The following is a 57,671-nucleotide window of genomic DNA, read 5'->3' as shown; positions in this document are numbered from 1 at the left end:
AAAAAACCATTTCACATCTAACCAGCTCATTTTTTATCCTAATTTTTAGATTAATTTGACCGCTCATGATTTTAGTTGGTAAGTCGATACATTGCGCAGGACGAGTCCTGACGGCAAGTTGCAAAAACGATGTATGTAAATACCGTTTATAAATATAAGTCTTTTTTGACCAAAAATGAATATTAAATTCATTGCAATGCCCAAGTTACTGGTTAAATAAAGCGTTTAGCATAAATAGTTTTTATTTTTGCACTAAGGTAAATCGCTAAAATAAAAATTCGGGATTTGAGATAATTCAAGATTAATGATCTTCTCCTAGATCTCTGATTTATCCTGGCACCGATATTGGGAGGAGATCAAAAACCAGATATCTCAAAAAGTGCATGGAACTAAAACTGGTGTGCTTACAGTTGGAAGGCAGTTAACCTCAATTGAAAGATTTCATTACATCCCATATATCGATGTAGAGGGCTTTCCTCTCAAAGCGCTAAAGGATAACTATCATGGCTCTTAAACCAGATCCTAAACCAATTGCTAAATCGACAGGAAAACCTGATAAACGTCGGCGTGATAATAAGGATACTTCCGGTAATACTTCGGAGCTAAAACCTAGTAAATCCACAGGGAAGTAAAAAGATTAGGGTATAAATAATTAAAGGTATAAATAATTTCTTTATACCCTCATTACGATAATAGGTTATAGAATACTTTTCTGTAGCCAGATCTGCGCGCCTTCTATGTCATACGCCTTTGCTCCATATCCTTTCGCAAGCAGGGACTCCGGCAGATAATCGTCATATTTATCCAGATATTTTTCTGGAACATCTGCAGCGAGTTCTGATTCTGAAGGCAAGCCCGACAATAGCATTTCTTTTAGCGCGTGTTGGACAGTGGGTACACTTGCGTCATCTATTTCTATAACACCTGCAAATGAACTGGCTTTAAAGCTGCTACGCATGAGTAAGGCCGTTATTGTATTAACGACTTTATCCCCCATCCAGGGGAGAACATAACTACGCTGGCCGTCAGAAATAAAATGGGAGTTTTGCAGATTGAAACGCTTAAAGCTGTCACAGCCTTCTGCAAAGAGGCTTCTGGCGGTGGCATCGGCATAATCGACGCTCTTACTTCCTATCGCGATGCGATAATCATTCTCCCTGTATATGGTGAGCATCTCTTGGCGAACAACATCATGAACAGACATACCCCCACCACTAAACTGTGGCGGCTGGCCGCCTTTGGTCGCCTCGACATAGATAACTTTTTTTTCCACCTCGATCTCTGTTACTTTCCAGCGGCGTCCACCGAAGATTATGTGCTGGTCAGGCAGAAGGGGAGAGTCCACTGGTACTGTGCCAAGGGTTCGGCTTCCTGTGACAATGCGGAACTCTTCCGGAGTATTGAACACGGCGTAAAACGTATAATGGTTAGTCAGTTTCTCTCCCTCAGCCCCGATAACCATTTCACCGCTAGCAAGTTGTGTCAGCAGACCGTATCCCCCCATATGCCGAAGCAGAGTTTTGAAATCAGTTAAGTCGATGTTCCGGAAGGGGCCAGTCTGGCACAGTTGTGACCAAAGTTGATCGGCTCGAACCCCGCCCCATTGCGCTGTGATCGCAAGGATTTGGTGCAGCAACGTGGAGTAATGCATCTGGCAGGCATCAGCCGGTTCGAACCATCGATTAGTGATCATCAATCTAATCATCGCCATCGACTGAACCAGTTGTAGCCGCAAGCGGTCTACCATGTCGCTGGTTGCGGTAAGTTCTTGCTCAGAGATAAGCATTCTCAGAACCGATGGCGAATCTCGCCGTCCTGACCGGCCCATACGCTGACGTAGGCTGGAGACGGAATGTGGAGGAGTAACCTGTATAACCGACTGCACCTTACCGATATCAATACCCAGCTCAAGCGTCATGGTACAGACTGCTGTTGTAGGCAAATTACCCTGCTGTAGGCGGGCTTCGAGCGTCTCGCGTAATTCCCTAGACAGGGAGCCGTGATGGGGAAAGAATTCATTGGGAACAACATTTTCCTCACACATGTCGCTCAGCGTCGCCGCAATGCTTTCAGTGCGCTTTCGACTGTTTGCAAAAACTAAATGGGAGTCTCCACGGCAGAGTCTGAAAATGTCAGCGCAGACGTGTTTTTCTGCTGAGCTTTGTGGCTCTTCTCCTTTTTCGGTCACCTGTATCAGATAGCCTTTAACCTGCACTTGCAGTGTGGCTGTGCTATTGCTGTCTGTCACAATTTCGCAGGGCAATCGCTGATCCGGACGCAACAGTTCAGGCACTTTATCCAGTTCTCCTAACGTAGCGCTCAACGCAACGCGGGGAACCGGATTCGCATGACGGCCCAGTACATGATCAATTCTGTTGAGAAGGGAGAGCAACTGCATGCCGCGCTCAGTACCAATAAAGGCATGAAACTCATCAATAACAATGTAGGCTACTGGCGAAAAAGCCTGTTTAATCCAACCCGATGAATTTATGAGTAAAGACTCAAGTGATTCTGGCGTGATAAGAAGGATGCCTGCTGGGCCAGTCCGTATTTTCTTCTTTTTGCTTTGCGGTACATCACCGTGCCATGGTGTCACCGGCATATCCAGCGCTTCGCCAAGGCTCTCAAGACGTCGATGCTGGTCGTTAATCAGCGCCTTAAGCGGGCTGATATAGATAATACCAAATCCACTTGTGATATCTGCAATCGCTGAACAGGCAGGCAGAAAGAAAGCCTCTGTTTTACCCGCTGCCGTACCTGCACTGATTAGCACGTCTTGGTCACGGGCTAAAACTACCGGGATAGCGCTCTCTTGCAGGGGCCTTAATGCAGACCAGCCCTGCTTATAAACCCACTTACGGACGCGGGGATCGAGACTATCGTATGCGCTGCTCATAATTTGAAGTTTGCCAGGCCGTTATCATCCTCTTCTTCCTGCGCAATGGTCTCATCCATGTCGCTGGGCCTGTCATCTTCAATCGCCACACCCGAGATTAGCGTCTGCCAGCTTATCGTACTGTTTTGTTCCAGCACGGCCAGCATATCCAGGAAACCTTTGATGGTGTTTCGGGGGGTACGGAAGTAAGCATCTCCGATGGTTTTACTGCAGTGGTGCAGAAAACCGGTAAGTGCATCATCTGATACCAGATACTTTTCTGGCTCTCCGCCTGCATAAACATGGCGAAGATTTTTCAGTAAAATATACAATTCCTCTGGGGTGAGGCTGGCAAGATGTAGCGTAGGTGACGAGTAGTCAATCACTCCTGCTTTCTGAGCGAACCGATTTTCCGCCAGACGCGATTGCAACGCCTCATAGCTGTAGAGCCCTTTACGCGGATCAAACAGGAACTCGGGCGTGCCTCCAAGAACAAAACCAATATTCTCGGCAGAACCCTGCAGACAGTCATTCAGGATCCGCAGGATCTGTTCATAGTTTGCAGTCCTCGCCTGAGTGTTGTTCAGCTTATAAAGGTTTACCATCTCGTCGAGGCTGACCAGTAACCCTGCATAGCCTGCCTGACGAACAAACAGGCTTACCAGCTTCAATGAATCGTAAAACGAGGCGTCGGAAATAATAGTCCGGACGTCGAGATCGTTTCGGGCATCGGTTTTTGTGGTGTATTCGCCCCGCAGCCAGCGAATGGCATTGGATTTTAACGTCTCGTTATCCTGTTCATGTCCGTGCCAGAATGCATCGATGACTTTAGCAAAGTCATATCCCCCCACCATGTCGGACAGAGCAGCCAGGCGTTGGTGAATAACCGACGAGACTGTAGTGCCATCCGCATCAGCCTCCTTCCTTGCCTCCGTGACGAACCGCTCCACAACACTGAGTAACGCATTACCATCAGGTTTGTTGCGGGTGGACATGTTCTTCATAAGCTCTGAGTAGAGATTGCGCGCCTGACCTCCCGATGAGTGAATGCGCCTGTCGGGGGAAAGATCGGCACTGACTGTTACCAGCTTTTTTTCCAGCGCAATAGAACGTACAACGCTCAGAAAGAACGTTTTGCCTGATCCGTATTCACCGATGATAAGTCTGAAGCTCGCGCCGCCGTCCGCGATCCGCTCAATATCCTGATGGAGAGCCGTTATCTCATTCATCCGGCCCACCTGGATGTGCTGAATGCCTATTCTTGGCGTTACACCAGACTTCAGTGATTGGATAATAGCATCCCGTTCTTTAACTCTTATGCGTGTCACAGACATTAACTATCCCTCTAATTCTTTGGCAATTTCCAGGTCTACCCAGATATCATCATCGTCATCATCCAGCACTGGTGCATCAACCACTGCATAGGACCAGTCATTAATAACCTCAAGAGCACCGCTGAGCATCAAATTAAAATTCTCGCATAGTTCCGACACCTCTTTCCGGGGCCACTGTTCCTTTTCCAAAAGCCTGTGGTAAAGCTGGCTATGTGCATTATCAAGGCCACTATCATGCGCCCCGGCTGCGGGAGTGCTCTCGCGCAATTCCGGTTCGTCCTCGGTGAAAATTGCGCTAAGTAATTTACGGACATCGTCTGTGGCTGACTCATGGTGAGCCAGCACGCTGGCGTCCAGCGTGAACTCAGCGGCCCCAAGACTCGCTGATGCAGACGACAGCGGGGTAACCTCTGCCGTAGAATGCTGATGGATGTTGCCGGAGATAGTGGAAGGATCCAGTCCTAGGCCTGAATAAATTTTTTCTAGCTGTTTGATTTCGGCAGGCTCAATTCTGCCATCTGAGCAGGCTACTCCCACGATAACCTTACCTACTGCTGATTTTTCCATCGCACTCAACAGCGCTATTCTATTTTTCATGCCTGCCATGTTGGCTGGGGTATGAAGTTGCCACGTCAAATACGCATGTAAGGAGCGTTTTTCATCTTCGCTAAAGCCAGAATTATGGTCGATAGCATTTTCCAGCACTTTCCGCTCGGCCTGATCAAGGCTATTGTCGGTTAAGGCCACCATTGACCCCAGCCTTAGTGTCATCACCGCTGAAATAAACGCCGGAGATGGCGGTAAGCGCGCTCCCTCACCAGCGGCAAATAAAATCAGTGCGCCGTCAGCTTCTGCTTTCACATGGTGGTAAAGCGGATCAGGTGCCAGGCAGTAGCCCATTTTCAGTGCAAAGGCCTGCATCAGGTCGGCCTCTTTTTTATTGATTTTCGCCGGGCAAGTGGCTCCCATATGTGCCCAGAAGTCAGCAACGGTGGTTAACCCCTTGTGACTCGCTATCACTTCATCAGCCCAGCGTTTGAATGTATTTAAAACTTTTCCTGCGCTTTCATTGATGATTTCCATAGGCAGCAACATGATTGCCGCAGTATCATTCTCTGACGTACCTTTCCTGCCAAGATAGCGGCTGTAAGCATCCAGTTCATCTGTACAGATCTCTGCAAGCGTCATGATTTTCTGGACTGGTCCCTTCAATGCACTAGGGTCAGGCAAGTCTGGAACAGGAAGGCGAACGCCGCGCAAGCTGGGACTTGCAGGGTTGTAATCCAGACGCAGTCGCGTTTTATTCGGTTTGACAACCATACCCTCACCGTACTTGAGGGTATAGCGCCGTTTGAAAAGCGCAGCGAATTCTTTCGCACAGCGGCGGGCGGGAGTTCGTAACGCATACTCCGTGTGATTTGTTACCCACGTCAGCGCCAGATCGGCTGACACAGGAACTCCAGCATCCACAGCCTTTGCCAGCGCTAGCTTAAACAGCATACCATTGCTGAAACTCGAATCACGGCCAAGATCGGCAACCAGATCAACATCTGGGCGCAGAATAGACATTGCTTCCAGTAACTGGGACGAGTAATTCCGGAAAGAGCGGTTCTCAATGAATACCGATCTTAACCGGCAGATTTCATTAAATAGAGTACGGAACTCTGCGTCAGGTGTATTACCATCTCGGCAATCAACAAGTGCCTTTCTTTCCAGCCCATACAGATAGATAAATACGTAACCTACAGGGCATGACGCGTCGGACCTATCACTGGCAAGCCAGTTTAGATACGCGCCGCGCGCATCAGCTGAAAGCGAGGAATAGCTGGGCCAGTATCCCAATGAACTATCTTCATAAAGATAAGGTTTGTTGCGAATATTGAGCGTGTCGTCAATTAATGATGCCTCAGTGCCATCATCATAATAGCCGCTTAAGCTCTGCCTAGCGGGCTTCATCCGCTGACCGAAATAAAAGTAACCACCGGTAATCTCCACATCACCCACAGTGGCCACATCACCCGGCAATACCCATCGAGCCAAAGTACCAGTAGTAGTTTTTGAGGTATTCTGACGTTGAGTCGTTGTTATTCTGTATTCGACATTACGACCGCCCAGTGTAAAAGTTGCCAGATCATCATCTTCACTGTCATCGTTTCTCACAACAGCCTCTTTTTTCTTGATGTCAGCAAGCCATTCTTTAGGTGGCGCTTTCACGATTTTGGAAGGATAAGAATCTGCAGATTTATATTTTTTCTTTTTGAAAAACAATAGATAAATTACATAAATCGCCGCTATAAATATCCATAGCTCCATGGGTAATAACCTTAAGAATGACTTTTCTCATACGCCGAAAAAATGGCGAGGGAAAATAGGGGGAAGTGGATTAATCCTAAAATAATACTTCTGTATTGCGAAGTTTAAAATCAAAACATGACCAAATTTAGTCCATTGGTTTTAACCGATAAAACCATTGGCTAACAGCTAAATGCGCAAAGTCGGCAGTTAATTCTTAAGACGGACTAATGCGAGGCCTCCGGGTACTGTTGCGTTATTGCGTTAACATGTGAACAACAGCCACATAGATGTAGACATGGCAAGACTTTACACTGACTGCAAAACTTACCTGTTTACTGAGCAGAGTTCACGATCCTGCTGGAGACCTAGCCTATTAATCTCTAACGTTCCCGCTTTTTCATAAAGCAGGCTGCTATATCTTATTGTTTTATAAATAATAATACTGACAACTCAGCTTTGAACTAATATCGTTAAACCCAAACCCAAACCCAAACCCAAACCCAAACCCAAACCCAAACCCAAACCCAAACCCAAACCCAAACCCAAACCCAAACCCATTTCACCACTGCATCCTAAGGGGCGCTACGTCTGGTTATGCAGTGTCAGTTTTTCTCCCGCGTGACTTCCGTTCCCGTATCAGCTTCCGGTTAATCGTTTCCCAACACAACCCGTCCCGCAAGGGTAAATGGCACGCATGCTGCGCCCTTGCAGTACAGAACGCTGCCGGGAAAGCGAACCGTCAGGCGATACGAAGACGAAATTCACACCACTGACGGAGAAAAAACATGACGACTTCCCTGCATACCCAGACTAGCGCCCCTAACACCGCAGCGGCGACCAGCGTATCCCCGCTGGAGCAGTCAGGCTCCTCAAAAACGAAATTTTCTCAAACCACCAGAACAGATATTTATCAGACTGTCACCGATAACATCATTGCAGCGCTTGATGCCGGTGTAAAACCGTGGTCTTGCCCGTGGCAACGAGTGCCGGGCATGTCTGGGTTGCCTTCCAACTTCGCAACCGGTATCGCGTATAGCGGAATGAATATCATGCTGTTGTGGTGCAGTGCGTCAAAACAGGGTTTTGGTGATTCACGCTGGATGACCTACAAACAAGCACAGGCAGTAGGCGGGCAGGTTCGCAAAGGTGAACACGGCACGACAGCCATTTTCTATACCACCTTAGAGAAGGAAAACGAAGACGGTGAAATCGACCAGATCCCGATGCTGAAAACTTTCAACGTGTTTAACGTTCAGCAAATTGACGGCTTGCCTCTGACAACTGAAACCGTCAGCCCGGAAGCAACCTTTGACCCGTTGCCGGAGGCTGAAAATCTGTTCCAGAAGAGCGGCGCAAACATCATTGAGAAAGGACAAAACGCCTTTTTCCGCCCCTCAACTGATGAAGTCTGGCTACCGGAGCGCCATCTGTTTTCAGATGCAGCTAATTTCTACGCTACTGGCTTGCATGAGCTGGTTCACTGGAGCGGTGGTAAAAAACGACTTAACCGTGAAATGAAAGGGAAATTTGGCAGTGCAGATTATGCGGAGGAGGAATTAGTGGCTGAGCTGGGAAGTGCTTTTCTGATGGCGGATTTGGGGATTGTTGGAGAGGTGCAGCATGAAAGCTATATTGCCTCATGGCTCCAGGCGCTGAAAAACGATAAGCGCTATGTTTTCAAAGCGGCCAGCGCCGCCTCAAAAGCGCATCGTTATCTGATGGATAAGATTTGAGTCGGAGATGATAAGCCGCAAAGGAGTGCGGCTTTAAGCTTATTGTGGGGCAGGGAAGGTGAGAGATGTTTAAATTTCCCTGCGAATTTTCTGGACATAATATGCCCGGAAAATTCGCAGGCTGCGGGTGCGGGCGGCAAAGAGTCCGCGCATCCCGTAAACGACGTTTGTACATCGGTGATTGCTGTAAACGACGGCTCAGGTATGACGACTGACTGTGAAGTTTGCAGGACTACAACGGTAGCAGAACCTGTTTTTGGTGTTATGGTAAGTGTATTATGCCGTGTAATGTACACGTATTTCATGCAGGAGAGAAACCATGACCGCGAAACAACGCAACACGCAGAGTGTGACCATGACAGTAGAGCGTGCCTTGCTGGTAAGAGCGCGTGAAGCGGGTATTAACCTGAGTGCTACTCTGTCAACCGCGCTGGATGCGGAGCTTCGCCGTCATGAAGCGAAGAAATGGCAGGAAGAAAACAGGGAGGCTATCGACGCATTAAATCGTTTTCATGATGAAAACGGCTGTTTCAGTGATGAATACAGGACGTTTTAACCATGCAATTCACCGTATACGGTAATACTGGGAAAAGCGTCGTTTACCCGCTACTGCTCGATGTCACGAGCGATATTATTGGACAATTGAATCGTCGGATAGTGATCCCATTACTCCCTATTGAAAAGTATCCGGCAGGCCGCCGACCGGATCGCCTTGTCCCCGTCGTCATGCTGACGGACGGCAAAGAATACGCGGTAATGACCCACGAGCTGGCAAGTATCCCTGTCCAGGCCCTGGGGGCGGTGTTTTGTGATGCTTCGCAGTACCGTTCTCAGGTAAAGGCTGCAATAGACTTCCTCATCGACGGGTTCTGACGTTTCTTTCTATGCTGTTAAACAGGCATGCCTTTAATCGTGGCTGACGGGAGCCTATTCCAGTTCGTCGATAGTGCGGAACATGTTAAACGGAACCGGAATACCGTTTCTTGCCACTGTTCTGATACTGTCAAACAGCCTAGCCAGACCGCTGCTGTTAGCATCCAGAAAATTAGCCCACCATTGCAGCATCAGACGGCGCTGTTCAAGGTGCTTGGTGATTTTACTCTCTGTCCGCTCTGTGCCAAAAGCGGAACTTGCTTACATCGTGCTATGTTAGTTTGCTGGGAGCAGGTCAATTGTGTCATCTCTCCAATGAATTAGATTAAAGGCTTGCAAAATGAACTACATCAGAAAAAAATCTTTGAGCAAGAAAACAGCCAAGAAAGCCAAACAGAAGTTGCTTACCCCAGAACAAAGAGCATTGCAAGCAGCCAAACAAGACCAACTAAGGGAAATCAAATTCGCTATCGCTGTTCATGCTATTAACCTTTTTCAGCAATATAAAGCACTCCGTAAAAATGGATTAGATAGTCCCACTGCTACTTTGCAAGCTCATGCTGGTTATAAAAAAGTACACGGGCATAAATTCTCTAGTTCTATGTGGACAAAAATCAAAACTAAAGCAGGAATTCAGATCCATAATCACGAAAGACAAAATAGCCGTAAATCGCTTAATCTTGCTAAGCTCCGTACCCGCTTAGAGGCTAAACGTAGTGCACTTACACAGAATCAAAAGAAAGTACATAACCAGAATGCAAGTACATTACGTTTAATCGGTGGCAAGAAGCTACCTGTAACATCTATGGGGCTTGTTGTATGTCCTGTCTGCCAGATTCATGTAAAAGATGATGCTATAGAGTGGCATTTACGACACAACCACGTAGGCCATGTCGCTAACCCACTTACTATGCCTGTAGTAACTCCTGTTGATGCTGTCGAAGATGCAGATAGTAGAGTGAATAGATCCACTGGTGAAAGATACATTTCTTTTTGGACTGATAAACCAGAAGGCACTAAACGTTATTTATTACAAGTTTATCCTAATGCAATCCGTGTAACTCTTCCCTTCATGGGGTTAGATCTAAACAGCAAATGTGTTACTAAATGGTTTGATAATTTAGAAGAAGCTGTAGAAATACGTGATCTATTAATTGGTGACAAAACACTTCCTATTGAAGCTCCTACGATTGATGTGGAAATTGATAAGGAAGATAAACGCTATTTCAATAAACAAGTTTATCAAACTGCATTACGAACAATGACACAATCAGAAGCCTGGAAACTCGCCACTGATGAAGATGCTAGTATGATATTTTTAAGCTATCAATACATAAGCCCATTAACACCACCGGAACCTAATATTGAAACATCTTTTGTCATAGGTACAGGGGCTATAGCTATTAATGAAGAGCTAACTAAGCCTATAGAAGCTGCACATGATGCCTGTGCTACAGGGCGTACAGTTGAAGTTACGCACAAAGCCCGTCATGCAGGAGATCAAGCTGATTTCAAACGCCGTGTTTGGGATAACTTCAATGGTAGATGTGCTATCACTGGCTATAAACTGCCAGAAGGGATATTAGAAGCTGCACACATTGAAGCAATAACAGAAGCTGCGAACAACAACACCTCTAACGGCCTATTACTTGAAGTAAGTCTACACCGTATGTTTGATAAAGGATTGATGGGGATTAATCCAGATGATTTAACGGTTCATTTTGCTATTGATTGTATCCACAAAACTATCTTTGAGGGTAAAACCATACAACCGCATCATGTAGACCTTGATGCTGATAAGTTGACGGAAAAATGGAAAAAGTTCAATGATAAGAGTGAACATGACTTGTCTGAGTACGCTTGAAATAAAGCGTGTAGTGGAGAGCTAAATTCGGTCACTTAAACTGTATTACTCGATCTGACACACGGTCTTAAAAGGTTCATAGTTACCGGTTTTGATATGGATGCCGAAGCCTTTTACAAAATGTAAGTATCCCAGCAAAATGAACCATTCACTTTAACAGATATGTCAATTTCCGCATTTCGCTCAACGCGGACATCATTAACCTCGTTTAACTTCTCCTGTCATAAGGGGAAAAAGTCTTTACAAAATAATTTGAACGCTTGGTGATTTCCAAACAATACTTTCGGGTATAAACTCGGCGGATATGATTAGCTGAAAATGGAGTAATCGATGTTTACCCTTGGCGCACACCTTTCATCCAAACGTACCGGATATACTCATCATGGTATTTACATTGGGAGTGGTAAAGTTATCCATTATTCAGGTCTGGCAAGTGGGTTAAGCAAAGGTAAAATCTGTGAGACTTCGTTTGAAGACTTCAATCAGAACCAGAGCGAAGTTGCCATTATCGAACATCTGGATGCTAAATGTGTTTACTCCAATGTAGATATTGTGAAAAGGGCTAAATCCAGACTGGGTGAGGATGGATATAATATATTCAACAACAACTGTGAGCATTTTGCGACATGGTGTGTGACTGGCGTTAGTGAAAGCGCTCAGGTCAAAACAGTGAAGACTATGGCAGTATCTGTAGGGCAGGCGGGGGTCAATGCTTACAGCTATTATAAAATAACTCAAACAGCCCCCACGGTATTAAGAACTGCGGCGTCCATGGCAAGCCGTCAGGTTGCTACGCGAGCTATAGCATCAGGGGCAATGACATCCGGTACTTCAGCATTGACCGGTATATCGTCTGTTGCTAGTGGTGCAGGGTTAACTACAGCAGCTTTCTCTGGTGGAGCGAGTACTATTGTTGGCTTAACTGGAGCTTCAGCAGCTACAGTAGCTGCGGCCCCCGTTGTGCTTGCCGCGGGAGGCGTAGCTTTAGTTGGGTATGGTGTATATAAAGTATGGTCATGGCTTAGCGACTAATTCTCAAATAAGCATTTAAACGCCGTGGTCGTAGTGTCGATGAGTTCTCCGAGGTGATCGGAATCGACGTTGCGGATGCAACGCTGGAGGGCTATGTAAAATACGGTGATCTGCTCCCTGTCGGTTAACACACGGGAAGGTGAGTAGAGCATTATCAATGGCGATGATAGTTGTGAACGTCTGCTCCTCGCTCTTAGCCGACCATGAGATTTGGCAACGTCAGAGCCAGCTTATGAATATTGCCTCGGCTCCAGTTGTCGCAGCTCGTCGAGAGTATAAATGCGAAAAACGTTCCGATGACGTGCTTCCAGCGGTATGTGCTGATGGTTGATGATGACGTGTTTGATGCTGCCAAACAGCAGTTCAAGCGCCCGTTTTTTCTGTAGGTCCGGTACGATATAAAAGACGTAAATCCAGTGCTTTTGTGTCCGGGCCAGCAAATGGCTGGCGATGATTGACTGATAGCGGGCTTTGGTCTTTAGGCGGCGCTCGGTTTCTACTGCGATGACCTGTCCGTCAGGGAGTGTGATGAGTCCATCCGGACGGTGTTTGACCTGATACTGGCTGAGGAACGTTGAGCGATCGCCGTTTACCCATCCGGATGCGCCTTTTTTCTCCAGGATGAGCCTAGCAACCTGATTATCAAGGTGGTGCTCCAGCGTCCAGCCAGTGATTTTTGACGGTTCAAAGCGTGCCGGGAAAATGACATCGTCCGGTGTTAAAACAATAGCCAGTCCGTCGCTGGTTATACCCCATAATGACATTTTCATCGTCCGTGATTCAAACACATACTTTTGTATTAACCCCATTCGCTCAGTTTTTGTCAGCAGCGTATACAGCGATTTGTGATCCCTGAAGCCGAAAAGCAGCATCAGTGTTTTAAAGTCGCTGTAGGTTTCTTCTTTCAGGAAATTCAGCAGCCTTTTTATCTTTTCGCTGTTGCGGGCGGTGCGCTCGCTATGCGTTGCGATAAGCATTATGCCTCCTAAAAATTGAGCAAGGACGGTGTTTCGTCATCATCAGATCTCGGTTTTGCTGATTTACTTTCCCCTTCAAAGAAAAGATCAGGCTGGGTTGCCGCGACATTGGTCGTTGAAGCGGATGTCGCTCCTTCCTCGTCGAAGTCCAGCGCGATTTTTGCCGGTGCTGCCGACGCGGCAATATCCGGAGAAACGGAATAGATCTCCAGCTCGTGTTTTTGTACCTTGATGGGGGAAATCAGTGAGGCAGAGGGAAGCGTTCTCGTCGTAAAGATAAAGCTGACAAAATCGGGCAGGTTCAGGATCATATTGCTGTCGATAAAGAAACGCTCGGCCTGTCTGATAGTACGTTCACCGTCGATGGTTTCCGTCAGTACGGCATCAGTTTTGGCTTTGCGGATTTCATCATCCACTAAGATGGTGCCAGACATTCTCGCTACCCATTCCGCTGTATCCGGATCCATAACGCGGTATACCAGCTTGAACTTAGCGTTTTCAACGACTGCACCGACAACAGCATCGCCTTTTAAATCCGCTGGGCAGTCTTTCAAATCTGCGACGGACTGATGGGCCATGATGATATGTACGCCTTTATCTCGTGCTGCGCCTAACCCCTCCAGCGCTGGTTTTGACAGATGGTATTTCAGTTCGTCGAGAAAGATGGCTATGGGACGGGGCGTTTCTTTTACCCGGTCGCGCCTTTCTGCTAATTGGTAAAGTCGTACCAGCAGCATTCGCTGGGTGGTGATAATCTTGCTATTGCGCATTGAGCCGATGACATAGCAGCAGCCACCTTTATCAAAAACCGATTGGAGTGAAAATCCTGTCGGCGCGTTGATGGCATTGAGCAACGCCAGCTCTTCAATCTTGCCGAAAAAGGCTTTGATATCCTCCGTGATACCTTGAACATATTCGCCGTTATAAATATCGCGGATAGTAGAAGAGGGATGACTGCTGACAAATTGTGCCGCCATGCGTGCCGCTTTTCGGTCGTCGATACGATAAAAATCGGATTCCTGACCTTTTTCCGTCAAGCTGAATCCCGCAACAAACAATTCCTCCAGTTCGTCAGGCGTAATGTTTTCAATCAGATTTAATTGGTATTGCGGTTTTCGCAGGTCAATTAAGGCAAAGGGTTTGCCTGCATCCTCGCAGGCCTTGCGATAAAGATGCGCCGCCCATTCATCATCCTTTGGGTCCATAATAAATACACCTTCACTCGCCAGGATACTTTGGTAAAGCAATATACCGGTTGCTACACCTTTACCTGCTCCGGTGGTGCCGATAATATCCGCATGTTGTCTTTGCCAGTCTTTTAACGGGAGATACATCGGTTTTTCATCACGGTCTATCCCGATAAAAACACCCTTATTTAGGTTGATATAATCCAGCGGGTTATAATGCAGCGTTTCCGGCAGCAGGGATTTTACCGTGCGTACATCTGTGCGTAATTCCCTTTCAAGACTGGTCTTTTTGATGAGTTGTTTTTTTATTTTATCCAGTTCAGGAGTTAATACCCGGCGCAGACTAATATGGAGAATAAGCCCTGCCATGGTAAATATAATTAATATTGACCAGTCCAGAATGGGAGTGCGGGTAAATATCCGATCGTTATAAAACCACCTAAAAACGCTAATAAGTAAGGGGCCCACTGTGCCAAACAGGAAACACAGCAGGGAAAAAGTGATAATCAGCTTTTTCCATAATGGGGCTTTCTGCCGATCATCGCTTTTCATTGAAGCGAAAAACGGTAGGGTCAGGCCCGATAATAGCGCCATCATCAATTGATGCTGTTGCATAACATCAATAAAGGCCAGCGCACCATTCACTATCGGCGACAGTGAAATGGCAAGCTTATTTAACATCATGGTGCCTCCTTTGTCCGCGACTCGCCCCAACGTATCGCCCCATCAATTCGCCCCACGGTGTTGGGCGAAAAGGCGGGGCGAACGTCTGGGGCTAAGAAGGTGGCCGCTCTGCGGCCATGTGTCGGAAAGCATGCTTCCCAGCACGAAACAGCGTGCGCCAGTTCATGCGGGCTGGACGCCCTTATTGTCTGGCGCATGGGGGTAATGTCGCGGCTGGACGCCGCGCCAAAACCCCCAAGGTCAAAGGCGGCACACCGTCGCCCGCTACGCGCGACCACCCCCTTTGAGACGCCGTTTTTCGCCTATTTTTTCTTTTGTCCGTTCCGGCCAAGCGAAAAAATGGGAAAACGCCTTCAAAGCGGGTGGTCGCGCCACGCTACCGGCTTTTGGCCGGAGACTTAGCTGCGACGGTGTGCGGGGCAAGCCCCCCAAATAAACTGCTATCGTGGGCGATAGCTTTTCGCTCGCTGGGGCGGCGAAATTTATTCGGCTCCCCCGGTCTGCAAAATCCGCGTGGGCGCGGCTGTTTGCAGATGGGTTCGGCGACGCAAATTAGCTATTTCTGCGAAATAGAATTTACTCGCCTTACGCCACTTTTAAATTTCTGCTATTCGCATAAATTTAAAAGCCTAAAACCGTCACGATCGGTGTCGAGTTTTCCATCCAGAATTGACAGGGGGAAAGGTAATAATCCCGATATTGTTATTACTGTTTTTCTTTTAATTCAATGACGCACGCGACCAAATTTATTAATTATCTGGTCGATGATTTTCGGGTCGGCTGATTTGCATTCGAGTAATAAAAATTTTCGGGCATCGGCGGTACGGTTGGGGTGAAGTCCGTGTCTGTTCTTTTTCACAACCTTAAAGAAAGAACGTTCAGCAGACTGACATTCATTTCCTCCGCCGTTACCGGTTGTTTTACCGTACAGACATAAAACAATCTCACAGGCATCAGCGGCCATTACGGAAGAGGGCAGTAGTAAGCTCATGCAGAAAAGGCAGACGGTGAATAGGATAGTTTTCATATCAAATACCTTTATTGGAAATAACAGATGATTTAGCTATTTTTTATCTGAAGGTTTCTTTCATTTGATTAAGGTGTATCGGTTTGAAATAAATATCTCCCATCCGGCGAATATCGCCGTGAATATCTACGCTGACGATGATATCTACGCATTTAAGCACCTTGCGTAACAACACATCGAACGGGATATTTTTGCAGTCAGGATTCTCATAGCAGCGGTCAATGAGCCCTTCAATACATTCTTCCGGGCTGCCTGCGTGCAGGGAGGTGATAAGACCTTCATGCCCAGAACCGATAATTTTCAGCGCGTCCCATGCCTCCCGCCCACGAATTTCTGCCAGCAGAATGCGATCCGGATTCATTCGATAATTTGCCCGAATTAATCGACCGGGGGTGACAATGGCATCCTCTCCAGCATCCGCCGGGTAAAACAGATGAACATAATTAGCGTGGTGGTAAAAACGGATTTCGGGGTTATCTTCAATAGTGGTCAGCCTGAGATGTGCTGGAATATAGTGCACCAGTGTCTTCATATAGGTGGTTTTACCGGAGCCGGTTTCACCAACAATAAAGAAGGTTTTGCCGTACTCGACGGCCTTTTCGATAAAGTGGGGAATATCACCATTGTTGTAGCATCGGATCAGTTCATCATCTTTGCTTTCGTTTCTCTCCTTACCCGCTATCCTGTTATAAAAACCTGCATCAATCCAGGATTGATGTGTTTTCTGTTCAAATGACGGATTTCGCAGCGTAATCGATACGGTATTCCGCTCACAGGCTGGGGGGATAATGGTCTGGACACGTTCACCTGATCCTAATGTGGCGGAAAGGATAGGGGAGGTATCATCGATATTGTCCTCATTCCATGAGGCCAACGCTTTGGCAAACGCATGGCACTGACGCAACGTAACCGGAGAATCATGCTTCTGCCATCGACCGTTTATTTTGGTGTGGATCTCTCCGGGGCGGTTAATGGCGATTTCCGTCAGGCCATCCTGTTTGAGATAATCGCCGAACAACTGGTTTTTCATAAAATCCAGCGACAGATTTTCAGCGCTCATACCACCTCTTTTTTAGACGTAGTTGATAAACGGAAGAGAAATCGATATCCGTACCGGTCATGATGCCGATCACATCGCCCTGATTGAGGTACATTGTGGGCGGGATATTGATGCTGTTTTCTAACGCCGTTTTCGCCATTTCTGACGCTGCAGCGCGAGTGTTTTCGGTGTAATCGGTATTGCGGTCTTTCCCCGGTGCTGAATCTGATGCGGCGGCAGCCACATCTTGTACGGTGCTCAACATCAACGCATTGCCGAACCGTTCCCAGAAATGGGTATCAATCCAGCCGCTAATCCCGGCCTCACCCAATGGACCGGTGGCTTCAGTATCAATCAGTGGGATTTGCAGGCTACCGGGTTCCGGTGTGCGTAATTCCGTCCAGATGACAAACATCCGGCTCCGGCCATGTTGCAGCGCCCCGGTGCGGTAGAACCCTCTGGCGACGGTTCCGGCTGGGATCAACTTCACGTAGGTGTTGGCACTGTAGACATCTTCACCGATGAGGCACGAAATCCGGCCACCCACGTCAGAGACAAAACGCCGCATCATTGAGCACGGAATATAACGATCAACCGGAAGGTAAAGATTGGGATCGAGACCAAGCCGCCTGACATTGGTCACTTTTGCGACACCGGGATAGGTGTCGTTAGTCTCTGTGCCAGACGTGGTTTCTGGTGTACCTTTGTTCTGATAGCTCTGTGTGTCGGAAGAGGCAGTTTGTGAAGCCTGAGTATTACCGCGTTGTGTGGACTCAGCGGCACTACTTGACCCATCGACCAGTGCCGCCGCTTTATTTAAAGCAGGAGGCTCTGACGGTGGTGCAGTCTGTATTGGGGGATTATTTGTTGCGGTTTCCCGTTTGTCCTGACCAAACAGGCCGAACGGATTATTGTCCATGCCGAGGTTTTTACGCTCATGTTGTCCTGTACTGGCTGACTGCGGGGCTGGGGCTTCAACCTCCTTATCATCGCTTTGTTTTAATGCGATAAGGAAGCGATCTCCACCCAATGCCAGTGCAATCAGTGCACCCAGACTCAGCAGGCTGACCAGCAGCGTCCGACGGCTTGAGGATTTTTTGAAGCGGGTCACTTCAGGTTGGCCGGGAGGTGTGTTTTGCTCTGGTGCCTGACTCGCCATCGCTGAACGGGCGCGTTCACGGGCTTCAGCCTCCAGCTCCGCCACGGTTTTTTCCGTTGTCTCTGAGTCTGCTTTATCAGTCATCTGGCCTCCAGTGTGACGACAGGTGAAACGGTGTCACCGCTGCCAACGGTGGCGTTGCCGAATGACGTATTCTCAATCCCGACTACCGAACCGCCATAGCGCAACACCAACTGTGGAGACATTGCCCGCACGACGACCACGGTGTAGTTTCCGTGTTTGGTTATGCGGGGTGTTACAGTCTGTTCTTGCCCGTTAACGACCCGGAAGATTGACGGAAGGATTTTGACGCGAGAAAAACCGAGATAGATAAAGCGGCCATCATCGTAAGCGAAATTAGGTGCAATGGACGCTGAACCGGCAGCGACTCGTTTGGTATAAAGCCAGTTACGCGGCGTGGTAGCCTGCTCAAATGCTGTCGTTATCTGCTGCTTTTCCTGTGTTTCACGCAGGAGTTTCAGACGCGCTGCGTTGGCTGCCTCTGATCGTCTGCGCTCGTCATCCGGATAGCGAAAACGGATAATAAAGGCCTGTGAAGGCGAGTCATTCTCCAGTACGTTCAATTCCAGACTGTAATCGCGCTTTGATGTCACGACAAAGAGATTGGTTCTCCACTCGCTAGCCGTTGGCAGAAACACCTTATTGACGTTGTTGCCATTATCATCGGTTACCGGTTGGGTAATAGGGTTTGGGCTAACACCGACTCGATTATCGCTTTTTGTGACTTTCCAACCCTTCGGAAAACCCGCCTGCGCGTCGATGACTTCTTCATCGTCATCAAACAGGAGTGTAGTGAGGTAACCGGGGCGGGTGTTGACGATGGTAGCATTCTGACTGTTATAGGTGACATTCTGCATTCGGCTGTCATACGTGCTGCTGCGCGGCATCGCCGCGCTCCAGGCGATGGATGACACCAGAAGGAGCCACAAGATCACGGTTGTTTTCAGCATCATTCACCCCTCAGCTCTTTATCGCGTTGGTAGCTGGTCACGATGAACCCTAGCGGGTTCACTTCTCGCTGGCTGTCTGTCAGTTGTTTTCGAGGGAGGTAGCGATAAGTCAGACGGATGTTCCAGACATCTGTTTTAACCGAGTTATCGACAATGCGGCGGATAGTGCGTTTAATGCGTAAGGTCGCCAGATGGTCAGGCGCTGTCGCGGTCGCGTGAACGTTGGAAATAATGTCGATAGACACGACATATTCCGCTTTATTGAAAATGATATCGGGTGCCTGATTGCTGTTAAACCCGTCGAGATAATCCCTGTTAACGCTGTCGCTATTGAATAACTGCACATCGTCATAATCGCGCTGGAGAGCAAAATAGTTATAGCCCTCGCGGAGCCTGACATAATGCGCCGCTAACGCTTGAGCCAGTGCTTTCTCTGTGGAAATACTCTGCTCTTTAATTCGGGTCATATATTCATAACGTCCGGTCTGTTTATCCACCGACCATAATTCGATTTCGGTATTTTTCAGCGGCAGCAGAATAATCAGTGTGGTGATCGCCATAGCGGCCAAAGCAAACCCTATGGCCGCTATTCGCCACGCCATCTTTTTTTCCCGTTCATCCTTTTCCAGCAGGACAGATTCAAAGGCACGGGATGACGCGATGATGTTTTCTGTTTCAGACATGTTTTGTCAGCTCCTGAATAATTGCGGGAGAATTAACTGGTTGAGGATCGCCAGATACCGGCGGGAGGTCGTGCCGATGTTGCGCGCAGCCCGTGAGGACGCACAGCATCAGAAAGATGAGGCTGGATTTCATATCGATACCTATGTTTGTCGAAGACAGAAATGCCGTACCGGTAGTGGTTGCCACGGCACGCGGTGGAAAGGTTGTGTTAGGAGGTAATTAGCGGTTACGCTGTTGGTTGAAACGCTTCATGCTATCGATAGACGCCGCACGTTTTTGCCATGCGGATAGGGCTTTGCTGGTGCCTGCGGCGATAAGTGAACCTGTTGCAGTAGCGGCGTTGACGCCCGCTTTTGCCGCTAACCGGGCACCCGCCGCACCGGCTTTCATGACCGGTTTCGCTGCATCAGAAGAGGGTTTCGCCAGCCCACGTAGACCGCCCATAGCGGCACCCTGTAGTGCGACCTGAACGGCGACGCCGCTTAATGCATTCGCGATTTTTGCTGAAAACCAGATAATGATGCCTGAAATGACTCCAGCAACGCAGCACTGAACACCCAGTGTGATGATGTTGGCGCTATCTGCAAAATTAACCGCTTTATCTAATAGGCTATTGAGATAATTGATGACAATCCTGATGGATAACGCGGAAAACATAATCGTCAGGATCACCGTGAAAATAATTTTCAGCCAGTTGTTAAACATTGGAATAAGGAATCCATACAGCAGGCAGAAAATAAATAGTGGTGCGGTGGTGGTCATTAATACAATGATAATTCCGGCTAACAGATTAACCGCTGAACCAAAGAGCAGGGTGACGATTGCACCTCCCCAGACCAGAAGTTGGGCAATACCGCCATTGAGTTTTACATAGGTGGAATCATCTTGTTGATAAAGCTTTTGCCCTATCGTTTGCGCTTTCGCCCAGACGGTATCCAGTAACACCCAGACATTGTTATCCCCGCTGACGCCGTCAGTTAATCCGTTAATGGCAGAAATGGCTAAATCCAGCCAGCCATCGAGATTTAAAACGAATGTCATGATTAGCAGCATCCGCCCGACATCCCATATGACATCTTCTACTGGTGTTTGTAGTTTTCCAGCCAGGGTTTGATAACCCCGATACGTGACAAATAACGTGAAGGAACTGACGGCAATAATGCTTACCATATCGCCGTACACGGAGGTTTGTCCCCGCAGTACGGCATGTAATCCGTCAGTGATCGTGTTGTTCATTCCAACAAACATACCACCTGACATAGATGACCCCTTTAATTCAAATCGGGAACCTTGGCATTTTCCTGACGGAGTTCAAATCGCGCTGCTCGTGCATTTTTGCAATCTTGGGAGTCATCGCCGGATGATTCACACGCTTTATATCGCTGGTTCATTTCATCCGGATGTTCTTTGTACCATTGCGTTGATTTCGGGTTATCACACCCCGACAGAAATAATGAGCCTAACATAACTGTAAAAATGCAAAGTGACGTTTTCATTCTTACCCTCTCAATAATTAAAGTCAGGAATCGGGGAGACGAGTTGTTGTTCATTGAATGCTTTTTGCCGCTGTTGAGTCAACATCACGGCACGCTGTTCAGCCTGCTTGACTGACATTTCCCATTGGCTGGTTAATGCGTTCAATTGTACGCTTTTGGCTGCCACCGCGTTAGCCAGGTCCTGTGACTCTTTCGAGTCTTTGGCGTTGGCTATGCGGTCGGATAAGTCTGATATATCGTTTAATGTGCTATTAATCTTGTTTTGAACATCGCTGGTATTCTCAATCGAGACCGCCTGATTGAGAACAAGTTGTTTGCAACTTTCCAGATAACGTTGCGATGAACTGGATTGATTACAAATATCGAACGATTGATATTTGTTATATAGGAGCTGAAGGTCAGAAGAGTAATAACCGTTTGAGTTGGTCAGCAGGTCATCCAGTGAAATACCATTTTTACGGAGATGTTCGATATCGTTTTTCAGGCTTTTCGCCTCGAGGAGAAATCCCTGAATATCCCGTATGCCTGTTGCGGTCGCTAATTGCTGCTTATAAGCGTCAATCTCGCTTTTATAGTGAGTGACCGTTTCCTGCCATTGCTGGAGTTTCTGTACCCATTGGTTAATCGACTCGGTATTACTGGCGGCATCAAATACCGGGATACCGGCGCTTATCGCTGGTGTAGACATCAATAGCGATAACGCCAGACTCATCTTTCTGGTTTGCATGGTGATGACCTCCGAGGTGAATATCAGATTGCGTGGTTAAGGAACGTTTCTTTCCAGTCGGTGGGTGACATGCCTTCCTGATAAATGGCATCAAATATTTTCAGGTTGTCTTCACTGCCGCTCAGGATTTTGGTGATGTTACCGAGCCCCGATAAATCCATTCTTGCCATGGCGACAAACGGACGAGTTTCACCAGCACGCAGCGGTGTTTTCAGGATAACCATATAGTGTTCGCTCGGATCGAGACTGCGGACAATGTCGTAAACGCTTTCAGGGACTTTCATTTTCTCCACGTAATCCGCATGGCTGGCTTTGGGGTTAGCGAGAAAGATTTGCGTGCTGCACTGCTCAATAATCGCCGGAGCGATGGGATGCCTGACGATTTCATCGGGCGATTGGGTAGCGGGGATAAAAATGCCGTTCAGTTTGCGGATCACCTTGAGCATATTGAGGGAGAATTTAGAAAACTCGACATCCGCCAGCCATTTCCAGAACTCATCCATGAACATCACCAGTCGGCGACCATCTAACAGGCTGGTGACGCGGTACAGCAGGTAAAAGGTGATCGGCCCGCGAATGTCGTCGTCATCCAGAAATTCCGTGCCGTCGATACCAAAGTTATCAATATTGCTGATGTTGAAGGTGTCCTCCTCGTTATCGAACACCCAGCCGAATTCACCGCCTTGCGCCCACTGTTTCAGGCGTATACGCAGGCCGTTAGTCCGAGCCTCTTTAGTCGGTGGTTCGGGCAACACTTCCACCAGTCGGGTAATACCATAACGGCGATATTCCGGCGGGTAGTCCAGCATAATGGTATCCACCGCAGTGCTGATACGCTCTTCATCGCGGGGATCGAGTGGCTTACCGCCACGACTGCACAGCATGCGGATCAGCCGCTTGATAAAGCTGATATTTCGTCGAGTAGGAGCAAGTGAAAATGGGTTGAATCCGGTAGGGATACCGGTCCGGATACGGAAATAGCGACCTCCCATCTGGCGGATCGACATCTCCGCCGCTCTGTCTTTATCAAAGTAAACGGTGGTCAGCCGTTTGATGGTGGCAGAGGCGGAAAATGTTGCTGGATTGCGGTACTTCTGCACTAACTGTTTCATCATCGTCATCAGCAGGGTCTTTCCTGAACCGGTTTTACCGATGATGGCGGTATTACCCGGTGTTTTCTCATTGAAGTCATTTCGTCCTGCCTGACTGTCATGCAGGTTCAGATAGTAACCGCCACCACCGGGGGATTTTAGGATGGCGATAGCCTCACCCCACGGATTGCCGTTACGCTTGTGAGGATGAAAGTTATGCAGACTCCCCATATCCGCGTAATTCTGGCTACTCACCACCACCAGACGGGGGCGTAACGTATACACGCCGGGAAGTTGAGCCAGATAGGCGGCAGGTAACGACAACGTAGACAGGGATGTCATGATGCCGAGATCGTTAAAAGGCTGGGCCAGCGTATTAGTCTCCTTTATCACTTGATCGGCACTGGCCGACGAGACCAGAAGGGAAAAGTGATACTTGCCGCAAGATATATGCCCGGACTGGAGCAGATCGCGTAAGACGATCAATTCCTCACGCTGTGAAATGGCGTCATCGTCGGTTGAATTCAGCCGTTTTTCCGCCAGTCGGATATGATTTTGCGCTTCATTCCGTGCCATACAGGTAAAAGACTGCGTCAGTACATACTCGCTTTCGGCATACAGCAGCGCATCGAGCAGGCCGGTATAGGTCTCCGGTGAATAGTCTTTAATTTCCAGACTGCGGAAGAAGCGGGAACCGCCGACCGTCTGACATTCGGCGGTATCGGTAGTGAAGAACACATCCGGCGTGCTGAGTGTGTGATAAAACGGTGTGCGCGTCACCGCCACGTTCTGCCATTTGCTGGTAATCAGGCGATGGTAGAAAGCCAGTTGCGAAGAGTAAACCCGACCTTTTTCCTCATAGAGGCCCAATGGTGTTGCCACGTAACGTGACAGGGCGGTGTGGATGGCTTCATGGTGTTCCAGCATCCCTTTCATGGCATCATCTAGCGCCGCTTTCCTTTTTCCGGCTGGCTGCGTCTTCATGATTTTTTTCTCCAGCGTGGAGAACGGGACATAACAGACGGTAAAAAACAGCCGGTGTCGCCAAAGCGGTTTCTCTTTTAGTGGCTGGTAATAGTGTTCAGTAACTTCATCCGAAAAGGGGATGCCCGAACTGGCCTCAAAGCCATCCTGATATTGCTCCCGTATGCGGTGAATATAGAAGGTGATCGGTAGCCCTTCATACGAGCGGATCAGGTTGTTAAGGTGGCTTGTCAGCAATGTCAGATGATGTTCATCCTCACATTCAAACACAGTACCGCCCAATTCCCAGCTAGCGACTAAATCACCGGCGCGATTTCTTATGATGTGAGGATGAATGTGGGAGGAGTAAGGAATGTATTTATCCAGCGTGATGCGCTCGTTTAATTTCATCTTATCGGTAAACTCCGAAACATCGACGGCTTCATAATGGCTTGCCAGCAGGGCACTGGCACCAAAATGGCTATTAGTGGCAAATCGCCCACGGGTTTTAAAAGCCAGCCACAGCAGTCCGAAATAATGAATATCCGTTCGAGCTTTTGCCTTCATTTCCAGCCAGGCTGGGATCAGTAACAGTGAAAGGTAATAGCTGGTGTAAACCGACAGCAGGACGATAGCCCCGCTGACGATCACGAACGGGACAAGAGGGATACCCATAATGGCGGCAGGGCGGGTCAGTGCTTTGTTCAAGGTGGTCATCGACTCCCCCTAGGATGCCCAATAGGCACCAAAGCCCGATGCGCCGACAATCAGGATGGCTCCGATAATGACGTTGCGCATGTCATGCAGGCTTTTACCATCAAACAACACCTTGTAACCCACCCACATGGTTGCCAGCGTGATCGTAACGGCGGCCAGCCCGAGCAAGCCGGTGGAGGTATTACTCAGCGTATCGTTGGCTTTATTAAACCCGCTCCCTGCTGCCAGCGTCTGGGTTGATATCAACAGGGAAGAAAACGCAGGCCAGTATTTATGTGTTTGCATCGTCATTTCTCCTCATTAATTACAGGTAGGGATACATCGCCACGAATGATGGCGTTGGGATAGTGCAGGGAAGTCAAAACCGGTATGGATTTATCGGAGAGTTCGCCGCGCAGGACGGTGGTCGGATAATGAATCTCTGAAGTGGATTGGCTGGTGGTACTACGCTTGAGATCTTCCCGCGTAGACGGGACCACATAGCCAATACGCTGGATATAACTGGTTTGGTTAAAGGCGGATTCTGGCTGCTGACCCGTATCGAAATTGCCGGAATAGTAACAACTGAGTGCTCTTTTCAACGTGCCGCCTCGCTGGTAGCAGTCGGTGAGGATGCGTTCAAAAACGGACAGATTAGTGCAGGGGTCTAACAAGTCATGGGACGTCACGCCATAATGGCGGAAGTTGGTACTGGTGATTTGCATCAGCCCGACCGAATAGCGGCTACCTTTTGCTGCTACCTGTTTGATGATGTTGACGGCAGCTTGCTTGCTGGTGGGCTGATGAGAAATGACACCTACACTGCCGGGTATTCTCTCTTTCTTTGGCACAATCTCAGCGACTGCGTAAGGATTAAAGCTGGATTCCACTTTCGCCACATCAGACGCGGTGGATGGGTGAATCGTGGCGGCACACTGCATGGCCGCCGCCATAAAAGCAGTGGGTGAAAGCATGTTTGCCTCGATAAAAAGTCGAACCACACCTAGCTATCAGATAGTCGGTAGCAAAGAAAAGGAGAGGAGAGTGTTAATCGTGCTGGGGGGCTTGCGGTATGTCGCTATCGTCTTTCGGCTCAAGGAGCACTAGCTTACCGGAGACAGCAATACCGGGTGTCAGTACGATGTTCAATCCAGGTTTGCCGTTATGAGCGAACGCTACGCCGACTTTTGTCCAGTACGTGTTCTTTTCTCTGCTGGCATCGGGTTGGCTTTCTTGCGTGACAAATACGTGATAGGTAGGTTTTCTCATACTATTTCCTTTAATAAAGTGTCATGACGAATTAACTCAATCGATCACATCCCGATTCTGCATTCCGGTTTCAACGGGTCAGCGAGAACATTCAGCGGCACCCTGAATTGTGGTTGCGTGACAGCCCGACTCATCTTTTTAAAGAGCAATACTCGGCCCGGACGAATAAACGTCCATAAAGCTCGCCAGTAGAAGGTGACGCGATTAGCGTGCGATATTGGCGTTGGGAGGGAAATGCTAAAATCAAAAAGGAAATGAGAGAGAAAGTGAGTAGCGTGATAATTATTTGTGAAGGGATGAATTAGATTAGAACTGGTGCTTTGTAGCCCATGGACATACCTAATCTGACAGGCAGCTTTGTGCTGTGAGTTCAACCGATGGATGCAACACACTTATTGAACCGCTCTGCGGGTGATTCATAGTCTAGCGTTTTTCTCGGCCTTTCGTTGAGCTGCCTGGCAACACTGTTAAGTCTTTTCTAGCTGTGAACCGATATGTCAGTTCCTTTTAGAATATATTGTCTGAGCAATATGTTCGTATTTTCATTTGAGCCACGTTGCTAGGGAGATTGCGGATCACAGAAATAAATCTGAATGTCTGTCGTTACAGTAAATCGGGTGTGGCTGGTCATTTCAGCATCACGATCCCATGTTAATGTTTTATAAAGCTCAACAGGTAATTCCTGAGCTTGTTTGATGAGTGCAGATATAACCGTTATGGTCTTGTTGTCCCTGATTCTGGCCAGCATAACAAAACGGGAATGGCGTTCTACAAAGGTGACGATATAGGAGTTTTTCGAACCCTGGATCAGGTCACCTTCCCAGTGACCCGGTATGGCTCTGTCTGCGGCTTCAGGTGGCCTTTCGCTGATAGGTATCGCATCCGGGATTGACCCTAGTCCTTTCCCTTTAAGCTATGACGTTATGGATCTACGCACAGCTCTTCCGCTTCTGATGCATTGCTATAGTTTTTTTTAATGCTCCCCGGGTTTGTATAAAAAGCGTTTTATAAATCGTTTCGTGTGACACATGCATTTCCTGATTATCCGGATAACATCGTTTCAGCCAACCGGCGATTTGTTCCGGCGACCAGTCCTGATGCATCTTCTCTGCAATGATTTTACACAATGTGGGCTTTCATTTTCAATTGATTGATTACATTGCCGAAAATATGTATTCCTGTTAATCCACGCACCCGAATTCAAGATGAGCCTCAGGAGAATAATAGTGCAACCCACTTTCTAAACTATGGCTATGCACGGTATGGGTTAGTGCATCTAGTAAAGCTAATTTTTTGAATGGGATATGGATAGCCCTAGCACTTCCATTTTCTATACGATCTTTGAGTGCAAGAGGCCAGCGATTGCTCCATGCGGAAGGGACCAACATTTGATTTAAATCTGTATAAGCGCAGATTAGTGGAAGTTCGTAGGTGTCGACAGCCTTCTCAATTTCATATGAAAGCATACTCCCAGTCTGGCGTGTTTTATCACTTAAGATGATAACAATATTTTTTGATGCAGCAAGACGGTCCCGAATACGCGCTTCGAGTGTTGCTCTTAGACTAGAATCTCGTACTGCGAAAGTTTTATCGTGACTGTCTACATATTTAAAATCGTGTCCCTTACCCGCTGCCCATGCCTGAATTGAGGCATAATAACGAAAGTCCGATTTTGTTGGATCAGTTTCACCTAAGCCATCGAACGCTATATAATTTCCATTTCTGTAAGCCATATTTTCCTCCAATAACTGTAGATCACAGTGACTTCATATTACTACGTTAATAATGCTGATGTAATTAAGCATTAAGACTCTGACTTAGATAGTCTCTCACTTGGAATAAATTTAAAGAGAACTTTGATGCATCCTCAGGTCGGACTATGATAGATAACTTATTGGAAAACACCCGTTCTTGAGCCGCATCGGCAAAAGATTGAGCAATGCGCTCTATTATTTTCTTTCTAGGTATAGCCACCCGTCCTCTTCCTGTCCCCATCAGAGGCATAATCACATCACCTAATTCCCCTTTTCGAGCCATATTTGACCATAGACCTTCAAGAGCCTCGTCCAGCATTCTTCCATTTGAAAATGCTGTTCCTTCAGGATTAATATCTGACATCGCGACAAAATAGAAATTCTTGCCATGCGCTGATACGCGCGCCACAGTACCAAGAGGATATTTTTTTCGTTTACCGGGCTTGCCATCAATTTCTATATATTTTTCACTCGCAAGTGATTCTTCAATCTGCCGATCTATTTCTATTGTTTGCCCATTAAAAAACTGAGTTGCAAATTGGCCCTGCAAACTACCTGTAGATATTAGACCTGAACTCATATCAGTATCAAATGTGGTATTTGAGCTAATTATTATCTCGCCACTCTCCTTAAATAAATCACTTATTTTCACTTCAAATGAATAATCTTTCTTAGGTACTTTATAAGACACGCGTGACACCGGGCGCCGTGTAAATATCACAAAGATAATGGCTAAGGCTATAAGAATGAAAACCCCATAATTGCTATACTGCCCTTTCTCGTAAATTTTAAAAGTATCAGCTAAATTAATTAACAAATACAACACGCCAAGGGCAGAAAAAAACTTTGCTAATGCCTCGCCTGAAAACAAAGCATATCTCCAATACGCTGTAGTTCTCACCGACTCCCACCAATATTTCATCTCGTAACCCCAACTTTTATTACTATGATTTCTTTCCTATTATTTCTAGTATGTATGCGCGCTGGGAAATTTGGCTTAAGATTCTCTTACGCACTTTACTTATCTAGCAATAAATAAAAAAGCAGTATGTTTTAGTTAAAAAATAGAGATACACACGTGGGAAGTACATCAAAAGTTTGGGAGTAATAGATTACTCCCCTTGCTTTTCTCACACTTGTGACGCTAGAAGCGGCGTTAACTCTACTTGCATACTCTCGACAGCCGACATCAGTTATGCTTCATATGATTCAACAACTTGCATGCATTAGTCAAGTCATTAAAAAGTTAAATCTGGAAAATCATGCTACTTTAGTACTACCGCGTATTGGTGTCGTAGTTAGCGAGGAGCATGAAATTTAGCGATTCAAATGCTGAATAGTTAGCTCGATAATTAATTGTTTATCGTTAGTGCTAAAACCTAGCAACTGACGTTGGGTCTATTGCATAGACTGGGTATGTTTGCTTGGCCGGTCTTTTAGTACGAACTGATGAATCTATACAATTCGCTGCACCTTGCCGGTAAACTCCACCGTTACGGCATCATTGCGACCACTGGCTGTCATGTAGCGGCTCGTTCGCAGCTTCTGGAACATTGCCCTTTTGATTCGCCCATTTGGCTGGTGCTTTCTAGCCTGATACGGCATACCATCAGGACCTTTTTGCTGCTTAATACGCTGCTGTTGCGACCTGCGTAGCTCCTTCGCCGTCCCTCCGGGGACTGCGCACCAATCAACCCGGCCAGCTTATCGTCGAAGGGTTTAAACTCACTCATCCCACTTACTCACCAGCTCACCATTAATACACAGCGTTGTCGGTCGCGTCATCGGTTCAGGCAGAGACGGCTCAGGTGCATAGCTGACGTGCAGCGCACCGTTTTCATTCCTGACGAGGTTGTGATCGGTGCGTTGTAGGCTGATACTGATATCAACATTATCCCCGTCGTTTAAATCTATCTGGAAGCGATAGCCCTTTTTGCGTTCCTTGAGCGCTGTATGGTCGATGCGATGGAAGAGTGGGAGGACTTTGAACAATTTGCCGACCGGTCTGGATCGGCAATGACCCGTCACACACCGGCGACAGCGCAGGCTGTGCGGAACTGGCTCCGCCGCTGGCAAGTACCGCATCCTTGAGCGCCACCAGTTGAAAGGGATGGATTTTGCGGCACAGGCCGAGGCCATTCGTTCGCTCACTGAAAAATACACCGTCGACTATATCGGCATCGAGGCAACCGGCATCGGCTTGGGTGTTGACTAGCTCGTGCGCTCGTTCTTCCCGGTAGCGAACGCCATCCGCTACACGCCTGAAATGAAAATCGCGATGGTGCTGAAAGCGAAAGACACCATCCTACGCGTGTGTCTGGAATATGACGCCGATGCAACTGACATCATGCAGTCGTTTCTGGAGATCCGCAAAACCATGACCAGCAGCGGGCACAGCTTGACCTATGAAGCGAGTCGCAGCGAGGAAGCCAGCCACGCAGACAACGCGTGGGCTAACGCGGAAATTATATCTTTCAGACCCTACTGTTTATAACAATTATAAAGCGCACGGGTAGCATTAACCGTGCTTAAATAGCTTATCCAAGTCAAGGTTAAATTTCTTATTTAATTTTTGCGCAAAAACAATAAGCCGTCTGTAGTTTTTCTCATCTACACTCTTTGTAAAAGCCAACAATCCACCAACATGCGCATAATTTTCAGAACGCCCAACAGAAAGATAATGTATCTTGCTTTTTATTTCTCTGAATTTTTGCCGGCCTATGCCAACATCATCAATTGATAATACTAATCCAGTGATTTTTTTTTGTTTTCTCGGTCCACTAATAATTACTTTATTATAATTAACAATTAATTGTTCAGTAGGTATTATTGAAAATAAAAAATCCTTTGCTTTTTCAATTTTCTTTAACGACTGAGCTGAAAGAGTTATATCGTCAGCGTAACGAGTAAAGATAATACCTCGTATTCCCGCATAACCATGAATCCTGTGATCAAGCCTCATGCAAACAAGATTCGCCAATTTAGGCGATGCGGGGGATCCCTGCGGTAATTTATTTTTAAAACAACAAATTTTTGTCAATACCGAAGATATGTACTTATTATAACCCAACGAATTAAAAACAGTATAAATTTTATTAGAAGAAATACTAGGAAAGAAATCCTCTAAGTCAATATTTAATACAAAGTTCGAACCAACATGTGGGTTCGCATTGTCTTTTATGGACTGGCCTCGTTCAAAACCAGTTGAAAAAGGTGACGAATTAAGTTTGTCTAATATATTTCTTAAAACCCACGCTTGCAAAGCCTTGAGCCTTCGAGAGGGTTGACAAATCACCCTTTCACCTTTTTCTGTACCTGTTTTTGGTACACTATAAACTTTGTAAAAGTCATCCGCTCTTGTGATTAATAAGGTTAAAAGTTCGACAGACAGTCGCATTTCCCTTGACATATCTGTTAGTGAAGACATCACAGGCAGACCAAAGTTACGTAAGCGAAAAACGTCGGTACTGGAGAAATTGTTCATGAATGCGCACACCCTTACGTCATAAATACCAGGTTTCCTCGCTCTCAGAGAACATCGGGAGATGTTCTCTGAGTTCGAGGTAAACTGCCAAAACAGTAGATTTAATGCAGGACAGCGAGACACTATCCAGTCACCTCTTACAAGGGACTCGCTAAGGGTGTGCTGAGAAAATCCTACCATAGTTCAATGATATATTGCTACGATTTTCAAAGTTCATCATTTCAAGTCGTAGCTTGTCTAAAACCAGTCGATCAAACCTAAGTAGTACATATTCCATACCAGCGTCTGTAATATGATAACCTTCTGATGTCCTAACAATAACCCGCTCTTTCATTAATTTTGACAATGCAGATTTGACGATAATTTCGCACAATGTATTTGCCTTTCCTGTAGCTTTACTTAACAAATCATAAAGCAATACATTATTGATACCATCCATAAGGTATATACATGGCAAGATAAATCTATCCGCCATCAATATATTATCTACACTTTTCTTTACAGGTGATTTTTTTTGAACGATTTTAATGCTTTTCATCAGGGACTGATAAAACCCCTCATTTAATAGAGCATCATTAAGGACGTTAAAATCACACCTAAGCACTGATGTGGAACTATTTTTCTTAAGCAACCGTATAGGTCCATAATTTAAAAAACTTTTCTTAAACCTAAATTTATTATCTTGTACACATATCATTTTTGATGCTAATTTTTCATTATTTGCAAAAGCCCCAAGTTCAGAATATGAACCGGGACTTTCAGGGATTATTATTATCGCATCAACAGATTCAGCGAGCATATTCTCCATACTTAAAAGACTATATTGCCCCTGCCCAGCAAGAAGGTCATCAAACAAATCCTCTGGATAGAAAATTTCCAGTCTATCATTTCTCGATAAAATTTGAGAAATTTTATACCGTCCATATTTACTATCGTTAACATCCCCTCCACACAAAAAAATTGTCACTTTATTACGTTTCTCGCTGAAGAGATTATTTTTTATTACGTTGGCGAATTCAACTTTTTGTTTTTCTGAAAATATTATCGAATTCTTTAAGAGTTTCATATTCATACCCATAGGATCATGTATAAATTTTTTTAGCATTTTTCATACTACAGCGCAATGCTCTCCCCGTCACGCCTGCTAGCTTACTGGGCCCGTATTAATGCAGTTGCATAACCTTCCTCAGGTCTACGCCAGTGCTGGCGGCGTAGTGTCAGTACGGTTGAGGATGGCACATTCATAATCATGCATCTTCAGCATGCATGGCTAAAACCGTAAAAAAAGGACTAAAAGCCGGCATACAACTTGCCAGTTTGGAGAGAGTTATGTAGATGTTACTGACCAAGTAATGCGCTGAGCTCAATCTCTATACATACTCTCACAAAATCAGCATAAAATTATCGCTCACGAAAGAGCTAACATATTGATTGAGATTGACCTGCTCCCTGTTATTTAACACGGCACGATTTAAGGAATGCCTTTATCAAACTGCGAACTTCCGCTGTTCGCTCGTTGCCGACTGTCAGGTTCTATCGAGTTTTAACACAGAACACTACTAGGGCGAGTCTGGGCCCATACAGATAAATAATAATGGTGACGGATTCCCGTTCAGTATTTCACTATTGATAATATACACGGTATTTATTCAGATAATAAAAAAACGCGCAGAGAAAATAGCTTCTCTGCGCGAATGTCATCCTGTTATCAGCACTGACGGCGTTCAAGAATAGTTTGGCATTCCGTGCAGGTTGTCACGCCTGGAAGGGTTTTCCTCCGCTGCTCGGGAATGGGTTCACCGCACAAACGGCAGTAATGTAATGAGGGCGTGGTTGCTGGCTTAAAACGATTCTGTTCAATCATTTCTTCCAGGCGTTGCTCATTAAATTCCTGATCGCGATCGATCTCATCTGGCATGCGATGTCCTCCTGTTCAGTGCTTCTTTCTCACAAAGGGTGATACGGCTCCAAACGGCAGTCAGGGAAAGCCTTTTTTCGCGGGAAGACAATGATTCAGTAACCTGCATCATTGCTTCCAGCGCATCAGGTGTATCAAGGTTTTCAGAGCGGTTCTTTTGCCATGACAGCCAAATTTCTGCATCAATGGCTTCATCTGGGATAGGCGTTCGGCCATAAGGGATGGTGACACCCAGCAACCGGCGACGAGCGCAGACTTCATTCGAGGTGAGGCCAAAAAAATGATTAAGGAGTGCTATAGAACCTCCCAATCTGACGGCGCGATTTATCTGCTGCTGGCGTTGCGCTTCCTGATGGGACAGCGTCAGAATCTGTTTTAGAACGTCGTGACGAACAGTGATCGACATAAACTGCGCCGATGCACGGCTGACGATAAAGAGCTCGTCGAGGGATAGCTGATTGAGGGTATTTAATTCGTCAAATGTGAATCCTAACGTTTCACAATAACGAAAATTGCCTTCCTTAAGCGCGGCAAGAGCGTTTGTTAATACCGCGTAATTCAGTGAGGGGAACATAATGCTGTGTCTCCCTTCAGTGCGTTAAGCGGTTAGCTAATTTGAGGTTAATCCATTCGTCAATTTCAGATTCCAGCCAAGCTACGCTGGCAGGTCCAATCTTTATTGAAGAGGGAAAGGTGCCTTCTTTCATGTACAGGTAGATTTGCGAGCGTTTCAGACCTGTTTTTACTTCCACTTGTTTCAGACGTAATAACTGATGAGCTGTCATAAATACCTCCAGTGCAGAAATGGGATATGCCCGGAGATGACAAAAAAACACAGTGAGGAAAGGAGTGAAAGTTGAAGAGCCCGTATTACGGATACTACTATCCTTAATACGGGTTTTTAGATTGAAGCGTGTAATGTCATTTTAATGGGGTACCTAAACGGACGTTGGTGAACCACGTTCAAGCGCCGTTTTTAACGTATCGCCGCTGAATCGATCGGTCATGCCCTCGTCTGATGCCCATTGTTCAAAGATGGACAGAAGCTTATAAGGTTGCCTGATTAATGGGCTGATAGCCTCATTGTTTTTACAGGCAAGCCAGAACAGTCTGGATAATGGCGTGGATATACGTGTCGAGGAGGATTGAGAGGTATCGTTTTTGACGGGCATGCTAATTAATTTCTCAAGTTCGGCATGTTTGATAACAAAACAGGCATCCTTTGGTAAATAATGAATCGGAAAATATTCTCTATGGCTATACTGCTTTGTTTTCTGATATGGGATTTTTTCAGTAATATGTGATGCAATATTTTTAGGAAGTCTCATGGTTTGCTGTTTTATCCTTTCGCGATACCTGATTTTTTCAAATATTTGAAAGTAATCGTCACCGATATTGACAGTAAGACCATAGTTAACGTGATTTTCTCCGATTACGGGTAGTGGAATACCCAGAGATCTCGCTAATAAACGTTGAACCAGAACGTATTCATAGCCGATAAGCGTTGTATCAATCACTTGTTGAGTGGGGTAAGTGTATTTACCCTCGGTGGTAACGATTAAGTTTCTGTTATTGATGAAACAGTTTTTTTCGAGAATACATAGTTGGCTGATAAAATGGTTGCCTATAGGCTTAAGTTTTGCCTTAGCATTTGATGTTTTGATTCTTCGTAAGATGACTGGAGATTGGAAGTAGATCGAAAGGTTGATATCGCCGTATAAGGCACAGCGATAAATATCAGCTTCTGTTAACGGTGAGTTTCGTATCTGAGTCGCTATCACTATGGCTTCTGGTATCGTAATCCAGTTAAATTTATCACTCGTGGTATTGAACATCCTATTTTTCATTATCATGATTCATCTCCTTTATATGAAAATGATATATGCATAGGTGTCTAACATTCCCTTATGCAGCCATGACGTATAGATAGGATTCTAAAAATGAGGAATAGGATTAATGAGAGGTTGTTATTATAACGATGATGTTATTAATCGCTTTTCGCTGGCGGTCACAAAAATGTTCCAACTAGGATGCTATCAGCAGATGGGCTAACTTTATTCTGTGCGTTGCTGATTTTATTCAGAGCAATACGACCAAAGCTCCGCATCAAAAAAGGAATGAAAATATCATGATTTACGGCATATCAATTGGTTCTAAGTCATTAACGAACCAATTGATGATGCGGTACGGTTGAACCGAGTTGAGATAAAAACTTGTTTTCCCTGATTGTTGGCGTTTAAGCCCAGCAAATGATCTAATTGTTTTTATGACGAATTTCTCTTGGAATGCGCTGCCCTTGTGAATCGAAATAACGATTCGGCCAGATCTCACTCGCTGGTATGCCCAGGGCATCTGCAATGAGCCGTTCACCTTTTGGCCAGGGACGGTTTAGTGCATTTGCGAGCGTTGATGAACTAAGGCCCGCCTCACGTGATACGGCGGCTAACGTTGTCTTCCGTTTACGCAGAGCTGCAATGATATCGGCAGGATGCCAGTCCAGTCGTTGTTCCTGTTGTTCAATGTTCATACGTCCTCCTCTTGGATTGAAATTTTACTTCTTCCAGTAAACTATATCTTCATTATGGGTGAAAAAACAACCAAAAATAAAGATAAAATTTATTTAGGAAAGAAATGCTTCAAGAAGGACTTATTGAGAGAAGCGATAATCAGTATATGTTGATCAGTACTGTGGATAACACCGTGATTGGTAAGCGATTAAGACTAGCCCGAGTAAACAAGGGATTAAAGCAGGCAGAGCTCGGTTGCCTCGCTGGTCTGGATGAGGAAACGGCAAGCTCTCGTGTGAGCCAATACGAAAGAGAAGTCAGTGCGCCAGACTTTGGACTGGTTTCTCGATTCGCTACAGTGCTGGATGTTCCTGAAGCGTATTTCTATGCGGTTGATGACGATCTTGCCACCTTGATCTTACAGTATCACCGTTTCAAAAAAGCCAACCCAAACTCCACGCTGCTCATCACACCTCAGTAAGGTTGATGCCTAATGCGTCATGGTATTCAATCTCTGTGCGTTTACCCTCCTAAATTTAATTATTCCTACTCTCAATAAATTAAATCTTCATTTTTGATCTTAAAATAACCAAAAATAAATTTTAAATTTATTGGGTGAAGAACCACTTCAAGAGAGGCATGGCGGGAACGGCGATAATCGGCTTATGTTAATCTGCGAAGCAGGTAATGCCGTGATTGGTAAACGATTAAGATTGGCCCGAGTGAATGCAGGATTAAAACAGGTCGAGCTCGGTTGTCTCGCTGGACTGGATGAAGAGACGTCGAGTTCTCGCGTAAGCCAATATGAAAGGGAAGTCAGTTCACCGGATTTTGGTCTGGTTTGCCGCTTTGCGGCGGTGCTGGATGTGCCGGAAGCGTATTTTTATGCTGTCGATGAGGATCTCGCAACGCTAATCTTGCAGTACCATCGTTATAAGAAAAGTAACCCTAATTCTACGTTGTTGATTACCCCTCAATAGACCTTCATTCCTGTATCCGGTCTGAGTAATTTCCTGACATTTCTCGATTTTTTTTGAAAGGTTGAGGCAAGATTTTCTCGCAGTCTGAAAAGCAGATCCTGTTATCAGGATCTGCTCTTAGGTGCATTATCGATCAGGTCGCTCCAGCCGTCTTATGTTGTTGAGCATAAATGTATGGCGCAACATATCCTTCTCGGTTGGTATCCAAATAATCTGACCACCATTGCATCATCGCTTTACGGGTCTCGAGATATTCAGCTTTATGGATGTAAGCCGCTCGAACGCTATTGCGTTCTTGATGGCTCATCTGTCGTTCAACCGCATCCTGCGCCCACAGTCCAGATTCCATCAGCGCACTACAGGCCATTGCTCGGAATCCGTGACCGCAGATTTCATCTTTTGTGTCATAACCCATCACACGCAAAGCCTTGTTGACCGTGTTTTCGCACATTGGCTTATACCGATTATGATCACCGGGAAATATTAGTTCCTGATGCCCGGATATTTCCCGTATCTGTTTCAGAATAGTGATGGACTGACGGGAGAGGGGAACGATATGCGGCGTGCGCATTTTCGCCCCACGCCCAGAGTAGCGGACACCGGGGATGGCTTCGCGGGTGGCTGGAATGGTCCAGATTTTGTTTCTGAAATCGATCTCAGACCAGCGGGCAAAACGCAGTTCGCTGGAACGGATGAATAGGTGCAGGGTGAGTGAGACTGCCAAGCGGGTTAATTCTCGTCCTTGTTTGTAGTCCTCAATGCTAGCCAGCAGCTCCGGCAGTCGTTCCAACGGAAGGGCAGGGTAGTGGTGTTTAACGGGAGGGGCTATTATCCCGTCCAGATTTGCCGCCGGGTTGTGCTCTATCAACTCCTGATGCACGGCATGACGCATGATGTTGCACATATGCTGTCGGGTACGAGCCGCCACTTCCAGCAAACCTTTTTTCTCGATACCTTTCAGCAAGTCAATAAAGTGACGGGTTTTCAGTTCTGTAACAGGCAGGTGCCCAATTATCGGGAAGATATGATTATTCATGCTGGCAAGCAGACGGGCGGCATGGTTTTCTGACCAGGTTCTGTTGCTTTTATGCCAGCTCAATGCCACGGTCTTGAAACTCTTTGCAGGTGAACGAGCCGCCTTTTCTGCGGCACGTTGCTGCGCCGGGTTGATATTCTGTGCCAGAAGTTTGCGGAGTTCATCGCGTTTCTGGCGCGCTTCTGACAGACTGATTAACGGATAAGCACCTAACGCTATGCGGGTTTCTTTGCCACAAAAATAGTATCTGAAGTACCAGAGACGTGAACCAGTAGGTTTAACGTGAAGATACAGACCGTGTGAATCGGACAGTTTTATGGGGGTAACAGGTGGTTTTAAGTTGCGGATTTTAGTGTCATTAAGGGACATATGCGGGTCACTCCATTATCGAACCGGAAAGACCCCAAATCTGACCACCAAATTCTCCCGATGCGGAGGGTAAACTGAAAATGCATCGGGAAGACTTTTCACATTAACTTATTGAATCTACATCGTATAAGGATTCGCAAAGAGACATGAAAACAAGAATTTGGCTCCTCTGACTGGACTTGAACCAGTGACATACGGATTAACAGTCCGCCGTTCTACCGACTGAACTACAGAGGAATCGTGTGAACGGGGCGCATAATAGCGGCGTGCGCTGGCCATGTCAAAGGCGGAAACCACAAAATCACACTGTTCGGTGAGAGAATGCGCAATTTGCCGATATTTTTGGCAAATACCGACATTTTATTGTGTTCAGCCACCACTAAAGTGTGTTCAACGGTGTTTTTTGTTTAGTGGAAAAGGCATATAGCGGTCCTTTACCTGACAGCGTAAATAGGGATATCGCTGTAAAAGAGAGGGCGATGCCGCCTAAAATCAGGTAAGTGCCATGAAAACCGATGCTGTCATACATATTGCCAGCGAAGATAGACATGAAAATGATTGATATCTGTTTGAAGAAACAGAAGCACACTAGGTAAATCGTCGCAGAAAAACGGACTTCAAAGACCGTGGTAATGTACTTGAAGCAGCCGACAATCAGGAAAGGTACTTCGAACATGTGTAGTGTTTTCAACACAATGACTTCTAGTACCGAGTCGGCAAAAGCCGAGCCAATAATGCGCACGGACATAATCGTCCCGGCAATGAGCAGGGCGTTTTTACCGCCGATACGGTTCACAATCAGCGGTGCAAAAAACATAATGGTGGCATTAAGCAATTCACCCAGCGTGGTGACATAGCCAAATACTCTTGTGCCTTCCTGTCGGGTCTCGAAAAATGATGTGAAAAAGTTGGCGAACTGCTGATCGAACACATCATAGGTGCAAGAAACGCCGACGACATAGAGGGTCAGGAACCAGATTTTGCGTTCTTTTAGCAGTTCGGCGGCCATTTTCAGACTAAAGGGTTTCTGGTTGGAGCCAACATGGTCGGCGACGATAGCGCTGGAAGAAACCTCTGGTTTTGCAAACAGTAGCAGGATGGCGAGGATGACTGCACAACCGGAACCAAGCCAAAAAACAAACTGGTTATTGATGGTAAACATAATGCCGACAATAGACGCGCAGAGCGCCCAGCCAAGGCAGCCGAACAGACGTGCGCGGCCAAATTCAAATTGGCTGCGGCGGCTGACTTTCTCGATATAGGCTTCAATGGCCGGTGCGCCGCCGTTGTTGATAAACCCCAGATAAATCCCGCCGACGATAGAGCCTAAAACGATATTGTATTTTAGCAATGGGCCAAAAACATAAATAAAGAACGGAGCAAAAAACACCAGCATAATGGTGATAATCCATAGCAGGTGCTTTCTCAATCCTAATTTATCGGAGAGCAAGCCAAATATAGGTTGAAATAACAGAGCGAAAAAGGAAATGCAGGCGAAGATAATACCCGTGTCGCTTTTGCTTATTTGGTTAATATCATGAAGCCAAATAGGAAAGAAGGGGAAGTAAGCCCCCATGATGAAGAAATAGAAAAAGAAAAAAAGGCCGAATATCCAGAAATTCTTATTGTATAGGTAGTACATGTTGTCTTCTCCGATATGCATAATACCCGCAACATTTATTTTGATGGCGGATATATACTTGCTGGATACAACTGAGATGGAAAGAGGCAGCGTAGCCGCACTCTTTCTCTGTTTTTAATACTGCTTTTTTCATATCAATGCGGTCAGTGATGTTGAATAGCGACGCGATAGTGATAATGCGTTGCTGTTAGCAAATCATCGTGATGGACGCTGGGACTCCAGGAGTCATCGCCACCAATTCCCATATGGAAGCCATCCAGATTGAGCCAAACGCCTTTTTCCTTTTCTAATAAATGATGGTGGGTACACGTCATCAACTGTGGTAGTCCGTAGCGGCTTAGCCCAAAGTGGAAATTTCCGGTGATAGTCCATTTGCCATACGCCAGCGTACGCGTGTTGCAGCGCAGTCCGTTCTCCGATGGGAAAATATAAGGCGTGTGCAGGTCATCCAACGGCAGATTCCAATGCCCATGCTGTGCGGCGAGCTGTCGGTCAGGATAATTTTCATGTGGTCCAAGCCCGACCCAACTGACCAGAGGCTCGACGTCAGCGAGCTGGCAACTCAAACCGACTCTGGCCAGTGACGGAAGGACAGTCGCGACATCAACGTCAACATCGGTGGTCATCACGCCATGGGCATCAATCTGCCAGCGCTTTTTACTCCGTAGCAGAATCTGCCCTGCATGACGGAAAACATGTTCAGTGACAATAAGCACGGCATCGGCGAGTTGATCTGCCTGAATTGCTACACACTGCGCATGTAATTGATAAAGCCCGGCTGATTTCCAGCGCTCAGCCCAGGCGCGTGGATCGATGCGATCGACCTCACTGATACCGATATCGTTATCCAGCGGTGCCCGAACGAATTGATCTTGTAAGGGAGTCAGCAGTGTTGGGATATCGGCTGCCCACCATTGCTCCAGCCAGCCGCTTTGGCGATTAAATCGCCAATGTTGTTCGCCCTGAACAACGTCAAAATAGATGTCGGACTCTCGCAGAATCGGTGGTTTTTTCTGTCCAGAACATGCCTCTGGCAGATGAAGTGTTGCCGGGAGCTGCCACTGATCCCAGGCACAACGATGATTTGCTTCCGACCAAACTGTCTCCTTGGGCTGTACGATCTCAACATTGAGCCAAAGTTCTCCTGTGTGATCGATGATGGGGAGTGATTCCAGCAGCGTCAACGTTTGTGTCGTCTGGGGAGCGAGCTTCAAGGGTAGCGAACCTTCTGCTAGCGTCTTATCGTCCAGTGTAATGCTCCAGTTCAACTTCTCGTTGTCCGTATGACGGAACAGGTACTCGCTGGTAACACGTAATTCACAGGGGGACTCAGCCTGCCAGACGAATTGAATATGCTGCTGTGCTCGTTGGGCTTCATACAGGCTGGGATGTGGGGTGCGATCGGGGAAAAGCAGGCCGTCCAGGCAGAACTGGCGATCGTTAGGCATGTCGCCAAAATCTCCGCCGTACGCCCAGTAGGCGTTGCCCTGTTCATCATGGCGAATCAGGGCCTGATCGACCCAATCCCAGATGAATCCGCCCTGTAACCGAGGATATTGACGGAATGCTTTCCAATAGCGGGCGAATCCCCCCAGGCTGTTGCCCATTGCGTGTGCATACTCACAGAGGATGAGCGGCCGATGTTCATCCGGCATACTGATCCATTTTGTGATCGACCATTTGGGGACGACGGGGAAGGGCTGATCTTCATCAACGCGGGCGTACATTGGGCATACGATGTCAGTCGCACGGCTATTCGCGCCGCCGCCTTCGTAATGCACGGGGCGAGTGGGATCGTGGCGTTTGATCCACTGGTAAAGTGCATCATGGTTTGCGCCGTAGCCGGATTCGTTCCCCAATGACCAGATAATGATGCAGGGATGATTACGGTCACGCTGTACCATCCTTGATACGCGTTCGCTATAGGCTGGCAGCCACACAGGATCGTCCGACAGACGATTCATCGGCTGCATGCCGTGTGTCTCAATATTCGCTTCATCGACCACATACAAACCGTAGCGATCGCACAACCGATACCACAGCGGATGGTTAGGGTAATGTGAGCAACGCACCGCGTTAAAATTATGCTGCTTCATCAGCATAATATCGCGCCGCATTGTGTCTTCATCCATGACCTGACCATGCTGCGGATGGTGCTCGTGACGATTAACCCCGCGGATCAGCAGCGGTTTGCCATTAAGCAGCAGCAGGCCGCTGCGGATTTCAACTTTTCTGAAACCGACATCATAGGCTTCCGCTTCGATGAGTTCGCCTTCTGTCGTTTCCAATGAAATAACGGCGCGATACAGGTGTGGTAGCTCGGCACTCCACAGATCGGGCTGTGGCACATCAATACGGAGAAAAGCCTTGTCGTGGTAGACGCCGCGTTCATCAACAATGCTGGTACCGAACGCCTGATGTGTATCGCCGATAAGCCGATTACCACGCCAGAGTTGTGTGTGGATGCGATGGTGTTTGGCTTCTGCTTCAGAAAGCGTTGCTCTCACCTGAATATCCAGCGTGCCGTGGCGGAAATCGGCGCTAAGCGGTGTAGTCAGTTGGATATCATTGAGGTGAACGGCTGGTTTGTGCAGAAGTGTGACGTCGCGGAAAATACCGCTCATGCGCCACATGTCCTGATCTTCCAGATAGCTTCCATCAGACCAGCGTAAGACCATCACTGCCAGTCGATTTTCCCCGACCGTCAGATAGCGACCAATATCAAACTCCGCAGGTAGACGACTATCCTGCGAATATCCCACCCAGTGGCCGTTACACCAGAGATAAAATGCGGAATTGACACCATCAAAAATAATCCGCGTTTGTCCGCTGTTGAGCCAATCATGATTGGCCTTAAAAGTGAGCGAGTAACAACCGGTTGGATTATCCTTCGGCACATAAGGTGGATTCACGGGGAACGGGTATTTGACGTTGGTGTAAATCGGCGTGTCATAGCCCTGTAGCTGCCAATTGGAAGGAACTGGAAGGGTAGCGGAATCAGGCAGGTCCTGCTGTAGCCAGCTTTCCGGTACGGCTTCAGGACGACTGAAATAACTAAACACCCACTCGCCATTCAAGCGTCGAACACGCTGCGATGGCTCATCTTGCTGTGCCGCAGTCACGCTTCGCCAACTGTTGAACGGTGGGTGTGCAGGGAGCCTCTGATAGTTTGTGCAGGCTGGGTTTTCCCAATCACGTCTGGCAAGAATGTCTCGTAGCGTGGCGTGATGGCGTATTGGATTCGGTAAAACGGTGTCGCTCATGATGGCTTTACTCCTGAACGTCTTGAGTCTTCATTGTGATTGGCTAATTAAAATTGTTATCCGCTCACAATTTCTATTTTCCATAACATATCGACTCACCAAAGTGAGTAAAGCGGAATGTGACAATAAAGTGGAAGCGATCACAAAGATCGTTTGCAAAAGAAATGAAAGAACATTGAATTTGGAAAGCTATACGTAATAAATCAACAAGGTTAATTAATAACCTATTGTTTATTAAATTATTTTGTCAGGTTTAGGCAAGTATGGTGCAAACGATGTTGTTGTGTAATGGGTTACAAACGCTGGAGCTGGCGCGTAATGTCCAACAGATTTTTTGTTAATTCTTGCAGAGAGGCATGGGTTGATGAATGTACGGCGGTGCTATGGCGTACGATCAGTTCAGTGGGTAACAGCAGTGACGTGATCTGGGTAGAATCGTGCAGCGTAGCGAGTAAACGAGTGACACCTTCTTTACCTAATAGCCTGAAATCCTGCCGAATGGTTGTCAGTGGCGGGGTGTAATAGGCGCTGTCCTGAGTATCGTCAAAGCCTATTACCGACATTTGCTCCGGCACGCGCAGACCATACTCGTGCAGTGCGCGCAGAACGCCAAGCGCCATTTGATCGTTAGCCACAACAATGGCGGATACGCGCAGGGATTGCCCCAGCAGAACCAGCGTTTGGTGGTAACCAGAAGCGGCGCTCCAGTCTCCGTGCAGTACCGAAGTGGGGGATAGTTGCTGTTTTTCCAGTTCGGTTAGCCAGCCCTCATAACGCAGGCGGGCAGAAATCGAGGTCATTGGCCCTGTCAGCAGGGCGATATGTTGGTGCCCTAGTTGCACCAAATGCGTGATAGCTAAACGTGCACCGTGATCGGGATCGAACATGACGTTGAGTATGTCGGTATGCGGATCGGCATCCATAAACAGCACGGGGGTATCGGCACAGGTTTGGCTAATGTGGGCGACTTCATCCGTTGATAGCGGAACATTCACGATGACGCCGCTGACTCGCTGAGAAAGCAGGTCGTTAACAGCGTTATTGCAGGTGTTGACATCCGGGCTGCTCAGCATGGACATCACGATATTGATCCCCAACTGGCTGGCGGTGCTCTTAATCGCGGCGGCAATTTGTGACGGTGCGTGCAGTGAAAGATCGGTAGTTACCAGTCCCAGCGTGGTGATGGTTTTCCCTGCCAGCTGCTGTGCGACGCGGTTAGGCGTGTAATTCAACTCGGCCATCGCCTGTTCCACTTTACTGCGAGTACGGGATGAAACATGAGGCGCTTGATTCAGAACACGGGACACCGTCTGATAGGAAACCCCGGCATGATCGGCGACATCGTTTAGTGTTATGGGTTTCTGTTTCATTGTGGCCATTCCGTGCGTGAGAGAGCGTTATCATAACAAATCGCGTAGGGAATCCGTAACAGGCGTATGTATTCCGGCGCAATCAAAGCCGGTCAAAATGAAAGTATGTCAGGGTTGGAATGCGACAAAAGTAAAACCGGGAGCGAATGCTCCCGGTATATAGGCAGTGAGTTATCCGCTATTTACTGCTCGGATAGCACAAACATACCGTAAGGGTGAATTTGCAGGTAGTAGCTGTCGCCTGGGTTCGGTTGAAGCTGGGTAGCATTAACCTGCAACAGCATCGATTGGCCGTGCCAGTCCACCTGCACTTCATACTGCGGCCCCATATAGGCGACTTGTGTGATAGTGCAACGCTGGCTCTCGTCACCTTGATGGCTGAGCGTAATCGCTTCCGGGCGAATACCGACGGTCGATTCGCTTAATCCGGCGGCAAAATCCTGCGGACGCGGAATGAGGTAGCCATAGATGTTCACGCTGTCTGCCGTGAAGGTGGCAGGGAAAATATTGGCATCCCCCATAAAGCTGGCCATGAAGCGTGAAGCGGGCTGGCGATAGAGCTCCTGTGGTGCGCCCAACTGCATGATTTTGCCTTTGTTCATCACCAGAACCATGTCGGATACCGCAAAGGCTTCGCTCTGATCGTGCGTGACGTACAATGAGGTGATGTTGAACTGTTGTTGAAGCTCACGGATTTTCTCACGCATGCTGCGGCGCAGGTTGGCGTCAAGGTTACTCAGTGGCTCATCGAACAGCAGGACTTTAGGCTTAAGGATCAGTGCGCGCGCCAGAGCGACGCGCTGTTGCTGTCCACCAGAAATCTGGTCGACGTAGCGATCTTCAAACCCTTCCAGATCGACCAGCGCCAGCGCTTCTTTGACGCGTTGATTGATTTCTGCCTTCGGGCGGCCGAGCATTTTCAGCCCGTAGCCGATGTTTTCCCCCAGCGACATATGCGGGAAGAGGGCGTAAGACTGGAACACCATGCAAATATCACGCTGTTGAATCGAGCGCTCGGTGACGTCTTCGCCGTCGATGAAAATCTGGCCTTCCGTCGGTTTTTCCAGACCTGCAACGGCTCGGAGTACCGTGGTTTTACCGCAGCCAGATGGCCCTAACAGCGTCACCATTTTTCCCTGTGGGATCGCCAGATTCAAATCATCAATGACGGTGTTGTTGCCGAAACGTTTAGTGACGTGCTTCAGTTCAACAAAGTTTTTTTCAGTATTCAAGGTAATCACTCCGCTTAGTCACTATTCTTGGCTTTCGTGCGGGAAACCCGCGCTTCACCGACCAGATAATCGAACAGGAAAATAATGGCCAGCATGACCACAATCAGGATGGAACCGTAGGCGATCGCCATACCGTATTCACCGTCTTCCACGCGGTTAAGGATATAAGACGTGGCGACGCGAGTATCCGGTGTAACCAGGAAGATGATGGCGCTAACCGTGGTAATGGCACGCACGAAGCTGTAAATCAGTGCGGACAGAATGGCCGGACGCAGTAGCGGTAGCAGAATATAAAACACCGTGCGCATCGAACCCGCTCTCAAGCTGAGCGACGCCTCGTCCAGCGATTTATCCAACTGCCCCAGACCCGCAATACCCGCGCGAATACCGACCGGCACGTTACGCATCACCATCGACATGATGACGATTACCGCTGTTCCCGTTAAGTAAACGGGCGCACTGTTAAAGGCCAGGATGTAAGACACACCAGCAACGGTACCCGGTACGGCAAAGCACAGCATGGTGGTGAACTCGATAGCCTTCTTGCCGTAGAACTGCTGGCGCACCACGATGTAGGCGATAAGCAGCCCGAACAGTGCCGTAATGGGTGCGGCGATACCCGCGAACAGCAACGTATCCAGCAGGGAAGGCCAGGCGCCGTCGCTAAAGCCTTGTCCGAACAGCTTGCTGAAGTTTGCCAGCGTCAGGGTGTAATCCACGCCCCAGTTAACGGTAAAGCTGCCGTAGAAAATGCTGCCGTACAGCAGAACGTTAAAGGCAATCCAGACATAGAGCAGGATGCTGACGATCCACACCAGCGAAACGGGCAGCGGCTGCACATCTCCCCGGTAGGACTTACCGGAAATCGTGACGTAGGAGCGTTTGCCGATCCACAGATATTGCACGCAGAACACAGCCAGTGAGAACAACAGCAGGACAACGCCGAGCGTACTGGCTGACTGGTAATCCAGCTGTGCGCCAGTGATGTAGAAGTAAATCTGGGTAGCGAGTACGTCGAAGTTGCCGCCTAGCACCAGCGGGTTACTGAAATCGGCCAGCGACTGGACGATCACGATCAGGAACGAGTTAGCCAGCGCGGGTTTCAGCAGGGGCAGGAAAACGCGCTGAAAGGTTTGATAGCGGTTGGCGCGTAGCGTGTACGATGCTTCTTCCAGAGACGGATGAATGGTCTTCATCGCGCCTTCGAGAATCATAAACGACATTGGCGTGAAGGCGAGCACCTGCGCCAGCCAGATGCCAGTAAAACCGTACAGCCAGTTGGTGTTCGTCAGGCCGAACCAGGCTACCATCAACTCGGTAACATACCCGGAGCGGCCCATCATCAGCGTCACGCCTAACCCGACGACAAACGGTGGCGTAACGATAGGCAGTATGGAGAAAATGCGGCCAATAATAGCGGAGCGGCGGGCGATACGTGAAGTGTAAATCGCCAACACCATACCGAAGAAGGTACAGCCGATACCGACGGCAACCGACAGCAGGAAGGAGTTCCAGATCACCCGTAAAATGTGCGTCTGACTCAGAATCTGCATGAATGCCAGCGGCGCGAATTCACCGCTGTCGTTGGTGAACATCGGGATAAAGATGGCGATGCTGGGGTAAAGAATAAAGACGCCGATCAGCGCGATGATGCTAATGAGTGAGCCGATGACGAAGCGATCGCCACCTAGCCAGTCAAGCCGTGAAAGCGCCAGTGTGATGATTGCACTTAGGGCAACAAACAGCGTGATAGTGCCATAGCCCATTCCACGACCCTCAATGGTCGCACTGATGACCACAAAAAGGGCACAGAACAAGGCATAAGCCGCATCGAAACGGTGGCGACCGCGCTGTTCCCGGCTGGGCGTAAGCAGTGGACGCGCCAGTAATCCTAACGGGAGCAAAAACCAAAGCAGGCTGATATTCAGGCTCGACCAGCTATAGGCCGCCAGTAGTTCATCGCGTGAGGCATCAAGCAGGCCGTAATCCAGGCTCCACGCTGGCAGCAGCAAAAATGTTGCTGCAATCAGCGCCAGCCACAGGAAAACAGGATCCCGTTTAGGCGTCGGTGAAAGCGTTATTGTGTGTGACATGATGGTTCCCTGGTGCGTGCAAGTTTTATACCCGTCATACTTCAAATTGCCTGTGCGTTGGCTGCCCTTACTCACCCCAGTCACTTACCTGAGTAAGCTCCTGGGGACTCGCTCGGTTGCCGCCTTCCCGCAACTCGAATTATTTAGGGTATATAGAATTGTTTTATGAGATTGAATCGTCACAGGTATTGGTTGGTTAATAATATTGAGTAATGGTCAATCAGCGATGTTGAGAACACTGCGTTAAGCGAAACGCGCGTATCGCAGTGCTCCCATTCTTTTTGCAATCAAGGGCAATAAATCGAGATTATTGGCCCATTTTGACTTCGTTAACCCACTTGGAAATCAGCTCTTTACGCACGTCTGCTGCGCCGTATTTGTCCATGTCGTAGTTAATCAGTTTCAAGTCCTGCAATTTCAACGACAGCGGGGACGCTTCGGCAGTGGTGTTCGTCAGAATCTGGTAGGACTGGCCTTTTTTCCAGGAGAGTTCCTGTGCTTCTTTTGACAGCGCCCAGTCAACGAACAGCTTGGCGTTGTCCATATTGCGCGCGCCTTTCAGAATGCTGACGCCGCCAATTTCATAGCCAGTGCCTTCACACGGGGAGATCAGCGTCAGCGGGGCGCCTTTTTCTTTTTCCAGCGAGTAATCATGCAGGAAGCCGATGCCAATAGCGGTTTCGCCACGTGCGGCGTTACGTGCCGGGGCAATACCGGACTTGGTGTACTGCGACACGTTGGCATTCAGTTTTTTCAGGTAATCAAAAGCCTGATCCTGGCCCCAAAGCTGGGAGAACGTTGCCAGCGCGGTATACGCTGTACCGGAGCTCTGTGGATCAGCAATTTGGATTTCGCCTTTGTAGACTGGGTTAGTCAGATCTTTCCAGCACTGTGGCACTGGAAGATTTTTCTCTTTCAGGCGATCGGTGTTGACGCCGAAACCGAGAATGCCGACGTAAACCGCAGACGAGTAGTTGCCCTTACGTTTGGCAGGATCGCGGAACTGCGGCATGATCTGATCAAGATTTTTAGACTGATAGGGTTCCAGCAGATCCATTTCGCCCGCTTGAGATTGTGGATCCAGCGTACCGCCGTACCAGACATCGGCCTGTGGGTTCTTCTTCTCGGCATCGACTTTCGCCAGTGTGCTGCCGGAGCCGTTACGGATAAAGGAGGTTTTAACATTGTGTTTTTCGCCGAAGGCTTTGGCCTCCTCTTCGCAGAAGGCGTTGGTGGCGCTACAGTAAATAACTAAGCGTCCTTCAGCCCGAGCGGTGGTAGTAGTAACGGCAGCAACGGTCAGTCCAGCGGCGATGAGGGTCGTTAAGGTACTCAGTTTCATGATGTTTTCCTTTGTATATCCCCGTCATACTTCAAGTTGCATGTGCGTTGGCTACGTTCACTCACCCGAATCACTTACTTGAGTAAGCTCATCGGGATTCCTTCGCTTGCCGCGTAACAAGGCTTATAAATAAGCTTTGCCCTTGGCGGGCCAACGCTTTGCGTTGTTCAAAACGCTAACGTTTTGTCCTGAAACTCGAATTATTTAGGGTATAGTTATCGATTGTTATTGCTATTTTGATGTCATCAAACGTTCCCGGCGGCTGACACCTGCCATTAACAGCGGCATCAATAACAGTCCGATGCAGGCTGAGGCCAACGCCAGCAGAGTAAAAAATCCCGACCATCCGTAGTGTTGCAGCACCTGTGCTAGCGGCCAGCCCGCCAGCGCTGCCCCAAGATAGGCAAACAACGCCAGAAAACCTGTCACCGTGCCTGCGGCATCCTTATGGCTGTATTCCGTTGCAGCCAGGCCGATCAACATCTGTGGTCCAAAAACAAAAAATCCGATACTGAAGAAACAGGCCGCGAGCAGTGAATAGTGGTGAATCGGTGCCAGCCACAGTGCGGTCATGGTTAAAAACAGCCCGAGTGCAAATAGCAAAATCATCGGTGCACGTTGACCACGAAACAGCAGGTCCGATCCCCAACCGGCAAACAGCGCTCCCAGCAATCCACCCAGCTCAAATAGCGACAGCGTAGCGTTCGCGCTGAGCAGGTTGAAACCGTGACTCTCCGACAGCCAGATATTTCCCCAGTCATTCAGTGCGATGCGAATCAGGTACACCAGAATGTAGGAAAACCCGAGCAGCCAGATGGTACGGTTACGCAAAATCGCATCGCGCAGAATCTGACGCATCGGCATCGGTGGACTTTGCTGCTCCTGACGAAGCTCCAGCGCGTCGCGTCGCCACTGACCGACGCTTGGCAACCCCTGTTGCTGCGGTTTGTCGCACAGCTGCCAGCACAGCCACAGCCCGATCACAATGCCGATGATACCCGGCACCAGCAGCGCTGCTTGCCATCCCCATTCGGAGGCCAGATAGCCTGCGAGTAAGGGAACTGCCGCGCCGCCGATGTTGATCGACGTATTCCAGCATCCCCACCAAAGGCCGCGCTCATTTCGCGAATACCAACTGCTCAGCAGTCTGGCGCAAGGGGGCCACCCCCAGCCTTGAAAGAAACCATTCAACGCCCAGACAATCAGCAATCCGGTGAGCGACTGGCAGTACATGAACAGAATGTTCAGCACGCCAGTAATCATCAGCCCGACCCCCATAAACCAGCGCACCTGAGTGCGATCGCATACGATGCCGGAAATAAACTTGGACGCGCCATAACAGAGGTAAAACAGCGTCCCCAGCAGACCGATATCGCCCTTGCTTAACCCTAATTCCAACTGCATCACCGGCATGACGAAGTTGATGCTTTTACGCGTCAGGTAAAATGTGGCGTACCCGATGACCATGGAAATCAACAACCGCGGTCGCCAGTAGCGATAGCGCTGGCTGATTTGTGTTGGTGAAAGCTGTCCCTTTGGATACATGGGTGCTTGCATGGGGTTCTCCGTCGCGTTGAGAGAAGAGTAGGGGGATGCGAATTAAAAAGGATGAGACAAGGTTTTAGATGGCTAGGAATAATTCCTAGCTAGTCGTCTTTTTGTTTAAATTTTGTGGGCAGGTTAACAATTATGTGCGTGCCACGCGGCGTGGCGGACTCACCGTTGACGGCGGCTTTCACCAACCAATTTCCGCCCAGTGCCTGCACGCGTTCTTCAATGCCTCGTAAGCCGAAGCCGCCGCCTGTCGAGTGTGTACTGCCTTTTTGTGCGATGCCTACGCCGTTATCGATGACATCTAGCGTAATCAGGTCATCCTGCTGGCTAAGACGGACGGTAATCTGCGTGGCGCTGGCATGCTTGTTGATGTTATTGAGCAGTTCCTGCACTAGCCGATAAAGCGTGAAAATTATCACGTCATCATGAGGAGGCGTGGGGAGCTGATAATCCAGTTGAAACTGAATGCCGCGAGCCGCGAAGGCGAACTCATCCGCCAGATGGTGCAGTGCTTTATCCAGCACCATTTCATCCAGCACCGGCGGACGTAGCTGACGCAACAGTTGGCGTGTGGTGTGGTGGATACGCCGCGACAGCTCGCTGATTTGTCCGGCCGCATGCTGGGCTGCATCGGCAGGGGCACTGTGTTTTACCAGCATGGCCTGAATCTGAATCGCGGTGATGTTTTGGCCGATGTCGTCGTGCAGCTCGCGCGCGATATCTTTGCGCACGGCTTCTTCGGTATGGATGATGCGTTCCATCAGCCGACGCCGGGTTTTGAGTTCCTGTTCCAACTGCTGGCGATAGCGCTGGAGCCGCTGTGCCAGCTGTTGCTGACGGCTGATGGCGATCCCCAACCCAATGCCGAGCAGTGCCTGCGTGGAGAGAAAAAGTTCCAGCTCGCGTAGATCGTCAAAGGCTCCGCTCACCTGACGTGTGACGGCAATCATTAGGCTGCCGAGTACGGCGGACAGTACACCACCTTGCCAGCCGAATTTATACGCCATCACCACATTCGGCAGAAAAACGAAGATCAGCAGCAGGCGTTCCATCTCTGGTGTGAACGCCATTTGCAGGCAAACGCCGATGGAAAAAAATAGTGAACACCAAATCAGCAGTGAAGTACGCAGCGGCGGATCGGGAATCTCCTGTGCCAGCAAGGTCTGCAAATGCTGTTGCTTGATGTATTCGTACAGCAGATAGATGAACGGAATCAGCAGTACGCCACCGGTAAACGTGGCCAGCAGCGTTTGTGTCAGCTGCGAATGCAACCAGGGGCCGATGGCAATGCCATGCAGAATAGTGTTAAGCGTCAGCGCCGCGAGCAACAGCAGGAGCCGCTGCCAATAAAGCGTATAGCGGTACCAGATTTTATGCGTGATGACGGCCGGAACAAGGCTCAGGAAAGGGGAAAGTAGCAGCAACGAGCGTGTCATGAGCTGTTCGCTGATAAGCCAGCTTTGGATAGCGATTTCCGAAAGCAGCAGAGTCGGCCAGTATTTACGCGGTAGCAAGATCATCAACGCTAGCCGCAGCCCTTGCGGTAAAAGCAGCGTCGCCTGCTGGCCGTTATTGCTCAAATAGAAGCTGATGGTCCATAGCGCCAGCCAAATCAGGCTGTAGAAAAAGGCCAGAAACAGCGTCATCCCGATGACGTGCAGGCGGCGCATGGTCTATTTCCCGGCCAGCAACTGGTGTTGCAGTGCAAAGTGCACCAGTTCTACCGTGGATTCACACTGTAATTTACTGAGAATATTGGCGCGGTGAACATGAACCGTCTTGTGGCTAAGTTCGAGCTGCTCAGCGATGCTTTTTACACTAATCCCGTTGATCAGTAGGCTGAATATTTCTCGCTCGCGTGGGGTTAGTGCCAGCAGTTCCTTCGGTGGCTGCTGCTGATGGCGAATGGCGTGCAGTGCATCAGCACACAGATAGAGGCCGCCGCTGCTGACCACGCGAACCGCTTGGACTAGCTCTTCCGGGCCGCAGCGTTTCGTTAGGTAGCCGCCCGCGCCCGCATCCAACGCGCTCTGTACAAACGCAGTGGTGTCATAGATGCTCAGAATAATGGCGCGAAAATTGGGACGCTGTTGACGCAGTCGGTTTAATAACGACAGGCCACTTTCATCCGGCATGGCGATATCAATCACGGCAACGTCAATCGGCTGTTTGAGCAAATGCGGCCACGCCTGTGCCGCCGAGGCATATTGACCAACGACCTGAATATCATTCTCTAATGTTAGAAGCTGTGCAAAGCCAGACCGTACAACGATGTGATCGTCAACCAAAGCCACATTAATCATGGTTTCGCCGTGTGCATCCAAAGTCATCAAAGCGTCATAATGCGGGGGAATGCAGAGGCGAGCAAGAGTAGATAATTAAAATGGAATCGGCTTAACAGATATCACCACACTTATTGAGCGAATGATGAAAGGCATATTGATAGAACGCGGAGTTATTTGACTCATTTTATCGAGAGACATACTGTTTTTCTCCTTAAATTTATGTATTTAGAAATCGATGTATTTACGATATCAGGTGAAACAGAATGATGACGAGATGGCGTATTACGCTGGTGGCGGGAATGGTCACAGCAGCAATGGCATTGGCCGCGTGCGATAATGCAGGTAACTCTGCCAATCATATTAAAGTTGGAGTGATTAACGGTGCAGAGCAGGATGTTGCCGATGTCGCAAAGAAAGTAGCAAAAGAAAAATATAATCTGGATGTGGAGCTGGTTGGGTTCAGCGGTTCGCTATTGCCGAATGAGGCAACGGATAAAAGCGATCTGGATGCGAATGTATTCCAACATCGTCCTTTTCTGGAACAGCAAAACCGTGAACACGGTTATAAACTGGTGGCGGTAGGGAATACCTTCGTTTTCCCGATGGCGGGTTATTCGAAGAAGATTAAAAACATCAACGATCTGAAAGACGGCGACACCATCGCGATTCCTTTCGATCCTACCAATCTGGGACGGGCTCTGCTGTTACTGGCAAAAACCGGATTAATTACCTTGAAGCCGGATACGGGTTTATTGCCGACAGTACTGGATATCACCACCAACCCACACAATCTGCGTATCATGGAAGTCGAAGGTGCGCAGTTGCCACGTTTGTTAGACGATCCGCAAGTGACCGTGGCGATCATCAGTACGACATATATTCAGCAAACAGGCTTAACGCCAACTAAAGACGGTATTTTTATTGAGGATAAAGAATCGCCGTATGTGAATATCATTGTGACCCGTGAGGATAATAGAGAGGCGGAAAACGTGAAGAAATTTATTAAAGCCTATCAGTCTGATGAAGTTGAACGGGCTGCTGATCGTATTTTTAACGGTGGTGCAGTCAAAGGGTGGTAATGATAATAATATAATAACTGTGCGCTGCTATTTTTACTAAAGGATGGCGGCGTATTAATTAGTGTGTGAATTATTCTCAAGGTTGTTTTTTTATTAAACCCAATTAATAAGCTTAATAAAATCTCTTATATACACTCTGTAATTGTCGGAAGCGTGTTATTTATCATCGATTAAATAATGCATCGGAAGACATTACTATTCACTAATTGTAAAGAGGGATATTTATGGCTTATCCAACAACAAATCTTACTGGAATTATTGGTTTTGCAAAAGCAGCGAATGTTACCGGAGGTACAGGCGGTAACGTTGTTACGGTAAATTCTCTGGCCGATTTTAAGTCTGCCGTGAGCGGCTCCACAAAAACTATCGTGGTGCTGGGATCGTCACTAAAAGCATCAGCTTTGACCAAGGTCGTATTTGGTAGTAATAAAACCATTGTCGGTTCTTTCGGCGGGGCTAATGTGCTGACCAATATTCACCTACGCGCTGATAGTGCTTCAGCTAACGTCATTTTTCAGAATCTGGTTTTTAAACATGATGTCTCTATCAAGGATAATGACGATATCCAACTGTATCTGAACTACGGGAAGGGATATTGGGTGGATCACTGCTCATGGCCGGGACATACGTGGAGTGATAGCGATGGTAGTCTTGATAAGCTGATTTATATCGGTGAGAAAGCGGATTACGTCACAATCAGTAACTGCTTATTCTCAAATCATAAATATGGCTGTATTTTCGGCCATCCGGCAGATGACAATAATAGTGCATACAATGGCTATCCGCGTTTGACCATCTGCCATAACTATTACGAAAATATTCAGGTTCGTGCACCCGGCCTGATGCGTTATGGTTATTTCCATGTGTTTAATAACTACGTCAATAAATTCAATCTGGCATTTACTGTCGCGCAGAATGCTAATGTGATTTCTGAACGTAACGTATTTGGTACTGGTGCGGAAAATAACGGAATGGTTGACGATAAAGGTAATGGTTCAACCTTTACGGATAATGGTAGTTCACCGGCAGCTGTGGCGAGTAAATCACCTGCTGCTAAATGGACGGCGTCATCTAACTATTCATACAGTTTGATGACAACCTCAGCGGCGAAATCCTGGGTTGTTTCTAATTCTGGTGCGCAAAGTAGTGCTCTGAAATTCCCGTCATAATTTTTATATGGAGGACGTTTTTTATATTAATGTGCGTTTCGTATATTTGTTTTAAATTTTTTATTAAACATTGAATACGATGCATTTTTAAATCATGCATTTAAAATCAATGCATTTTAAAACCATGCCGCTCGACATAACCTGTTTATGTTGGGTGGCATTTTTATTTAAAGTATTCAGAGTGGTTTTACATTAGAATTATCGCTTCATGTCGGCTGGGTGGATGAAACCCGCCGCCAACAGGTAGCGCTGGAAAAAGTTTATTCTACTCCATCAACATCAGACAACATTGTCCGATAACAAAGTAAGCTGAGAGTACCATTCGCATGGCGTTCGGGGAACGGTAGGGATGCTGCGGAGATGTTTTCCTTTTTTCTGGAGTCATGGAGGAGTGATGAAAAGCAGCGAGTTTTTATATTCAACCATGCCTACGTTTTTACTGCGTAGTATCATTGATGAACTGTCCTGTCAGGGCATTGATCCTGAAAGAATCCTGACTGGACTCCCCCTTACCCTTCAAGATATCAATAATCCATATGTCCGGGTTCCGGTACTCCATGGACAAAAAATCATCCAGCGGGCGTTACAACTTTGCCAGTGCGATGGGTTCGGGTTACAGATTGGTTCCAATCATACTATCTCTACAATGGGACCGATTTATTTTGCTTTTATTACGAGCCCAACGCTCCATCATGTACTGGATACCGGGTTAAAATATCAAGGGCTTACCCATGGGTTACTGCATTTTTATTATAAGAAAGATGAAGCGAATAATTTGGTATTATTCGCATACAGTACGCTTCACCAGATAGACATTCTGACTTTTCTTGTCGAAGAGGCGTTTTCATTCTTACTAAGAATGGTCCAGGAAATGTCTACAAAGAATATGAGGTTGATAAAGGTTGATTTTAGTTTCCTTCCACCACCTTACGTAGATAAATATCGGAAGCGGTTCAACTGTGATTTGAATTTTAACCAGCCACATAATGCATTATATTTTCAAGAGTCTATTCTACAGTTACCTATTCCTACTCATGATCGTGTCAACTATAAACTGATGTTGGAGTTTCTCGATCAACTGCTTGAACGCTATTCCATCCAGCAAGATATTGTTAATGAAGTGTCTCACATCTTGTATCGAACACTAGAAAATCCGCCAATGTTCGATGCAATAGCCAAACAGCTTGCACTTAGTGAGCGTACTTTACGGCGTCGACTCGCTGAGAGTGGTAAAACATATCTCACGTTGCTGGATGATATACGTAAAGAACGTGCGCTAGCATTGCTGTATACATCCCGATTATCGATAGAGAAGATTGGTCTTGCGGTGGGGTTTGATGACATCCGTAGCTTTAGGCGTGCATTTACTCGCTGGACTGGCAAGACGCCCCGTCAGCTTCGAGCGCAGCGACATACCTGAAAATGGCCGGATTTGTCCTCAATTGACCGCCTTACGTCCTTTTTTATTTTAACGACTATTGTAACCTCACCATGCCATCCGTAATAAAACACATTAGGATTACTCAGATGAGGTATGACACATGGACGTCATTATTCATAAAAAGTTATTGATGACTCGTTCTCTTATAGCCGCTGTTTTATTTCTTCCTGCATTATTTTCACCTATGACCTCAGCAGCAACATTAGGCGGGGTAAGTGTAATAACGAAAGTTATGTCCCATTCGGTCTGGCAAGACAGTTGGGGAGCCGCATGGGATGAATGTCGTTCCAGATATCGCGGAACTAAAAGCGTAGAATTTAAAGGTGCAACACAAGGCATTTCTCAAACAACAGGTGGTGTGTTCTGGTTGGCAGCATGGGATTGCCGCGATAAATAATAAGTTGTCACGCAGTCATAAGTATCAACACTCTCTTTAACTTTATGCAGTATTAAAAGGACGTAAAATATGAAATTAGGAAAATTTCGCACTCTCGCTTTTTTTCTCTGTAGCGCCGCATTTACGGCTAGCTATGTTCCTCAGGCTAGCGCGGTAATATTTGGTATCGTCAATGTTTCCGATCCGGCAAAAATTATCTTTGATCGCTCAACGGGGCAGGCAAGTTATACTTATTCTATTCCGCCAACCGCGAGTTGGGGGAAAGCGTGGGATGCTTGTCGGAAAGCTTACCCTCAAACGAAAAGTGTTCATTATATAAAAGATACGGCAAAGAGCAGCGGTGACCAAGTGTTATCTAGCTGGGTCTGTGACAGCAACCCATAACAATACCTATACCCGTCATACTTTAAGTTGCTTGTGTGTTGGCAGCCCTGCCACTTACCTAAGTAAGCTGCTGGGATTAATGAGTCTCATAAATGAGACTCACCCTTCGGGCCAGCGTTAGCGCTGTTAAAATCGGTCTAAAACCGATTTGTCGCTCGGTTACCGCCTTCACGCAACTCGAATTATCTAGGGCATACTCGATATATTTATCATATTTCGAATGACATATTATCTGGCCGGTTATTTTTTATTATCGGAATGCTGGTCAAATAATTTTGTGGTTTTTATTTTTATAAGCCAACACCAGACATTATTATGAATATTGAGTGTTAAACATGGAACCTGGAATAAATATACAGCAGCGAAAGCGATTTCTCGGTCTATTGTTGGTATTGG

At 47.5% G+C, this 57,671-nt stretch carries 51 protein-coding genes, 1 tRNA gene and 6 pseudogenes (2 of these 58 running past the window's edge); 16 read left to right on the top strand and 42 right to left on the bottom strand.

Going from position 1 to position 57,671, the window contains the following annotated elements; translation table 11 throughout:
* A protein-coding gene (locus CLR69_RS23305) for a hypothetical protein (protein WP_129713335.1) crosses the window boundary here: on the bottom strand, window positions 1-30 show its 5' end (the start). The gene continues 381 nt to the left of window position 1, outside the view; the window shows 30 of its 411 coding nt (coding positions 1-30); it begins with the start codon at window positions 28-30; its stop codon lies off the left edge, out of view.
* A 473-nt stretch (window positions 31-503) separates the two neighbouring features.
* Here CLR69_RS23305 and CLR69_RS23300 point away from each other — a divergent pair, with 473 nt between their 5' ends.
* A complete protein-coding gene (locus CLR69_RS23300) occupies window positions 504-632 on the top strand; it encodes a hypothetical protein (protein WP_263639618.1) in 129 nt (42 codons plus the stop codon).
* Between the two features lie 65 nt (window positions 633-697).
* Here the strand turns inward: CLR69_RS23300 and CLR69_RS08925 are convergent, their stop codons facing one another.
* The 3 genes from CLR69_RS08925 to CLR69_RS08915 are packed head-to-tail and all read right to left on the bottom strand — an operon-like array spanning window position 698 to window position 6,522.
* Window positions 698-2,896, bottom strand: coding sequence for a DEAD/DEAH box helicase (locus CLR69_RS08925; protein WP_129713334.1), 2,199 nt, complete (start codon window positions 2,894-2,896; stop codon window positions 698-700).
* Window positions 2,893-4,209 carry an ATP-binding protein gene (locus tag CLR69_RS08920; protein WP_129713333.1) on the bottom strand — a complete coding sequence of 439 codons (1,317 nt, stop codon included), beginning with the start codon at window positions 4,207-4,209 and terminating at the stop codon, window positions 2,893-2,895. The genes CLR69_RS08925 and CLR69_RS08920 overlap by 4 nt, the downstream gene beginning before the upstream one ends.
* Before the next feature lie 3 nt (window positions 4,210-4,212).
* Complete coding sequence (locus tag CLR69_RS08915; RefSeq protein ID WP_129713332.1) at window positions 4,213-6,522, bottom strand: tellurite resistance TerB family protein; 2,310 nt, start codon at window positions 6,520-6,522, stop codon at window positions 4,213-4,215.
* Between the two features lie 767 nt (window positions 6,523-7,289).
* Between CLR69_RS08915 and CLR69_RS08910 the strand changes: the two genes are divergently transcribed.
* The 3 genes from CLR69_RS08910 to CLR69_RS08900 all read left to right on the top strand — a co-directional run bounded on the left by CLR69_RS08910 (window position 7,290) and on the right by CLR69_RS08900 (window position 9,110).
* Window positions 7,290-8,237 carry an ArdC family protein gene (locus CLR69_RS08910; RefSeq protein WP_129713331.1) on the top strand — a complete coding sequence of 316 codons (948 nt, stop codon included), beginning with the start codon at window positions 7,290-7,292 and terminating at the stop codon, window positions 8,235-8,237.
* Between the two features lie 319 nt (window positions 8,238-8,556).
* Complete coding sequence (locus CLR69_RS08905; RefSeq protein WP_012769207.1) at window positions 8,557-8,793, top strand: type II toxin-antitoxin system CcdA family antitoxin; 237 nt, start codon at window positions 8,557-8,559, stop codon at window positions 8,791-8,793.
* Window positions 8,794-8,795: 2 nt separating this feature from the next.
* Window positions 8,796-9,110, top strand: coding sequence for a CcdB family protein (locus CLR69_RS08900; RefSeq protein WP_119880390.1), 315 nt, complete (start codon window positions 8,796-8,798; stop codon window positions 9,108-9,110).
* A gap of 54 nt (window positions 9,111-9,164) precedes the next feature.
* Here CLR69_RS08900 and CLR69_RS22870 read toward each other — a convergent pair.
* Window positions 9,165-9,326, bottom strand: a pseudogene (locus CLR69_RS22870) (mobilization protein mobC); the annotation flags it as partial.
* Window positions 9,327-9,450: 124 nt separating this feature from the next.
* Between CLR69_RS22870 and CLR69_RS08895 the strand changes: the two are divergent.
* The 3 genes and pseudogenes from CLR69_RS08895 to CLR69_RS23495 form a co-directional block, all read left to right on the top strand.
* On the top strand, window positions 9,451-10,974 hold the full coding sequence (locus CLR69_RS08895) for an HNH endonuclease signature motif containing protein (protein WP_129713330.1): 1,524 nt from the start codon (window positions 9,451-9,453) through the stop codon (window positions 10,972-10,974).
* Window positions 10,975-11,304: 330 nt separating this feature from the next.
* Entirely contained in the window at window positions 11,305-12,006 is a 702-nt protein-coding gene (locus CLR69_RS08890; RefSeq protein ID WP_047057990.1) for a lecithin retinol acyltransferase family protein, read from the top strand.
* Window positions 12,007-12,017: 11 nt separating this feature from the next.
* Window positions 12,018-12,113 (top strand): annotated as a pseudogene (locus CLR69_RS23495) (major capsid protein); the annotation flags it as partial.
* Between the two features lie 123 nt (window positions 12,114-12,236).
* Here the strand turns inward: CLR69_RS23495 and mobC are convergent.
* From mobC to CLR69_RS08790, 19 genes and pseudogenes are all read right to left on the bottom strand, one after another.
* Window positions 12,237-12,983: a MobC family replication-relaxation protein gene (mobC, locus tag CLR69_RS08885; protein ID WP_129713329.1), complete on the bottom strand. Its 747-nt coding sequence runs from the start codon at window positions 12,981-12,983 to the stop codon at window positions 12,237-12,239.
* 8 nt (window positions 12,984-12,991) lie between these two features.
* A complete protein-coding gene (locus CLR69_RS08880; protein WP_129713328.1) occupies window positions 12,992-14,854 on the bottom strand; it encodes a type IV secretory system conjugative DNA transfer family protein in 1,863 nt (620 codons plus the stop codon).
* Between the two features lie 724 nt (window positions 14,855-15,578).
* Window positions 15,579-15,881 carry a conjugal transfer protein gene (locus CLR69_RS08870; RefSeq protein WP_129713326.1) on the bottom strand — a complete coding sequence of 101 codons (303 nt, stop codon included), beginning with the start codon at window positions 15,879-15,881 and terminating at the stop codon, window positions 15,579-15,581.
* 43 nt (window positions 15,882-15,924) lie between these two features.
* Window positions 15,925-16,941 carry a P-type DNA transfer ATPase VirB11 gene (gene virB11 / locus CLR69_RS08865; RefSeq protein ID WP_129713325.1) on the bottom strand — a complete coding sequence of 339 codons (1,017 nt, stop codon included), beginning with the start codon at window positions 16,939-16,941 and terminating at the stop codon, window positions 15,925-15,927.
* A complete protein-coding gene (gene virB10 / locus CLR69_RS08860; RefSeq protein ID WP_129713324.1) occupies window positions 16,931-18,163 on the bottom strand; it encodes a VirB10/TraB/TrbI family type IV secretion system protein in 1,233 nt (410 codons plus the stop codon). The genes virB11 and virB10 overlap by 11 nt, the downstream gene beginning before the upstream one ends.
* Window positions 18,160-19,053: a P-type conjugative transfer protein VirB9 gene (gene virB9 / locus CLR69_RS08855; RefSeq protein WP_422762867.1), complete on the bottom strand. Its 894-nt coding sequence runs from the start codon at window positions 19,051-19,053 to the stop codon at window positions 18,160-18,162. The genes virB10 and virB9 overlap by 4 nt, the downstream gene beginning before the upstream one ends.
* Window positions 19,050-19,733 carry a VirB8 family type IV secretion system protein gene (locus CLR69_RS08850; protein WP_039285674.1) on the bottom strand — a complete coding sequence of 228 codons (684 nt, stop codon included), beginning with the start codon at window positions 19,731-19,733 and terminating at the stop codon, window positions 19,050-19,052. The genes virB9 and CLR69_RS08850 overlap by 4 nt, the downstream gene beginning before the upstream one ends.
* 220 nt (window positions 19,734-19,953) lie before the next feature.
* Window positions 19,954-20,994: a TrbL/VirB6 family protein gene (locus tag CLR69_RS08845; protein WP_129713322.1), complete on the bottom strand. Its 1,041-nt coding sequence runs from the start codon at window positions 20,992-20,994 to the stop codon at window positions 19,954-19,956.
* Window positions 20,995-21,005: 11 nt separating this feature from the next.
* Window positions 21,006-21,230, bottom strand: coding sequence for an EexN family lipoprotein (locus CLR69_RS08840; RefSeq protein WP_129713321.1), 225 nt, complete (start codon window positions 21,228-21,230; stop codon window positions 21,006-21,008).
* Between the two features lie 10 nt (window positions 21,231-21,240).
* A complete protein-coding gene (locus tag CLR69_RS08835) occupies window positions 21,241-21,957 on the bottom strand; it encodes a TrbJ/VirB5 family protein (protein ID WP_129713320.1) in 717 nt (238 codons plus the stop codon).
* 23 nt (window positions 21,958-21,980) lie between these two features.
* Entirely contained in the window at window positions 21,981-24,728 is a 2,748-nt protein-coding gene (locus CLR69_RS08830; protein WP_129713319.1) for a VirB4 family type IV secretion/conjugal transfer ATPase, read from the bottom strand.
* Window positions 24,729-24,737: 9 nt separating this feature from the next.
* On the bottom strand, window positions 24,738-25,019 hold the full coding sequence (locus tag CLR69_RS08825) for a TrbC/VirB2 family protein (protein WP_103162940.1): 282 nt from the start codon (window positions 25,017-25,019) through the stop codon (window positions 24,738-24,740).
* Window positions 25,016-25,681 carry a lytic transglycosylase domain-containing protein gene (locus CLR69_RS08820; protein ID WP_129713318.1) on the bottom strand — a complete coding sequence of 222 codons (666 nt, stop codon included), beginning with the start codon at window positions 25,679-25,681 and terminating at the stop codon, window positions 25,016-25,018. Before CLR69_RS08820 ends, CLR69_RS08825 begins: the two co-directional genes overlap by 4 nt.
* Before the next feature lie 73 nt (window positions 25,682-25,754).
* The gene (locus CLR69_RS08815; RefSeq protein WP_116362948.1) at window positions 25,755-25,976 is read right to left on the bottom strand and encodes a hypothetical protein; all 222 of its coding nucleotides are present in this window, start codon (window positions 25,974-25,976) and stop codon (window positions 25,755-25,757) included.
* A 370-nt stretch (window positions 25,977-26,346) separates the two neighbouring features.
* Window positions 26,347-27,109 (bottom strand): annotated as a pseudogene (locus CLR69_RS08810) (IS30 family transposase); the annotation flags it as partial.
* Window positions 27,110-27,157: 48 nt separating this feature from the next.
* Window positions 27,158-27,709, bottom strand: a complete 552-nt coding sequence (locus CLR69_RS08805) for a TIR domain-containing protein (RefSeq protein WP_129713317.1) — start codon at window positions 27,707-27,709, stop codon at window positions 27,158-27,160.
* Window positions 27,710-27,773: 64 nt separating this feature from the next.
* Window positions 27,774-28,652, bottom strand: coding sequence for a macro domain-containing protein (locus CLR69_RS08800; RefSeq protein ID WP_129713316.1), 879 nt, complete (start codon window positions 28,650-28,652; stop codon window positions 27,774-27,776).
* A gap of 395 nt (window positions 28,653-29,047) precedes the next feature.
* Window positions 29,048-29,463 (bottom strand): annotated as a pseudogene (locus CLR69_RS08795) (phage virion morphogenesis protein).
* A pseudogene (locus CLR69_RS08790) lies at window positions 29,456-29,668 on the bottom strand (phage tail protein); the annotation flags it as partial. The pseudogenes CLR69_RS08795 and CLR69_RS08790, both read right to left, overlap by 8 nt.
* On the opposite strand from CLR69_RS08790, the pseudogene CLR69_RS08785 reads away from it, so the two are divergent.
* A pseudogene (locus CLR69_RS08785) lies at window positions 29,663-30,224 on the top strand (phage terminase large subunit family protein); the annotation flags it as partial. The pseudogenes CLR69_RS08790 and CLR69_RS08785 sit on opposite strands and share 6 nt — an antisense overlap.
* 24 nt (window positions 30,225-30,248) lie before the next feature.
* On the opposite strand, the gene CLR69_RS08780 reads toward CLR69_RS08785, so the two are convergent.
* The 7 genes from CLR69_RS08780 to CLR69_RS08750 all read right to left on the bottom strand — a co-directional run bounded on the left by CLR69_RS08780 (window position 30,249) and on the right by CLR69_RS08750 (window position 35,659).
* Window positions 30,249-31,214 carry a retron St85 family RNA-directed DNA polymerase gene (locus CLR69_RS08780; protein ID WP_129713315.1) on the bottom strand — a complete coding sequence of 322 codons (966 nt, stop codon included), beginning with the start codon at window positions 31,212-31,214 and terminating at the stop codon, window positions 30,249-30,251.
* Window positions 31,215-31,365: 151 nt separating this feature from the next.
* Window positions 31,366-32,280 (bottom strand): retron St85 family effector protein, encoded by a 915-nt coding sequence (locus CLR69_RS08775; RefSeq protein ID WP_197730541.1) that lies wholly within the window; start codon window positions 32,278-32,280, stop codon window positions 31,366-31,368.
* A 642-nt stretch (window positions 32,281-32,922) separates the two neighbouring features.
* A complete protein-coding gene (locus CLR69_RS08770) occupies window positions 32,923-33,132 on the bottom strand; it encodes a TraR/DksA family transcriptional regulator (protein WP_129713314.1) in 210 nt (69 codons plus the stop codon).
* On the bottom strand, window positions 33,122-33,706 hold the full coding sequence (locus CLR69_RS08765; protein ID WP_129713313.1) for a DUF2857 domain-containing protein: 585 nt from the start codon (window positions 33,704-33,706) through the stop codon (window positions 33,122-33,124). The genes CLR69_RS08770 and CLR69_RS08765 overlap by 11 nt, the downstream gene beginning before the upstream one ends.
* 16 nt (window positions 33,707-33,722) lie before the next feature.
* The gene (locus CLR69_RS08760; RefSeq protein WP_129713312.1) at window positions 33,723-33,917 is read right to left on the bottom strand and encodes an AlpA family transcriptional regulator; all 195 of its coding nucleotides are present in this window, start codon (window positions 33,915-33,917) and stop codon (window positions 33,723-33,725) included.
* 153 nt (window positions 33,918-34,070) lie between these two features.
* Complete coding sequence (locus CLR69_RS08755) at window positions 34,071-34,985, bottom strand: hypothetical protein (protein ID WP_129713311.1); 915 nt, start codon at window positions 34,983-34,985, stop codon at window positions 34,071-34,073.
* 401 nt (window positions 34,986-35,386) lie between these two features.
* Window positions 35,387-35,659, bottom strand: a complete 273-nt coding sequence (locus tag CLR69_RS08750; RefSeq protein ID WP_129713310.1) for a helix-turn-helix domain-containing protein — start codon at window positions 35,657-35,659, stop codon at window positions 35,387-35,389.
* 146 nt (window positions 35,660-35,805) lie between these two features.
* On the opposite strand from CLR69_RS08750, the gene CLR69_RS08745 reads away from it, so the two are divergent.
* Entirely contained in the window at window positions 35,806-36,120 is a 315-nt protein-coding gene (locus CLR69_RS08745; RefSeq protein ID WP_025918866.1) for a helix-turn-helix domain-containing protein, read from the top strand.
* 184 nt (window positions 36,121-36,304) lie between these two features.
* Entirely contained in the window at window positions 36,305-36,619 is a 315-nt protein-coding gene (locus tag CLR69_RS08740) for a helix-turn-helix domain-containing protein (protein WP_025918867.1), read from the top strand.
* Between the two features lie 133 nt (window positions 36,620-36,752).
* Here the strand turns inward: CLR69_RS08740 and CLR69_RS08735 are convergent, their stop codons facing one another.
* The 11 genes from CLR69_RS08735 to CLR69_RS08685 all read right to left on the bottom strand — a co-directional run bounded on the left by CLR69_RS08735 (window position 36,753) and on the right by CLR69_RS08685 (window position 52,823).
* On the bottom strand, window positions 36,753-38,024 hold the full coding sequence (locus tag CLR69_RS08735) for a tyrosine-type recombinase/integrase (protein ID WP_129713309.1): 1,272 nt from the start codon (window positions 38,022-38,024) through the stop codon (window positions 36,753-36,755).
* Between the two features lie 161 nt (window positions 38,025-38,185).
* Window positions 38,186-38,261: transfer RNA gene (locus CLR69_RS08730), tRNA-Asn, on the bottom strand.
* Window positions 38,262-38,403: 142 nt separating this feature from the next.
* Window positions 38,404-39,666 carry an MFS transporter gene (locus CLR69_RS08725; RefSeq protein WP_129713308.1) on the bottom strand — a complete coding sequence of 421 codons (1,263 nt, stop codon included), beginning with the start codon at window positions 39,664-39,666 and terminating at the stop codon, window positions 38,404-38,406.
* Window positions 39,667-39,809: 143 nt separating this feature from the next.
* On the bottom strand, window positions 39,810-42,929 hold the full coding sequence (locus CLR69_RS08720; RefSeq protein WP_129713307.1) for a beta-galactosidase: 3,120 nt from the start codon (window positions 42,927-42,929) through the stop codon (window positions 39,810-39,812).
* 293 nt (window positions 42,930-43,222) lie between these two features.
* Window positions 43,223-44,299, bottom strand: a complete 1,077-nt coding sequence (locus CLR69_RS08715) for a LacI family DNA-binding transcriptional regulator (protein ID WP_129713306.1) — start codon at window positions 44,297-44,299, stop codon at window positions 43,223-43,225.
* 182 nt (window positions 44,300-44,481) lie between these two features.
* Entirely contained in the window at window positions 44,482-45,540 is a 1,059-nt protein-coding gene (gene fbpC / locus CLR69_RS08710; protein WP_197730540.1) for a ferric ABC transporter ATP-binding protein, read from the bottom strand.
* A 5-nt stretch (window positions 45,541-45,545) separates the two neighbouring features.
* Window positions 45,546-47,624 (bottom strand): ABC transporter permease, encoded by a 2,079-nt coding sequence (locus CLR69_RS08705; RefSeq protein WP_129713304.1) that lies wholly within the window; start codon window positions 47,622-47,624, stop codon window positions 45,546-45,548.
* Between the two features lie 307 nt (window positions 47,625-47,931).
* A complete protein-coding gene (locus CLR69_RS08700; RefSeq protein WP_129713303.1) occupies window positions 47,932-48,966 on the bottom strand; it encodes an ABC transporter substrate-binding protein in 1,035 nt (344 codons plus the stop codon).
* A 231-nt stretch (window positions 48,967-49,197) separates the two neighbouring features.
* Window positions 49,198-50,523 carry an MFS transporter family glucose-6-phosphate receptor UhpC gene (uhpC, locus tag CLR69_RS08695; RefSeq protein ID WP_129703891.1) on the bottom strand — a complete coding sequence of 442 codons (1,326 nt, stop codon included), beginning with the start codon at window positions 50,521-50,523 and terminating at the stop codon, window positions 49,198-49,200.
* An 89-nt stretch (window positions 50,524-50,612) separates the two neighbouring features.
* Window positions 50,613-52,190 carry an MASE1 domain-containing sensor histidine kinase gene (locus tag CLR69_RS08690; protein WP_129713302.1) on the bottom strand — a complete coding sequence of 526 codons (1,578 nt, stop codon included), beginning with the start codon at window positions 52,188-52,190 and terminating at the stop codon, window positions 50,613-50,615.
* Window positions 52,191-52,193: 3 nt separating this feature from the next.
* Complete coding sequence (locus tag CLR69_RS08685) at window positions 52,194-52,823, bottom strand: response regulator transcription factor (RefSeq protein ID WP_129704895.1); 630 nt, start codon at window positions 52,821-52,823, stop codon at window positions 52,194-52,196.
* Between the two features lie 245 nt (window positions 52,824-53,068).
* On the opposite strand from CLR69_RS08685, the gene CLR69_RS08680 reads away from it, so the two are divergent.
* The 6 genes from CLR69_RS08680 to CLR69_RS08655 form a co-directional block, all read left to right on the top strand.
* Window positions 53,069-53,884, top strand: coding sequence for a MetQ/NlpA family lipoprotein (locus CLR69_RS08680; protein ID WP_129713301.1), 816 nt, complete (start codon window positions 53,069-53,071; stop codon window positions 53,882-53,884).
* A 224-nt stretch (window positions 53,885-54,108) separates the two neighbouring features.
* Window positions 54,109-55,053, top strand: a complete 945-nt coding sequence (locus CLR69_RS08675) for a pectate lyase family protein (protein ID WP_129713300.1) — start codon at window positions 54,109-54,111, stop codon at window positions 55,051-55,053.
* 394 nt (window positions 55,054-55,447) lie between these two features.
* Window positions 55,448-56,473 (top strand): AraC family transcriptional regulator ligand-binding domain-containing protein, encoded by a 1,026-nt coding sequence (locus tag CLR69_RS08670; protein ID WP_165324942.1) that lies wholly within the window; start codon window positions 55,448-55,450, stop codon window positions 56,471-56,473.
* Between the two features lie 121 nt (window positions 56,474-56,594).
* The gene (locus tag CLR69_RS08665; RefSeq protein ID WP_129703901.1) at window positions 56,595-56,891 is read left to right on the top strand and encodes a hypothetical protein; all 297 of its coding nucleotides are present in this window, start codon (window positions 56,595-56,597) and stop codon (window positions 56,889-56,891) included.
* A gap of 69 nt (window positions 56,892-56,960) precedes the next feature.
* Window positions 56,961-57,275: a hypothetical protein gene (locus CLR69_RS08660; RefSeq protein ID WP_129713299.1), complete on the top strand. Its 315-nt coding sequence runs from the start codon at window positions 56,961-56,963 to the stop codon at window positions 57,273-57,275.
* A gap of 335 nt (window positions 57,276-57,610) precedes the next feature.
* Window positions 57,611-57,671 carry the beginning of an efflux RND transporter periplasmic adaptor subunit gene (locus tag CLR69_RS08655; RefSeq protein ID WP_129713298.1) on the top strand. 1,145 nt of this gene lie beyond the right edge of the window, so the window shows 61 of its 1,206 coding nt (coding positions 1-61); its start codon is at window positions 57,611-57,613; its stop codon lies off the right edge, out of view.

This window comes from Pectobacterium zantedeschiae, from assembly GCF_004137795.1.
Taxonomy (GTDB): domain Bacteria; phylum Pseudomonadota; class Gammaproteobacteria; order Enterobacterales; family Enterobacteriaceae; genus Pectobacterium; species Pectobacterium zantedeschiae.
This window is presented reverse-complemented; position numbering and strand designations above follow the sequence as displayed.

Bases quoted from the DNA above. Each gene is read 5' to 3' on its own strand.
- CLR69_RS08835 (WP_129713320.1), bottom strand. From the start codon at position 21,957: ATGCAAACCAGAAAGATGAGTCTGGCGTTATCGCTATTGATGTCTACA.
- CLR69_RS08820 (WP_129713318.1), bottom strand. From the start codon at position 25,681: ATGCTTTCACCCACTGCTTTTATGGCGGCGGCCATGCAGTGTGCCGCC.
- CLR69_RS08705 (WP_129713304.1), bottom strand. From the start codon at position 47,624: ATGTCACACACAATAACGCTTTCACCGACGCCTAAACGGGATCCTGTT.
- CLR69_RS08915 (WP_129713332.1), bottom strand. From the start codon at position 6,522: ATGGAGCTATGGATATTTATAGCGGCGATTTATGTAATTTATCTATTG.
- CLR69_RS08665 (WP_129703901.1), top strand. From the start codon at position 56,595: ATGGACGTCATTATTCATAAAAAGTTATTGATGACTCGTTCTCTTATA.
- CLR69_RS08670 (WP_165324942.1), top strand. From the start codon at position 55,448: ATGAAAAGCAGCGAGTTTTTATATTCAACCATGCCTACGTTTTTACTG.
- CLR69_RS08905 (WP_012769207.1), top strand. From the start codon at position 8,557: ATGACCGCGAAACAACGCAACACGCAGAGTGTGACCATGACAGTAGAG.
- CLR69_RS08690 (WP_129713302.1), bottom strand. From the start codon at position 52,190: ATGCGCCGCCTGCACGTCATCGGGATGACGCTGTTTCTGGCCTTTTTC.
- CLR69_RS08830 (WP_129713319.1), bottom strand. From the start codon at position 24,728: ATGACCACCTTGAACAAAGCACTGACCCGCCCTGCCGCCATTATGGGT.
- CLR69_RS08725 (WP_129713308.1), bottom strand. From the start codon at position 39,666: ATGTACTACCTATACAATAAGAATTTCTGGATATTCGGCCTTTTTTTC.
- CLR69_RS08775 (WP_197730541.1), bottom strand. From the start codon at position 32,280: ATGAAACTCTTAAAGAATTCGATAATATTTTCAGAAAAACAAAAAGTT.
- CLR69_RS08765 (WP_129713313.1), bottom strand. From the start codon at position 33,706: ATGTTCCCCTCACTGAATTACGCGGTATTAACAAACGCTCTTGCCGCG.
- virB10 (WP_129713324.1), bottom strand. From the start codon at position 18,163: ATGACTGATAAAGCAGACTCAGAGACAACGGAAAAAACCGTGGCGGAG.
- CLR69_RS08750 (WP_129713310.1), bottom strand. From the start codon at position 35,659: ATGAACATTGAACAACAGGAACAACGACTGGACTGGCATCCTGCCGAT.
- CLR69_RS23300 (WP_263639618.1), top strand. From the start codon at position 504: ATGGCTCTTAAACCAGATCCTAAACCAATTGCTAAATCGACAGGAAAA.
- CLR69_RS08910 (WP_129713331.1), top strand. From the start codon at position 7,290: ATGACGACTTCCCTGCATACCCAGACTAGCGCCCCTAACACCGCAGCG.
- CLR69_RS08675 (WP_129713300.1), top strand. From the start codon at position 54,109: ATGGCTTATCCAACAACAAATCTTACTGGAATTATTGGTTTTGCAAAA.
- CLR69_RS08825 (WP_103162940.1), bottom strand. From the start codon at position 25,019: ATGACGATGCAAACACATAAATACTGGCCTGCGTTTTCTTCCCTGTTG.
- CLR69_RS08760 (WP_129713312.1), bottom strand. From the start codon at position 33,917: ATGACAGCTCATCAGTTATTACGTCTGAAACAAGTGGAAGTAAAAACA.
- CLR69_RS08755 (WP_129713311.1), bottom strand. From the start codon at position 34,985: ATGATAATGAAAAATAGGATGTTCAATACCACGAGTGATAAATTTAAC.
- CLR69_RS08735 (WP_129713309.1), bottom strand. From the start codon at position 38,024: ATGTCCCTTAATGACACTAAAATCCGCAACTTAAAACCACCTGTTACC.
- CLR69_RS08870 (WP_129713326.1), bottom strand. From the start codon at position 15,881: ATGAAAACTATCCTATTCACCGTCTGCCTTTTCTGCATGAGCTTACTA.
- mobC (WP_129713329.1), bottom strand. From the start codon at position 12,983: ATGCTTATCGCAACGCATAGCGAGCGCACCGCCCGCAACAGCGAAAAG.
- CLR69_RS08840 (WP_129713321.1), bottom strand. From the start codon at position 21,230: ATGAAAACGTCACTTTGCATTTTTACAGTTATGTTAGGCTCATTATTT.
- virB9 (WP_422762867.1), bottom strand. From the start codon at position 19,053: ATGATGCTGAAAACAACCGTGATCTTGTGGCTCCTTCTGGTGTCATCC.
- CLR69_RS08720 (WP_129713307.1), bottom strand. From the start codon at position 42,929: ATGAGCGACACCGTTTTACCGAATCCAATACGCCATCACGCCACGCTA.
- CLR69_RS08700 (WP_129713303.1), bottom strand. From the start codon at position 48,966: ATGAAACTGAGTACCTTAACGACCCTCATCGCCGCTGGACTGACCGTT.
- CLR69_RS08880 (WP_129713328.1), bottom strand. From the start codon at position 14,854: ATGATGTTAAATAAGCTTGCCATTTCACTGTCGCCGATAGTGAATGGT.
- CLR69_RS08780 (WP_129713315.1), bottom strand. From the start codon at position 31,214: ATGAACAATTTCTCCAGTACCGACGTTTTTCGCTTACGTAACTTTGGT.
- CLR69_RS08680 (WP_129713301.1), top strand. From the start codon at position 53,069: ATGATGACGAGATGGCGTATTACGCTGGTGGCGGGAATGGTCACAGCA.
- CLR69_RS08685 (WP_129704895.1), bottom strand. From the start codon at position 52,823: ATGATTAATGTGGCTTTGGTTGACGATCACATCGTTGTACGGTCTGGC.
- CLR69_RS08745 (WP_025918866.1), top strand. From the start codon at position 35,806: ATGTTGATCAGTACTGTGGATAACACCGTGATTGGTAAGCGATTAAGA.
- CLR69_RS08925 (WP_129713334.1), bottom strand. From the start codon at position 2,896: ATGAGCAGCGCATACGATAGTCTCGATCCCCGCGTCCGTAAGTGGGTT.
- CLR69_RS08770 (WP_129713314.1), bottom strand. From the start codon at position 33,132: ATGCCAGATGAGATCGATCGCGATCAGGAATTTAATGAGCAACGCCTG.
- CLR69_RS08845 (WP_129713322.1), bottom strand. From the start codon at position 20,994: ATGTCAGGTGGTATGTTTGTTGGAATGAACAACACGATCACTGACGGA.
- virB11 (WP_129713325.1), bottom strand. From the start codon at position 16,941: ATGAGCGCTGAAAATCTGTCGCTGGATTTTATGAAAAACCAGTTGTTC.
- CLR69_RS08890 (WP_047057990.1), top strand. From the start codon at position 11,305: ATGTTTACCCTTGGCGCACACCTTTCATCCAAACGTACCGGATATACT.
- CLR69_RS08895 (WP_129713330.1), top strand. From the start codon at position 9,451: ATGAACTACATCAGAAAAAAATCTTTGAGCAAGAAAACAGCCAAGAAA.
- CLR69_RS08805 (WP_129713317.1), bottom strand. From the start codon at position 27,709: ATGGCTTACAGAAATGGAAATTATATAGCGTTCGATGGCTTAGGTGAA.
- CLR69_RS08920 (WP_129713333.1), bottom strand. From the start codon at position 4,209: ATGTCTGTGACACGCATAAGAGTTAAAGAACGGGATGCTATTATCCAA.
- CLR69_RS08660 (WP_129713299.1), top strand. From the start codon at position 56,961: ATGAAATTAGGAAAATTTCGCACTCTCGCTTTTTTTCTCTGTAGCGCC.
- uhpC (WP_129703891.1), bottom strand. From the start codon at position 50,523: ATGCAAGCACCCATGTATCCAAAGGGACAGCTTTCACCAACACAAATC.
- CLR69_RS08800 (WP_129713316.1), bottom strand. From the start codon at position 28,652: ATGAAATATTGGTGGGAGTCGGTGAGAACTACAGCGTATTGGAGATAT.
- CLR69_RS08815 (WP_116362948.1), bottom strand. From the start codon at position 25,976: ATGAGAAAACCTACCTATCACGTATTTGTCACGCAAGAAAGCCAACCC.
- CLR69_RS08715 (WP_129713306.1), bottom strand. From the start codon at position 44,299: ATGAAACAGAAACCCATAACACTAAACGATGTCGCCGATCATGCCGGG.
- CLR69_RS08850 (WP_039285674.1), bottom strand. From the start codon at position 19,733: ATGTCTGAAACAGAAAACATCATCGCGTCATCCCGTGCCTTTGAATCT.
- CLR69_RS08900 (WP_119880390.1), top strand. From the start codon at position 8,796: ATGCAATTCACCGTATACGGTAATACTGGGAAAAGCGTCGTTTACCCG.
- CLR69_RS08740 (WP_025918867.1), top strand. From the start codon at position 36,305: ATGTTAATCTGCGAAGCAGGTAATGCCGTGATTGGTAAACGATTAAGA.